67 protein-coding genes (1 of these 67 cut by a window edge) are annotated in these 55,242 nt (G+C 73.5%); 14 read left to right on the top strand and 53 right to left on the bottom strand.

What is annotated here, in order from left to right:
- Window positions 1–56 precede the first annotated feature (56 nt).
- From sucD to BLP29_RS09355, 3 genes are all read right to left on the bottom strand, one after another.
- Window positions 57–932, bottom strand: coding sequence for a succinate--CoA ligase subunit alpha (gene sucD / locus BLP29_RS09365; RefSeq protein WP_092802725.1), 876 nt, complete (start codon window positions 930–932; stop codon window positions 57–59).
- Between the two features lie 34 nt (window positions 933–966).
- Complete coding sequence (gene sucC, locus BLP29_RS09360; RefSeq protein WP_092802721.1) at window positions 967–2,130, bottom strand: ADP-forming succinate--CoA ligase subunit beta; 1,164 nt, start codon at window positions 2,128–2,130, stop codon at window positions 967–969.
- Window positions 2,131–2,214: 84 nt separating this feature from the next.
- The gene (locus tag BLP29_RS09355) at window positions 2,215–3,339 is read right to left on the bottom strand and encodes a hypothetical protein (RefSeq protein WP_207798389.1); all 1,125 of its coding nucleotides are present in this window, start codon (window positions 3,337–3,339) and stop codon (window positions 2,215–2,217) included.
- 178 nt (window positions 3,340–3,517) lie between these two features.
- Here BLP29_RS09355 and BLP29_RS09350 point away from each other — a divergent pair, with 178 nt between their 5' ends.
- Both BLP29_RS09350 and BLP29_RS09345 read left to right on the top strand, forming a co-directional pair.
- On the top strand, window positions 3,518–4,411 hold the full coding sequence (locus BLP29_RS09350) for an esterase/lipase family protein (protein ID WP_092802717.1): 894 nt from the start codon (window positions 3,518–3,520) through the stop codon (window positions 4,409–4,411).
- 275 nt (window positions 4,412–4,686) lie between these two features.
- Window positions 4,687–5,535, top strand: coding sequence for a M23 family metallopeptidase (locus BLP29_RS09345; protein WP_243469814.1), 849 nt, complete (start codon window positions 4,687–4,689; stop codon window positions 5,533–5,535).
- A 234-nt stretch (window positions 5,536–5,769) separates the two neighbouring features.
- Here BLP29_RS09345 and pcrA read toward each other — a convergent pair whose 3' ends face one another.
- Entirely contained in the window at window positions 5,770–8,061 is a 2,292-nt protein-coding gene (gene pcrA, locus BLP29_RS09340) for a DNA helicase PcrA (protein WP_092802714.1), read from the bottom strand.
- Between the two features lie 216 nt (window positions 8,062–8,277).
- Between pcrA and BLP29_RS09335 the strand changes: the two genes are divergently transcribed.
- Entirely contained in the window at window positions 8,278–8,550 is a 273-nt protein-coding gene (locus BLP29_RS09335) for a chorismate mutase (RefSeq protein WP_092802711.1), read from the top strand.
- Window positions 8,551–8,590: 40 nt separating this feature from the next.
- Complete coding sequence (locus tag BLP29_RS09330; RefSeq protein WP_092802708.1) at window positions 8,591–9,328, top strand: PIG-L deacetylase family protein; 738 nt, start codon at window positions 8,591–8,593, stop codon at window positions 9,326–9,328.
- Here BLP29_RS09330 and BLP29_RS09325 read toward each other — a convergent pair.
- Both BLP29_RS09325 and BLP29_RS09320 read right to left on the bottom strand, forming a co-directional pair.
- Complete coding sequence (locus BLP29_RS09325) at window positions 9,325–9,981, bottom strand: response regulator (protein WP_092802705.1); 657 nt, start codon at window positions 9,979–9,981, stop codon at window positions 9,325–9,327. The genes BLP29_RS09330 and BLP29_RS09325 overlap by 4 nt on opposite strands.
- Entirely contained in the window at window positions 9,978–11,162 is a 1,185-nt protein-coding gene (locus BLP29_RS09320) for an ATP-binding protein (protein ID WP_243469813.1), read from the bottom strand. The genes BLP29_RS09325 and BLP29_RS09320 overlap by 4 nt, the downstream gene beginning before the upstream one ends.
- Window positions 11,163–11,286: 124 nt before the next feature.
- On the opposite strand from BLP29_RS09320, the gene BLP29_RS09315 reads away from it, so the two are divergent.
- Window positions 11,287–12,231 carry a PspC domain-containing protein gene (locus tag BLP29_RS09315; RefSeq protein WP_092802699.1) on the top strand — a complete coding sequence of 315 codons (945 nt, stop codon included), beginning with the start codon at window positions 11,287–11,289 and terminating at the stop codon, window positions 12,229–12,231.
- Window positions 12,224–12,688, top strand: coding sequence for a hypothetical protein (locus tag BLP29_RS09310; protein ID WP_092802698.1), 465 nt, complete (start codon window positions 12,224–12,226; stop codon window positions 12,686–12,688). Before BLP29_RS09315 ends, BLP29_RS09310 begins: the two co-directional genes overlap by 8 nt.
- 118 nt (window positions 12,689–12,806) lie before the next feature.
- Here BLP29_RS09310 and guaA read toward each other — a convergent pair whose 3' ends face one another.
- Genes guaA through guaB form a run of 3 tightly spaced genes read right to left on the bottom strand, consistent with a single transcriptional unit; the run spans window position 12,807 to window position 17,041 of the window.
- Window positions 12,807–14,369 (bottom strand): glutamine-hydrolyzing GMP synthase, encoded by a 1,563-nt coding sequence (gene guaA / locus BLP29_RS09305; protein ID WP_092802697.1) that lies wholly within the window; start codon window positions 14,367–14,369, stop codon window positions 12,807–12,809.
- Window positions 14,370–14,371: 2 nt separating this feature from the next.
- Window positions 14,372–15,493: a GuaB3 family IMP dehydrogenase-related protein gene (locus BLP29_RS09300; protein ID WP_092802696.1), complete on the bottom strand. Its 1,122-nt coding sequence runs from the start codon at window positions 15,491–15,493 to the stop codon at window positions 14,372–14,374.
- Window positions 15,494–15,505: 12 nt separating this feature from the next.
- Entirely contained in the window at window positions 15,506–17,041 is a 1,536-nt protein-coding gene (gene guaB / locus BLP29_RS09295; RefSeq protein WP_481268991.1) for an IMP dehydrogenase, read from the bottom strand.
- A gap of 108 nt (window positions 17,042–17,149) precedes the next feature.
- On the opposite strand from guaB, the gene BLP29_RS09290 reads away from it, so the two are divergent.
- Complete coding sequence (locus BLP29_RS09290; RefSeq protein WP_092802695.1) at window positions 17,150–17,557, top strand: DUF5319 family protein; 408 nt, start codon at window positions 17,150–17,152, stop codon at window positions 17,555–17,557.
- 24 nt (window positions 17,558–17,581) lie between these two features.
- Here the strand turns inward: BLP29_RS09290 and BLP29_RS09285 are convergent, their stop codons facing one another.
- Window positions 17,582–18,670, bottom strand: coding sequence for a glycosyltransferase (locus BLP29_RS09285; protein ID WP_207798388.1), 1,089 nt, complete (start codon window positions 18,668–18,670; stop codon window positions 17,582–17,584).
- A gap of 38 nt (window positions 18,671–18,708) precedes the next feature.
- The gene (locus tag BLP29_RS09280) at window positions 18,709–19,461 is read right to left on the bottom strand and encodes a LuxR family transcriptional regulator (RefSeq protein ID WP_092802693.1); all 753 of its coding nucleotides are present in this window, start codon (window positions 19,459–19,461) and stop codon (window positions 18,709–18,711) included.
- A 292-nt stretch (window positions 19,462–19,753) separates the two neighbouring features.
- Between BLP29_RS09280 and BLP29_RS09275 the strand changes: the two genes are divergently transcribed.
- Entirely contained in the window at window positions 19,754–20,053 is a 300-nt protein-coding gene (locus BLP29_RS09275; RefSeq protein WP_092802692.1) for a WhiB family transcriptional regulator, read from the top strand.
- 152 nt (window positions 20,054–20,205) lie between these two features.
- On the opposite strand, the gene groL is transcribed toward BLP29_RS09275, so the two are convergent.
- Together groL and groES are read right to left on the bottom strand one after the other, a co-directional pair.
- Window positions 20,206–21,846, bottom strand: coding sequence for a chaperonin GroEL (gene groL / locus BLP29_RS09270; protein WP_092802691.1), 1,641 nt, complete (start codon window positions 21,844–21,846; stop codon window positions 20,206–20,208).
- A 162-nt stretch (window positions 21,847–22,008) separates the two neighbouring features.
- Window positions 22,009–22,317, bottom strand: coding sequence for a co-chaperone GroES (groES, locus tag BLP29_RS09265; RefSeq protein WP_091061468.1), 309 nt, complete (start codon window positions 22,315–22,317; stop codon window positions 22,009–22,011).
- 184 nt (window positions 22,318–22,501) lie between these two features.
- On the opposite strand from groES, the gene BLP29_RS09260 reads away from it, so the two are divergent.
- Entirely contained in the window at window positions 22,502–23,725 is a 1,224-nt protein-coding gene (locus BLP29_RS09260; RefSeq protein WP_092803269.1) for a class I SAM-dependent methyltransferase, read from the top strand.
- A gap of 84 nt (window positions 23,726–23,809) precedes the next feature.
- Here the strand turns inward: BLP29_RS09260 and tsaD are convergent, their stop codons facing one another.
- From tsaD to BLP29_RS09190, 14 genes are all read right to left on the bottom strand, one after another.
- The gene (gene tsaD, locus BLP29_RS09255; protein WP_092802690.1) at window positions 23,810–24,859 is read right to left on the bottom strand and encodes a tRNA (adenosine(37)-N6)-threonylcarbamoyltransferase complex transferase subunit TsaD; all 1,050 of its coding nucleotides are present in this window, start codon (window positions 24,857–24,859) and stop codon (window positions 23,810–23,812) included.
- Window positions 24,852–25,271 carry a ribosomal protein S18-alanine N-acetyltransferase gene (rimI, locus tag BLP29_RS09250; protein WP_092803266.1) on the bottom strand — a complete coding sequence of 140 codons (420 nt, stop codon included), beginning with the start codon at window positions 25,269–25,271 and terminating at the stop codon, window positions 24,852–24,854. The genes tsaD and rimI overlap by 8 nt, the downstream gene beginning before the upstream one ends.
- A 14-nt stretch (window positions 25,272–25,285) precedes the next feature.
- A complete protein-coding gene (tsaB, locus tag BLP29_RS09245) occupies window positions 25,286–25,888 on the bottom strand; it encodes a tRNA (adenosine(37)-N6)-threonylcarbamoyltransferase complex dimerization subunit type 1 TsaB (RefSeq protein WP_092802689.1) in 603 nt (200 codons plus the stop codon).
- 25 nt (window positions 25,889–25,913) lie between these two features.
- Window positions 25,914–26,852, bottom strand: a complete 939-nt coding sequence (gene tsaE / locus BLP29_RS09240) for a tRNA (adenosine(37)-N6)-threonylcarbamoyltransferase complex ATPase subunit type 1 TsaE (protein WP_092802688.1) — start codon at window positions 26,850–26,852, stop codon at window positions 25,914–25,916.
- Complete coding sequence (locus tag BLP29_RS09235) at window positions 26,849–28,096, bottom strand: alpha/beta fold hydrolase (RefSeq protein WP_092802687.1); 1,248 nt, start codon at window positions 28,094–28,096, stop codon at window positions 26,849–26,851. The genes tsaE and BLP29_RS09235 overlap by 4 nt, the downstream gene beginning before the upstream one ends.
- Complete coding sequence (alr, locus tag BLP29_RS09230; protein ID WP_092802686.1) at window positions 28,093–29,262, bottom strand: alanine racemase; 1,170 nt, start codon at window positions 29,260–29,262, stop codon at window positions 28,093–28,095. Before alr ends, BLP29_RS09235 begins: the two co-directional genes overlap by 4 nt.
- The gene (locus BLP29_RS09225) at window positions 29,259–30,704 is read right to left on the bottom strand and encodes an NAD(P)H-hydrate dehydratase (RefSeq protein ID WP_092802684.1); all 1,446 of its coding nucleotides are present in this window, start codon (window positions 30,702–30,704) and stop codon (window positions 29,259–29,261) included. The genes alr and BLP29_RS09225 overlap by 4 nt, the downstream gene beginning before the upstream one ends.
- Window positions 30,701–31,075: a holo-ACP synthase gene (locus tag BLP29_RS09220; RefSeq protein WP_092802681.1), complete on the bottom strand. Its 375-nt coding sequence runs from the start codon at window positions 31,073–31,075 to the stop codon at window positions 30,701–30,703. Before BLP29_RS09220 ends, BLP29_RS09225 begins: the two co-directional genes overlap by 4 nt.
- Window positions 31,072–32,934, bottom strand: a complete 1,863-nt coding sequence (gene glmS / locus BLP29_RS09215) for a glutamine--fructose-6-phosphate transaminase (isomerizing) (protein WP_092802677.1) — start codon at window positions 32,932–32,934, stop codon at window positions 31,072–31,074. The genes BLP29_RS09220 and glmS overlap by 4 nt, the downstream gene beginning before the upstream one ends.
- Window positions 32,935–33,019: 85 nt before the next feature.
- Window positions 33,020–34,363: a phosphoglucosamine mutase gene (glmM, locus tag BLP29_RS09210; protein ID WP_092802674.1), complete on the bottom strand. Its 1,344-nt coding sequence runs from the start codon at window positions 34,361–34,363 to the stop codon at window positions 33,020–33,022.
- Window positions 34,364–34,374: 11 nt separating this feature from the next.
- A complete protein-coding gene (rpsI, locus tag BLP29_RS09205) occupies window positions 34,375–34,806 on the bottom strand; it encodes a 30S ribosomal protein S9 (RefSeq protein WP_481268990.1) in 432 nt (143 codons plus the stop codon).
- Complete coding sequence (gene rplM / locus BLP29_RS09200; RefSeq protein WP_092802671.1) at window positions 34,803–35,246, bottom strand: 50S ribosomal protein L13; 444 nt, start codon at window positions 35,244–35,246, stop codon at window positions 34,803–34,805. The genes rpsI and rplM overlap by 4 nt, the downstream gene beginning before the upstream one ends.
- A gap of 136 nt (window positions 35,247–35,382) precedes the next feature.
- Window positions 35,383–36,651 (bottom strand): DUF7373 family lipoprotein, encoded by a 1,269-nt coding sequence (locus tag BLP29_RS09195; RefSeq protein WP_133379092.1) that lies wholly within the window; start codon window positions 36,649–36,651, stop codon window positions 35,383–35,385.
- 16 nt (window positions 36,652–36,667) lie between these two features.
- Window positions 36,668–37,153: a beta-class carbonic anhydrase gene (locus tag BLP29_RS09190; protein ID WP_092802665.1), complete on the bottom strand. Its 486-nt coding sequence runs from the start codon at window positions 37,151–37,153 to the stop codon at window positions 36,668–36,670.
- Between the two features lie 109 nt (window positions 37,154–37,262).
- Between BLP29_RS09190 and moeA the strand changes: the two genes are divergently transcribed.
- From moeA to BLP29_RS09175, 3 genes are read left to right on the top strand one after another with little or no spacing between them, the layout of a single operon-like run.
- The gene (gene moeA, locus BLP29_RS09185; RefSeq protein WP_243469812.1) at window positions 37,263–38,495 is read left to right on the top strand and encodes a molybdopterin molybdotransferase MoeA; all 1,233 of its coding nucleotides are present in this window, start codon (window positions 37,263–37,265) and stop codon (window positions 38,493–38,495) included.
- On the top strand, window positions 38,492–38,956 hold the full coding sequence (gene moaC / locus BLP29_RS09180) for a cyclic pyranopterin monophosphate synthase MoaC (RefSeq protein ID WP_207798387.1): 465 nt from the start codon (window positions 38,492–38,494) through the stop codon (window positions 38,954–38,956). Before moeA ends, moaC begins: the two co-directional genes overlap by 4 nt.
- Window positions 38,953–39,456, top strand: a complete 504-nt coding sequence (locus tag BLP29_RS09175) for a MogA/MoaB family molybdenum cofactor biosynthesis protein (RefSeq protein WP_092802659.1) — start codon at window positions 38,953–38,955, stop codon at window positions 39,454–39,456. The genes moaC and BLP29_RS09175 overlap by 4 nt, the downstream gene beginning before the upstream one ends.
- On the opposite strand, the gene fdhD is transcribed toward BLP29_RS09175, so the two are convergent.
- Window positions 39,382–40,254 (bottom strand): formate dehydrogenase accessory sulfurtransferase FdhD, encoded by an 873-nt coding sequence (gene fdhD / locus BLP29_RS09170; protein ID WP_092803259.1) that lies wholly within the window; start codon window positions 40,252–40,254, stop codon window positions 39,382–39,384. The genes BLP29_RS09175 and fdhD overlap by 75 nt on opposite strands.
- Window positions 40,255–40,322: 68 nt before the next feature.
- Between fdhD and mobA the strand changes: the two genes are divergently transcribed.
- Both mobA and BLP29_RS09160 read left to right on the top strand, forming a co-directional pair.
- Window positions 40,323–40,946 (top strand): molybdenum cofactor guanylyltransferase, encoded by a 624-nt coding sequence (mobA, locus tag BLP29_RS09165; protein WP_243469811.1) that lies wholly within the window; start codon window positions 40,323–40,325, stop codon window positions 40,944–40,946.
- Window positions 40,947–40,955: 9 nt separating this feature from the next.
- On the top strand, window positions 40,956–41,621 hold the full coding sequence (locus BLP29_RS09160; protein ID WP_092802656.1) for an SDR family oxidoreductase: 666 nt from the start codon (window positions 40,956–40,958) through the stop codon (window positions 41,619–41,621).
- Window positions 41,622–41,674: 53 nt separating this feature from the next.
- On the opposite strand, the gene truA is transcribed toward BLP29_RS09160, so the two are convergent.
- The 25 genes from truA to rpsC all read right to left on the bottom strand — a co-directional run.
- On the bottom strand, window positions 41,675–42,523 hold the full coding sequence (gene truA / locus BLP29_RS09155) for a tRNA pseudouridine(38-40) synthase TruA (RefSeq protein ID WP_092802653.1): 849 nt from the start codon (window positions 42,521–42,523) through the stop codon (window positions 41,675–41,677).
- An 8-nt stretch (window positions 42,524–42,531) separates the two neighbouring features.
- Entirely contained in the window at window positions 42,532–43,203 is a 672-nt protein-coding gene (gene rplQ, locus BLP29_RS22005; RefSeq protein WP_092802650.1) for a 50S ribosomal protein L17, read from the bottom strand.
- A 128-nt stretch (window positions 43,204–43,331) separates the two neighbouring features.
- Window positions 43,332–44,396 carry a DNA-directed RNA polymerase subunit alpha gene (locus BLP29_RS09145; protein ID WP_092802647.1) on the bottom strand — a complete coding sequence of 355 codons (1,065 nt, stop codon included), beginning with the start codon at window positions 44,394–44,396 and terminating at the stop codon, window positions 43,332–43,334.
- 103 nt (window positions 44,397–44,499) lie between these two features.
- The gene (rpsD, locus tag BLP29_RS09140) at window positions 44,500–45,126 is read right to left on the bottom strand and encodes a 30S ribosomal protein S4 (protein ID WP_092802644.1); all 627 of its coding nucleotides are present in this window, start codon (window positions 45,124–45,126) and stop codon (window positions 44,500–44,502) included.
- A gap of 48 nt (window positions 45,127–45,174) precedes the next feature.
- Window positions 45,175–45,579, bottom strand: coding sequence for a 30S ribosomal protein S11 (gene rpsK, locus BLP29_RS09135; RefSeq protein WP_055764664.1), 405 nt, complete (start codon window positions 45,577–45,579; stop codon window positions 45,175–45,177).
- A 107-nt stretch (window positions 45,580–45,686) separates the two neighbouring features.
- On the bottom strand, window positions 45,687–46,061 hold the full coding sequence (gene rpsM / locus BLP29_RS09130) for a 30S ribosomal protein S13 (protein ID WP_091061434.1): 375 nt from the start codon (window positions 46,059–46,061) through the stop codon (window positions 45,687–45,689).
- Window positions 46,062–46,075: 14 nt separating this feature from the next.
- The gene (rpmJ, locus tag BLP29_RS09125; protein ID WP_012950458.1) at window positions 46,076–46,189 is read right to left on the bottom strand and encodes a 50S ribosomal protein L36; all 114 of its coding nucleotides are present in this window, start codon (window positions 46,187–46,189) and stop codon (window positions 46,076–46,078) included.
- A gap of 68 nt (window positions 46,190–46,257) precedes the next feature.
- Window positions 46,258–46,479 (bottom strand): translation initiation factor IF-1, encoded by a 222-nt coding sequence (gene infA, locus BLP29_RS09120; RefSeq protein ID WP_012950459.1) that lies wholly within the window; start codon window positions 46,477–46,479, stop codon window positions 46,258–46,260.
- A 214-nt stretch (window positions 46,480–46,693) separates the two neighbouring features.
- On the bottom strand, window positions 46,694–47,551 hold the full coding sequence (gene map, locus BLP29_RS09115) for a type I methionyl aminopeptidase (protein ID WP_243469810.1): 858 nt from the start codon (window positions 47,549–47,551) through the stop codon (window positions 46,694–46,696).
- A 30-nt stretch (window positions 47,552–47,581) separates the two neighbouring features.
- Entirely contained in the window at window positions 47,582–48,178 is a 597-nt protein-coding gene (locus tag BLP29_RS09110) for an adenylate kinase (RefSeq protein WP_092802638.1), read from the bottom strand.
- Window positions 48,178–49,488, bottom strand: coding sequence for a preprotein translocase subunit SecY (gene secY / locus BLP29_RS09105; RefSeq protein WP_092802635.1), 1,311 nt, complete (start codon window positions 49,486–49,488; stop codon window positions 48,178–48,180). Before secY ends, BLP29_RS09110 begins: the two co-directional genes overlap by 1 nt.
- Before the next feature lie 153 nt (window positions 49,489–49,641).
- On the bottom strand, window positions 49,642–50,085 hold the full coding sequence (gene rplO, locus BLP29_RS09100; protein WP_092802632.1) for a 50S ribosomal protein L15: 444 nt from the start codon (window positions 50,083–50,085) through the stop codon (window positions 49,642–49,644).
- 22 nt (window positions 50,086–50,107) lie between these two features.
- Window positions 50,108–50,290, bottom strand: a complete 183-nt coding sequence (rpmD, locus tag BLP29_RS09095) for a 50S ribosomal protein L30 (protein WP_092802629.1) — start codon at window positions 50,288–50,290, stop codon at window positions 50,108–50,110.
- Window position 50,291: 1 nt separating this feature from the next.
- Window positions 50,292–50,936 carry a 30S ribosomal protein S5 gene (gene rpsE / locus BLP29_RS09090; RefSeq protein ID WP_092802626.1) on the bottom strand — a complete coding sequence of 215 codons (645 nt, stop codon included), beginning with the start codon at window positions 50,934–50,936 and terminating at the stop codon, window positions 50,292–50,294.
- 34 nt (window positions 50,937–50,970) lie between these two features.
- A complete protein-coding gene (rplR, locus tag BLP29_RS09085; protein ID WP_092802623.1) occupies window positions 50,971–51,387 on the bottom strand; it encodes a 50S ribosomal protein L18 in 417 nt (138 codons plus the stop codon).
- Window positions 51,387–51,926: a 50S ribosomal protein L6 gene (rplF, locus tag BLP29_RS09080; protein WP_092802620.1), complete on the bottom strand. Its 540-nt coding sequence runs from the start codon at window positions 51,924–51,926 to the stop codon at window positions 51,387–51,389. Before rplF ends, rplR begins: the two co-directional genes overlap by 1 nt.
- Before the next feature lie 15 nt (window positions 51,927–51,941).
- Entirely contained in the window at window positions 51,942–52,346 is a 405-nt protein-coding gene (gene rpsH, locus BLP29_RS09075; protein WP_481268989.1) for a 30S ribosomal protein S8, read from the bottom strand.
- A gap of 104 nt (window positions 52,347–52,450) precedes the next feature.
- Entirely contained in the window at window positions 52,451–52,636 is a 186-nt protein-coding gene (locus BLP29_RS09070) for a type Z 30S ribosomal protein S14 (RefSeq protein WP_014742845.1), read from the bottom strand.
- A gap of 19 nt (window positions 52,637–52,655) precedes the next feature.
- Complete coding sequence (gene rplE / locus BLP29_RS09065) at window positions 52,656–53,240, bottom strand: 50S ribosomal protein L5 (protein ID WP_092802614.1); 585 nt, start codon at window positions 53,238–53,240, stop codon at window positions 52,656–52,658.
- Between the two features lies 1 nt (window position 53,241).
- On the bottom strand, window positions 53,242–53,577 hold the full coding sequence (gene rplX, locus BLP29_RS09060) for a 50S ribosomal protein L24 (protein ID WP_092803253.1): 336 nt from the start codon (window positions 53,575–53,577) through the stop codon (window positions 53,242–53,244).
- A 2-nt stretch (window positions 53,578–53,579) separates the two neighbouring features.
- Entirely contained in the window at window positions 53,580–53,948 is a 369-nt protein-coding gene (gene rplN / locus BLP29_RS09055; protein WP_091061406.1) for a 50S ribosomal protein L14, read from the bottom strand.
- Window positions 53,949–54,150: 202 nt separating this feature from the next.
- Window positions 54,151–54,459 (bottom strand): 30S ribosomal protein S17, encoded by a 309-nt coding sequence (rpsQ, locus tag BLP29_RS09050; RefSeq protein ID WP_092802611.1) that lies wholly within the window; start codon window positions 54,457–54,459, stop codon window positions 54,151–54,153.
- Window positions 54,456–54,689, bottom strand: a complete 234-nt coding sequence (rpmC, locus tag BLP29_RS09045; RefSeq protein WP_055765175.1) for a 50S ribosomal protein L29 — start codon at window positions 54,687–54,689, stop codon at window positions 54,456–54,458. The genes rpsQ and rpmC overlap by 4 nt, the downstream gene beginning before the upstream one ends.
- Entirely contained in the window at window positions 54,689–55,105 is a 417-nt protein-coding gene (gene rplP, locus BLP29_RS09040; protein WP_056289191.1) for a 50S ribosomal protein L16, read from the bottom strand. The genes rpmC and rplP overlap by 1 nt, the downstream gene beginning before the upstream one ends.
- A 3-nt stretch (window positions 55,106–55,108) precedes the next feature.
- Window positions 55,109–55,242, bottom strand: partial view of a 30S ribosomal protein S3 gene (rpsC, locus tag BLP29_RS09035; RefSeq protein WP_092802608.1) — the 3' end only. 781 nt of this gene lie beyond the right edge of the window; only the last 134 of its 915 coding nucleotides appear in the window; its start codon lies off the right edge, out of view; its stop codon occupies window positions 55,109–55,111.

Raw genomic sequence — 55,242 nt, 5'->3', positions numbered from 1 at the left:
AGAGCGGCGGGGTACCCCTCCGTTCGAGGGGTACCCCGCCGCCGGGTGCGGGTGGGTCAGCCCAGGAGCTCGCGCATGAGGCGCGCGGTCTCCGAGGGGGTCTTGCCGACCTTGACGCCGGCGGCCTCGAGGGCCTCCTTCTTGGCCTGGGCGGTCCCGGCCGAGCCGGAGACGATGGCGCCGGCGTGGCCCATGGTCTTGCCCTCGGGGGCGGTGAAGCCGGCGACGTAGCCGACGACGGGCTTGGTGACGTGGGCCTTGATGAACTCGGCGGCGCGCTCCTCGGCGTCGCCGCCGATCTCGCCGATCATCACGATGGCCTCGGTCTCCGGGTCGTCCTGGAAGGCCTGCAGCGCGTCGATGTGCGTGGTGCCGATGACCGGGTCGCCGCCGATGCCGATGGCGGTGGAGAAACCGATGTCGCGCAGCTCGTACATCATCTGGTAGGTCAGCGTGCCGGACTTGGAGACCAGCCCGATCTTGCCGGCCTGGGTGATGTTGGCCGGGATGATGCCGGCGTTCGAGCGCCCGGGGCTGATCAAGCCCGGGCAGTTGGGGCCGATGATCCGGGTGCTCTTGCCCTGGGCGTAGGCCCAGAACTCGGTCGAGTCCTTGACCGGGATGCCCTCGGTGATGACCACGCACAGGCCGATGCCGGCGTCCACGGCCTCGACGACGGCGCCCTTGGCGAACTTCGGGGGCACGAAGACGACGGTGACGTCGGCCCCGGTCTCCTTCATGGCCTCGGCGACGGAGCCGAAGACCGGCACGGAGGTGCCGTCGAAGTCGACGGTCTGGCCGGCCTTGGAGGGGTTCACGCCGCCGACCACCGCGGTGCCGGAGGCCAGCATGCGCTGGGTGTGCTTGCGACCCTCCGACCCGGTGATGCCCTGGACGATGACCTTGCTGTTCTCGGTGAGGAAGATGCTCATGGTTCAGGTGTCCTTCGCAGTCAGCAGGTCGGGATCAGGCGGCGGCGAGCTCGGCGGCCCGGCGGGCGGCGCCGTCCATGGTGTCGACCACGGTGACCAGCGGGTGGGCGGCCTCGGCGAGGATGCGGCGGCCCTCGTCGACGTTGTTGCCGTCGAGGCGGACGACGAGGGGCTTGGTGGCGTCGTCGCCGAGCATCGCCAGCGCGGACACGATGCCGTCGGCGACCGCGTCGCAGGCTGTGATGCCGCCGAAGACGTTGACGAAGACGCTCTTCACGGCCGGGTCGCCGAGGATGATGCCCAGACCGTCGGCCATGACCTGCGCCGAGGCGCCGCCACCGATGTCGAGGAAGTTGGCCGGGCGGACCCCGCCGAACTCCTCACCGGCGTAGGCGACGACGTCCAGGGTGCTCATGACCAGGCCGGCGCCGTTGCCGATGATGCCGACCTCGCCCTCGAGCTTGACGTAGTTGAGGCCCTTCTCCTTCGCGGCGGCCTCGAGCGGGTCGGCCGCGGCGGCGTCCTCGAGGGCCTCGTGCCCGGCCTGCCGGAAGGCGGCGTTCTCGTCGAGGGTGACCTTGCCGTCGAGGGCCAGGACGGTGCCGTCGGGCGCCTTGGCCAGCGGGTTGACCTCGACCAGGGTCGCGTCCTCCTTCGAGAACACGTCCCAGAGCTTGATGGCGATGTCGATGACCTGGTCGCGCACCTCGGCGGGGAACTTCGCCGCGTCGACGATCTCCTCGGCCTTGGCGCGGTCCACGCCGACGGTCGCGTCGACGGCGATGCGGGCCAGGGCCTCGGGCTTGGTGACCGCGATCTCCTCGATCTCCATGCCGCCCTCGACGCTGGCCATGGCCAGGAAGGTGCGGTTGGAGCGGTCGAGGAGGTAGGAGAAGTAGTACTCCTCCGCGATGTCGCTGGCCTGGGCCACCATCACCTTGCGGGTGACGTGGCCCTTGATGTCGAGGCCGAGGATGTCGGTGGCGCGGGCCTTGGCCTCCTCCGGGGAGTCGGCGAGCTTGACGCCACCGGCCTTGCCCCGGCCGCCGACCTTGACCTGGGCCTTGACGACGACCTGGCCCGCGATGTCGCGGGCGATGGCCTCGGCCTGCTCAGGGGTCTCGGCTACGCCGCCGGGGAGCACGGGCACGCCGTGCGCTGCGAACATGTCACGGGCCTGGTACTCGAAGAGATCCACGAAGAGAGACCGTAACGCCCCGGCAACCGCCCTGCCGACCACCCGTCGCGGTCCGTGGGACGCATCACAGGGTGCGCACCTCGCTCAGCGGCCGCCGCGACGACCCTCAGGGAAGGCGTCGGCGGCCTCGTCGAGCAGGTCGTCCGGGTCGCCGAGGCCGAGGGCCCGTCCGGGGGTACGACCGGGGGCGGGTCGCCACCGCCAGGCCAGCCCCGCCAGGCCGGACAGGGCGAGGCCGGCGAGCAGCAGACCGACGCCGGGCAGCGTCCAGTCCAGGTCCGGGGAGTGCAGGGCGTCCCGGAGTCCGGCGAGCCCCGCGGCCAGCACGGCCACCCCGACGGCCAGCAGCCCGCCCACCGCGGCCAGCCGCGGGCGCAGCGACGCGGCCACGACACCCGACAGCAGCAGCGCACCCGCCAGCAGCAGGCCGCCGAGCAGGGCCGCGCCGGGCCGCTCGAGCAGCGCGCGCGGCCCCTCGGCGGTCACCACGCTCACCAGACCGGTGCGGGGGTCGGTGACCAGCTCGTCGCGGACGTCGGCCGCGGGCAGCGCGAGGCAGAGCGCAGCCAGGGCCCCGAGCAGGACGGCACTGCCGGCCAGCACCGGGCGCAGCGGGTCCAGCGACCCGGCGTCCTCCATCACGGTGCGCCCCCAGGCGACCAGCGCGAGCAGGCCGGCCAGCACCGACAGGACCAGGGCCGCGAGGCCGAGCACCCAGCCGGGCGCGGTCCGCACGGTGCTGGTCACGACGAGGTCACCGGCCAGCACCTCGATGCCCGGGCGCGTGGTGGACGCCGTGCCCTGGTGCAGCTCGATGAGCACCCGCCCCACGGCCAGGCCGCCGGTCACGGCTGCGTACGCCAGGCCGAAGCGCGGCACCCGGCCCGCGACCGTGAGCCCGCCGACCGCCAGCGCGACGACCGGCGCCACGAGCGCGACGAGCACGTCGAGGGGGCCGGTGGCCAGCGACAGCCGGACGTCGTCGACCACCAGGTAGGCCGGGAACACCGCGACGGCGCCGACCAGCCCGGCCAGCGCCAGGAGGGCCCCCGCCGCCCGGGCCACCACGGGCACGGGCCCGACCACCAGGCGGTCGACCGGGACGGCGGGCGCGGTGCGACGCGACGGAGCCCCCCGCCGGGCGCTGGCGGTGGCACCCCGGGCCGGGCTGCTGGGGCGGCGCTGCTGGTCTGTCCTGCGGGGGGCCACGCATTCCTCCTCGGCACGGTCGACGTCCGTCGAGACCGCATCGTGATCGTGTCGGGGCGTCGTGTGTGACGGTGGACACACGAGGGCATTACCGTGGCATGAACGGGGCAGGAATTCGTGAGTCCCACCACAGCCCGGCCGCACCGGCCCGGAGCCGCACTCGACCCGGGAGGTGCCCGTGACGACGTCCGCGTCGGCCCCAGCCTGGCACGGCGCGCCCGGTCTGGTGGCCAGCGGCGCGTCCGGCGTGGTCACCGCGGCGCGCACCCTGCGGTCGTTGTGCCGCCCGGCCACCCTCGCCGGCGGTCTCACCGAGCTGGCCTGGGTGGGCGCGCACGCGGTGCTGTGGCCGCTGGGCACGCGTGCCGAGACGCTCTGCGTCGACGAGCGGATCCGCCCCGACTGGCAACCGCCGGCCGTCCGCGCGTTCTTCGCCGCCGACCCGCTGGCCGCCCGGGTGCCGGTCGTGCTGGTGCACGGCATGGTCGACAACCGCTCGGTCTTCACGGTGATGTCCCGGTCGCTGCGCCGCCGCGGCTTCACCTCGGTGAGCACCTGGAACTACAGCCCGCTGGTGCAGGACGTCCGGGTGGCGGCCCACCAGCTCGAGGAGCACCTCGCCGCCGTCTGCGAGGAGACCGGCCACGACCGGGTGCACGTGGTGGGGCACAGCCTGGGCGGGTTGGTCGCCCGCTACCTGCTGCAGTGCGGCGGCACGGCGCGCATGGCCTCGCTCACCACCCTGGGCACCCCGCACGGCGGCACGGCCTGGGCCCACGCCGGCCCGACCCCGCTCATCCGCCAGCTGCGCCCGGGCTCGGAGCTGATGGCCGAGCTGGCGGCCCCGGCGCCGCAGCTCGACGTCCCGGTCACCGCGGTGTGGAGCGACCTGGACCAGCTCGTCCTGCCGGTCACCCGGGGTCGGTGCGACCACCCCGACCTGCACGCCCGCAACGTGCTGGTGCGGGGTGTGGGCCACATGTCGCTGCCGATCACCCGTCCGGTGCTCGACGAGGTGGCCGCCGTCCTGGCCGGGCACCGCAGCAGCGCGTCCCACGCAGTCGCCGCCTGAGGTCACGCTCCACGGAGCGTGACGAGAAGTCGACAGAACGACACGCCGCTCACCTCCCCGCCCCATCGGGTCACGCGTGGTCACAATGCGATCACGCAGTCGGCAACCCGTCGGCGCACGTCGATCCTGACGTCACACACTCGCGACACCGCCCCACCCCGCCGCCCGGCCCAGCCGGACGGCGACCAGCTCCCCCGGGCGGGACGGCGTCGGAAGGCGGTGCCCGCTTGTCCCGGTCTCGTGACCTCGTGGGTCGTCCCCGCACCGGACGGCCGGTGCGCGACAGGTCGGTCCTCGACGCCGACGTCCTGGACACCCGCGTGCCGCACGACGCCAGCGAGCTGTTCGACCCGTTGCCCGCTCCCCGCAACCCCCTGGACGACACCGGCAGGAGCCGGTCCACCGTGGGTGCGGTCGAGGTCCTCACCTCCGGACCCCGCCCGCCTGCCGCCCGCGGCCGGCACCGCGTCCCCCGCCCTCCGCGTCGTCGCTCCCCCGCGCTGCTGGCCGCGCTGTCGGTCGGCGGGCTGCTGGCCGCCGTGCTCGGCACCTCCGGGTCCCCGATCCCCAGCGCCCCGGTCGGCGACGCCGCCGACTACGGCCTGTCGGCCGCCGAGTCGAACTTCGCCGGCGGCATGGAGGACGTCGACGCCCGCCGCGAGATCACCGCCGCCGAGGCCGCGTCCCGCCTGTCCGACCTCGCCGCGTCCCGGGCCGAGCGCGAGCCCGACTTCGTGCTGCCCACCGACGGCGTGATGACCACCTGCTTCTGCCAGCGCTGGGGCCAGATGCACTGGGGCATCGACCTCGCGGCCCCGCTCGGCACCCCGATCGTCGCCGCGGCGGACGGCGTCGTGCTGCGGGCGGGCCCCGCGAGCGGCTACGGCAACGCCATCTACATCCAGGACGCCGACGGCAACGTCGAGATCTACGGCCACATGCGCTACATGGACGTCGAGGCCGGCGACGTGGTGTCCGCCGGCGACGTCATCGCCAAGGTCGGCAGCGAGGGCCAGTCGACCGGCCCCCACCTGCACTTCGAGATCCACGTCGGCTCCATGACCGGCCGCCCCACCGACCCCGAAGCCTGGCTGAACGACCGCGGCGTCGAGATCGGCGGGTAAGGAGCACTGCTGCGCCGCAGGCGCTGAGTCCCGACGAGCGGGGCCGGAGGCTCCCCGAGGAGGGGCTCGACCGCCGGCCGACAGCTGCTCGGTCGCGAGGAGGGGGCCCGCAGGGTCCCCGATCGAACGACGGACGCGCTCAGCTCACCCGGGGCACGGCTCCTGGCCGCGGTGCGATCCGCAGGATCGCCGTGTCATCCGGTGGTGAAGTCTGTGAGGTCGACGGAGTCGCCCTCACAGCTTCACCACCGGGGCGTAGCGCAGGACCAGGCGCTTGACGCCGCCGGAACCGAAGTCGACGGTGGCCTGGGCCTTGTCGCCGACCCCGTTGATCTCGACCACCGTGCCCAGCCCGAAGGCGTCGTGGCTGACCCGGTCACCCACGTCGACGCTGATGACCTGGCGGTTGCCGGCCCCGCCGCGCAGACCGCCGGTGGACAGCCCGGTGGCGGCCACCCGGCGCTGCGCCGAGCCGTAGGCGGCCGAGGGCTTGGGGTCGACCCCGGTCCAGTGCACGGCGTCGTCGGGCAGTTCGTCCAGGAAGCGCGACGGCGGGTTGTAGGCCGGCTGCCCCCAGGAGGTGCGCACGGTGGCGCGGGAGAGGTACAGCCGCTCTCGGGCGCGGGTGATGCCGACGTAGGCCAGCCGGCGCTCCTCCTCGAGCTCCTTGCTGTCTCCCAGCGCGCGCAGGTGCGGGAAGACGCCGTCCTCGAGAGCGGTCAGGAAGACGACCGGGAACTCCAGGCCCTTGGCGGTGTGCAGGGTCATCATGGTGACCACCCCGGCGTCGTCCCCGGCGACGGGGATCTGGTCGGCGTCGGCGACCAGCGAGACCTGCTCCAGGAAGTCGGTGACCGAGCCCTCGGGGTTCACGGCCTCGAACTCGGCCGCGACGCTGACCAGTTCGTGCAGGTTGTCGACGCGGCCCTCGTCCTGGGGGTCGGTGGAGGACTCGAGCTCGCTGAGCAGGCCGCTGCGCTCGAGGATCGACTCGAGCAGGGCGCTGGGCCCCGAGCCGGTGGCCAGCAGGTGCTCGAACTCCTCGAGCAGCGAGACGAACTCCTGGATGTTCTTCAGCGACCGGGTGGCCAGGCCCGGGGCCTCGTCGGCCCGGCGCAGCGCCGTGGCGAACGCGATGCGCTCGCGGTCGGCCAGGGTCTCGACGCACGCCTCGGCGCGGTCGCCGATGCCGCGCTTGGGTGTGTTGAGCACCCGCCGCAGGCTGACCACGTCGGTGGGGTTGCTGACCACCTTCAGGTAGGCCAGCGCATCACGGACCTCCTTGCGCTCGTAGAAGCGCACCCCGCCGACCACCTTGTAGGGCATGCCGACCCGGATGAACACCTCCTCGAAGACGCGGGAGGCGTTGTTCGTGCGGTAGAAGACCGCGATGTCCTTGGGCCGGGCGTCACCGGCGTCGACCAGCTTGTCGATCTGCTCGGCGACCCAGGCCGCCTCGTCGTGCTCGTTCTCCCCGACGTAGCCCTCGATGAGCTCGCCGTCGCCGGCGTCGGACCACAGGTTCTTCGGGCGCCGGGCGGTGTTGCGGGCGATGACCTGGTTGGCCGCGCGCAGGATGCGCTGGGTGGAGCGGTAGTTCTGCTCCAGCACGATGGTGGTGGCCTCGGGGTAGTCGCGCTCGAACTCGTCGATGTTGCGGATCGTGGCGCCGCGGAAGGCGTAGATCGACTGGTCGGCGTCACCGACGACGCAGAGCTCGGCCGGCGGCACCGGCCCGCCCGGGAACCCGACGAGCTCGCGCACCAGCGCGTACTGCGCGTGGTTGGTGTCCTGGTACTCGTCGACGAGCACGTGCCGGAACCGGCGCCGGTAGTGCTCGGCGACGTCGGGGAAGGCCTGCAGCAGGTTGACCGTCGTCATGATGAGGTCGTCGAAGTCCATGGCGTGCGCCTCGCGCAGCCGGCGCTGGTACAGCGCGTAGACCTCGCCCAGCACCTTCTCCGGCGCGGTGACCGGGGCGTAGGACTCCTCGTCGACCAGCTCGTTCTTCAGGTTCGAGATCTGGGTGGCCAGGCTGCGCCCGGGGTAGCGCTTGGCGTCGAGGTCGAGGTCGCGGGCCACCATCGTGAGCAGCCGCACCGAGTCGCCCTGGTCGTAGATGGTGAACGAGCTCTTCAGGCCGAGCTTCGCAGCCTCGGCGCGCAGGATGCGCACGCACATCGAGTGGAAGGTCGACACCCACATCGCCCGGGCGCGCGGGCCGACCAGCTGGGCGACCCGCTCCTTCATCTCGCCGGCGGCCTTGTTGGTGAAGGTGATCGCCATGATCTCGCCCGGGTGCGCCCCGCGGGCGCCCAGCAGGTAGGCGATGCGGTGCGTGAGCACGCGCGTCTTGCCCGACCCGGCGCCGGCCACGATGAGCAGCGGCCCGCCCTCGTGCACCACCGCGTCGCGCTGCGGGCCGTTGAGGCCGGCGAGCATGCGGTCGAGCTCGCGACCGACCTGACCGGAGGTCTGGCGGGGCAGGGCGGCGGTACCGGGGAGGGAGATCTGGGGGCTGCTCATGACGCCGTCGAGCTTAGGCGCCGGCACCGACACTCCCCCGGGCCCGCGGGGTGTGGCAGACTCTCCCTCGTGCTGAGCGCGCAGAGCTTTTACTACGGCCACCGGGTACCGGTCGCCGTCCCTCAGCGCTAGCCACTGACAGACGAACCCCGGGCCCAGGAGCCCGGGGTTTCTTCGTCTCCGGGGTCCGACGGCCCTCCCACCAGGAGGACGACCATGAGCACGACCACCGACGCCGCCGTCGACCCGACCACCCGCATCGGCGAGCTCCGCGGAGAGATCGACGCCTGCGACGCGGAGATCATCCGGCTGGTGCAGCAGCGCCTGGCCATCTCGCGGGAGATCGGGACGCTCCGCCGCTCCACCGGTGGCACCCGGCTCTCGCTGTCCCGCGAGCAGCAGGTGCTCGCGAAGTTCCAGGACGCCCTGGGCACCGACGGCGCGGCGCTGGGCATGATGCTGCTCCGCCAGGGCCGCGGCCGGTTGTGAGCCCGGGAACACCCACCCCGCGAGCGGACTTGAGCCCCGTGTGACCGCACCCGCCCAGCCCCCCGCCGAGCACGTCGACCGCGTCCTGTGCGTGCTGGCCCACCCCGACGACGTCGACTTCGGCAGCGCGGGCACGGTGGCCACCTGGACCGACGCCGGCACCGAGGTCGTCTACTGCCTGGTCACCGACGGCGACGCCGGCGGCTTCGACGACACCCCCCGCGAGCAGATGGGGCCACTGCGCCGGGCCGAGCAGACCGCCGCCGCCGCGCACGTCGGCGTCACGCAGCTGCACTGGCTGGGCTACCCCGACGGCCGGGTCGAGCAGACGCTCGACCTGCGCCGCGACATCGCCCGGGTGATCCGTCAGGTCCGCCCCGACCGGGTGCTCACCACCTCCCCCGAGCGCATGTGGGACCGGGTCGGCGCCAGCCACCCCGACCACATGACGGTCGGCGAGGCCACGCTGCGTGCGGTCTACCCCGACGCCCGCAACCCCTTCGCCTTCCCCGAGCTGCTGGCCGACGAGGGCCTCGAGGCGTGGACGGTGTCCGAGGTGTGGCTGTCGGCCAGCCCGCGGGCGCAGCACGCCGTCGACGTCACCGACACCGCCGAGCGCAAGTTCGCCGCGCTCGGGTCGCACGTCACCCAGGTCGCGCACCAGCCGGAGGGTCAGCTGCGCGAGTTCGTCGGTGGCTGGATGCGGCAGACCGCCCGCACCCACGGCCTCCCCGACGGCCGCCTCGCAGAGGCTTTCCACATCGTGCACACCGCCTAGAGCAGGCGGTTGGTCGCCGCCCAGCGGGTGAGCTCGTTGCGGTTGGAGAGCTGGAGCTTGCGCAGCACGTTCGAGGCGTGGGACTCCACCGTCTTCACCGAGATGAACAACCGCTGGCCGATCTCGCGGTAGGTGTAGCCACGGGCCAGCAGCTGCATGACCTCCCGCTCCCGCGCCGACAGCAGGTCCAGCCCGGGGTCGGTGTCCGGTGCGGGCGCGGGGACGGCGGGACCGGCGGAGAAGGCGTCGAGGACGAAGCCGGCCAGCCGCGGGGAGAACACCGCGTCCCCGCCGGCCACCCGCACGACGGCGTCGCGCAGGTCCGGCCCGCTGATCGTCTTCGTGACGTACCCGCGGGCGCCGGCCCGGATGACGGCGATGACGTCCTCGGCGGCGTCGGACACCGACAGCGCCAGCCACCGGACGTCGGGCAGCTCCGCCCGCACCGTCTCCAGCACCGCACGACCGCCGCCGCCGGGCAGGTGCACGTCGAGCAGCACGACGTCCGGCCGCGTCGCGCGCACCCCGGCCACGGCCTCGGCGACGTCGGCGGCCTCGCCGACCACCTCGACGGCGTCCCCCAGCTCGGCCCGGACGCCCGACCGCACCATCGCGTGGTCGTCGACCAGGAACACCCGCACCCGCTCGGTCACGTCGTCCTCCTCGGCAGCACCAGCTCGACCTCCGTGCCCGACCCGGGCGCGGAGTGCACGTCCGCCGTCCCGCCGACCCGGGCCAGCCGGCCGACGACCGAGTCGCGCAGCCCGCGGCGGTCGGCGGGCACCGTCGCCGGGTCGAAGCCCGTCCCGCGGTCGCGCACGAACACCGTCACCGCGTCGGCGGTCACCTCGGTGTAGAGGTCGACGGTGGTCACCCCGGCGTGCTTGGCGGCGTTGACGACGGCCTCCCGGGTGGCCCGGCCCAGGGCCTCCACGGCCTCGTCCACGGGGAGGTCGCCCACCACCACCGGGTCGACCGCCACCTCGTGGTCGGCCTCGACCTCGGCGACGATCGCCTCGACCGTCGCCGCCCAGGTGCCCGACGCCCCCGCCCGCGGCGAGTACAGCCAGCTGCGCAGCTCGCGCTCCTGGCCGCGGGCCAGCCGGGTCACCTGCACCGGGTCACCGGCGTGCTTCTGCACCAGGGCGAGGGTCTGCAGCACCGAGTCGTGGAGGTGGGCGGCCACCGCCGCACGCTCCTCGGAGCGGATGCGGGCGGCCCGCTCGGCCGACCGGGAGTCCAGCAGCCGGCGCCACACCGGTGCGGTGGCCAGCCCGATGCCGATCAGCACGACCAGGGTGGCCACGAAGCCGTTGCGGGCGTTGGCCAGCTGACCGGTCGTGGCCAGCAGCAGGAACAGCCCGCCCCCGGCCAGCAGCACGCCGATGACCAGACCCCAGCGGGCCGAGCGGGCGTCGGTGCGGCCGGTGTCCAGCTGGTACCAGATGACGGCCAGCCCACCCCCGGCCAGCACCAGGGGGACGACGACGTCGCTGCGGGCCAGGGTGTCCAGCTGGCTGGAGAGCACGAGGGCCACCAGGCCCAGCAGCACCAACCCGACGACGTGCCGCCGCGTGGGGGCACTCGCCGTCCCGGGGCGCACGTGGCCCTCCGGCGCGGACCTCATCGAGAACCACAGCAGGGCGTAGCCCACCACGCCCACACCCGCGACGGCCAGCAGCACGAAGGCGATGCGCACGAGCACCGGGTCCAGCCGCAGGTGGTCGGCGGTCCCGGCCGCCACACCGCCGAGCACACGTCCCTCGCGGACCCGCAGGAGCGGGGGCCGGGAGGTGCCGACGGCGGGGCCGGCCGGCGGGGCGGTGGTGGTCACCGGACCATCGTGCCCGGCGCGGGTGGGCGGGCACATCGGGGAACACCCTGACGGGGCCGGATCAGGGACGGACCGGGGTGTTCCCCGATACCGTCGGGCCCCCCTCGTCGACAGGCTGGACGGCATGACGACCCCATCCCCGCCGCAGGCTCCCCCTCCCCCGCTGCCGCCCTACCCCGAGCCCCCGGCCGGTGCGACCCCGCCGCCGTCCTCGGCGCCGCGACCGCCGCTGCGCCGCAGCCGCACCGACAAGGTGATCGGCGGCGTCGGCGGCGGACTGGCCGAGTACACCGGCATCGACGCCCTGCTGTGGCGGGTGGGCTTCATCGCCCTGGTGTTCGCCGGCGGCACGGGCTTCCTGGTGTACGTGCTGCTCTGGCTGCTGATGCCGGCCCGCCCGGTCGACGCCGCCGGCGGGCCCGTGGCCGCGCCCCAGCCGGCCGAGCCCCGCTCCCCGGTCCCCGGGATCACCGTCGCCGCCCTGCTCCTGTCCCTCGGCGTGGTGTCGCTGGTCGCCTGGCTCACCCCGTGGGACCCGGGCCCGGTCGTCTTCCTGGGCACCGCGCTGCTCGTGGTCGGGGTGGGGCTGGGTGTCGGCGCGTTCGTCGGCGGGCGGTCCTCCCGGGGGCCGCTGATCACGCTCGGCGTCCTGCTGTCCTTCGCCGTCGTGGTGGCCTCGGCGGGCCACGGCTTCCGGGACCGCGCCCCCGGGGGCGTCGGTGACCGGAGCGAGTTCCCGCGGGCCGCCGACCAGGTGCAGTCCAGCTACGAGAACGGGGTGGGCGACCTCGACCTCGACCTGACGAACATCGACCTGGCCGACCTGACCGGGCCGATCACCACGTCGGTCAACGCCGGCATCGGCGACGTGGAGGTCGTGGTGCCCCGATCGGCCGACGTCCAGGTCGACGTCCAGAACGGGGTCGGCGAGGCCGACGTCCTCGACGGCGGGTCCCGGGGTGGGTTCTTCCCCGGCACCGGGGGGCAGCGGTGGACCGACGACGGCACGCCCGAGATCGTGCTGACCATCGAGTCCGGCATCGGCGACGTGACGGTGACCCGTGGCTGAGCCCGGCCGTCCCCAACCCGACCCCGCTCCGCCCACCACCCCGCACGAGACCGAGGAGACCGCCGTGCACCCGGACCAGGCCAGCGACCAGCACGACACCGCCCACCGCGACAACGCCGTCCACCCCGCCCTGGAGGCCGACCGGCGCGACACCGCCGTCCTGCTCGACGGGGGCAGCACGTGGGCCTCGCCGCCCGTCGCCGGCGCCGGCGTCGACCCCGGTACCGCCGCCGGGACCGGGGCCCGCACGGGCACGGGCGTGGCCCCGCTGCCCGGACGCCGCTTGCCCGACCTCCTCGCGCTGACCGCGGCCGCTGTGTTCTGCCTGGTGGCGGTGCTCGGCCTGGTCGGCACCTCGCTGCCGGGGTGGATGTTCGGCGGCGGGTTCGTCGCCGTCGTCCTGGTCGTCGCCGGCGCGGGCCTGCTCGTCAACGAGCTCCGGCGGACCCGGGCCTGAGGTCCTGGCTCACCCACCGTCCCCGTCCTCCGACGCAGGAGTCCGTCCTCCTCCACCGGATCCGGTGGAGGAGGACGGACTTCCGTGCACCCCCCTGATCAGTGCTGGGGGTGCGGGGTCACTCCCACTCGATGGTGCCCGGGGGCTTGCTCGTCACGTCGAGGGTCACCCGGTTGACCTCGGCCACCTCGTTGGTGATCCGGGTGGAGATCTTCGCCAGCACGTCGTAGGGCAGCCGGGTCCAGTCCGCGGTCATGGCGTCCTCGCTGGAGACCGGGCGCAGCACCACGGGGTGGCCGTAGGTGCGGCCGTCGCCCTGCACGCCGACCGAGCGGACGTCGGCCAGCAGCACCACCGGGCACTGCCAGATCTCGCGGTCCAGCCCCGCGGCGGTGAGCTCGGCGCGGGCGATCGCGTCGGCCTTGCGCAGCGTGTCCAGCCGCTCGGCGGTCACCTCGCCGACGATGCGGATGCCCAGACCCGGGCCCGGGAACGGCTGGCGCCACACCAGCGACTCGGGCAGGCCCAGCTGCAGGCCGACCTCGCGCACCTCGTCCTTGAACAACGTGCGCAGCGGCTCGACGAGGGTGAAGGTGAGGTCCTCGGGCAGCCCCCCGACGTTGTGGTGGCTCTTGATGTTCGCCGTCCCGGTGCCGCCGCCGGACTCGACGACGTCGGGGTACAGGGTGCCCTGCACCAGGAACTCCACGGTCTCGCCGTGTGCCTGGGCATCGGCGACGACGTCGGTGGCGGCCTGCTCGAACACCCGGATGAACTCGCGACCGATGATCTTGCGCTTCTGCTCGGGGTCGCTGACCCCGGCGAGCGCGGTGAGGAACTGCTCGCGTGCGTCGACCACCCGGAGGTCCGCGCCGGTGACGGCGACGAAGTCGCGCTCGATCTGCTCGGTCTCGCCCTCGCGCATGAGCCCGTGGTCGACGTAGACGCAGGTGAGCTTGTCGCCGATGGCCCGCTGCACGAGTGCCGCGGCCACGGCGGAGTCGACGCCGCCGGACAGCGCGCACAGCGCTCGCTTGTCCCCGATCTGCGCGCGGACCGCCTCGACCTGCTCCTCGACGACGTTGGCCATCGTCCAGGTCTTCTCCAGCCCGGCGATGTCGAACAGGAAGTGCTCGAGCACCGTCTGGCCGTGCGCGGTGTGCTTGACCTCGGGGTGGAACTGCACGCCGGCGAGCCTGCGGTCGACGTCCTCGAACGCCGCCACCGGTGCGCCGGTGGAGGTGGCCGTGACGGTGAAGCCGGGCGGAGCCGCGGAGACGGCGTCGCCGTGGCTCATCCACACCGACTGCTCCAGCGGGGTCTCGCCGAACAGGCGGTTGCCGGTGGTGACGGTCAGCGGCGTGCCGCCGTACTCGCGGTCACCGGTGTGCGCGACGGTGCCGCCGAGGGACTGCGCCATGGCCTGGAAGCCGTAGCAGATCCCGAAGGCGGGCACGCCGGCCTCGAACAGCGCCGGGTCGACCTGCGGGGCACCCTCGGCGTACACCGAGGACGGCCCGCCGGACAGCACGATGGCCGCCGGCTTGCGGGCCAGCACCTCGGCGACGGGGACGTCGGAGCCCACCAGCTCGGAGTACACCCCGGCCTCGCGGATGCGGCGGGCGATCAGCTGGGCGTACTGCGCGCCGAAGTCGACGACGAGCACCGTGGGGAAGTCCATGCTCAGCCCCCGATGACCAGGTCGACCCGCTGGAACTCCTTGAGGTCCCGGTAGCCGGTCTTGGCCATCGTGCGGGCCAGCGCGCCGAACAGGTTGGTGCGGCCGTCCGCCTCGACGGCGGGGCCGTTGAGCACCTGCTCCAGCGGCGCGCCGGCGCCGACCGGACCGGTGACCTCGCCGCGGGGCAGGCGGGGGTGCGCGGCGACGGAGTCCCACCACGCGCCGCCGGCCGGGGCCTCGGACGCCGAGCGCAGCGGCTCGCCCAGCTGGACGGCGTCGGCCCCGCAGGCCAGCGCCCGGGCGATCGCCCCGGACGTCTCGATGCGGCCGTTGGCGATGACGTGCACGTACCGCCCGCCGGTCTCGTCGAGGTAGTCGCGGCGCGCCGCGGCGGCGTCGGCGATGGCGGTGGCCAGCGGCACCCGCACACCCATGACGTGGTCGCCGGTCGACGCGCTGTCGGCGCCGACGCCCACGATGACCCCCGCCGCGCCGGTGCGCATGAGGTGCAGCGTGGTCTGGTAGTCGGCCGCACCGCCCACGATCACCGGGACGTCGAGGTCGGCGATGAACTCCTTGAGGTTCAGGGAGTCGTCCTGGGTGGTGACGTGCTCGGCGGAGACGATCGTGCCCTGGATGACCAGCAGGTCGACCCCGCCGGCCAGCACGGCCGGCGCGAGCGCCTCGGTGTGCTGCGGGCTGATGCGCACCGCCGAGGTGACGCCGGAGTCGCGCAGCTCCTTCACCCGTGCGGTGACCAGCTCGGGGCGGACCGGCTCGCGGTAGATCTGCTGGAGGAGCGCGGTGGCCGAGGTGCCCGACGCCGCGGCCTCGCGCAGCTGCCGGTAGACGTCGGTGGGGTCGTCGTACCGGGTCCACAGGCCCTCGGCGTTGAGCACGCCGAGGCCGCCGGCCTTGCCCACGGCCACCGCGGTGGCCGGGCTCATGACGGCGTCCGAGGGGCTGGCCACCAGCGGGATGTCGAACCGGAAGGCGTCGATCTGCCAGGCGGTGGAGACGTCGTCGACGTCCCGGGTGCGCCGGCTGGGCACGATGGAGACCTCGTCGAGGTCGTAGCCGCGGCGGGCGAAGCGGTTCAGCCCGATCTCGACGTTGTCACGCACTGGCACTGCTGGTCACCGGGCCCGGTAGTTGGGAGCTTCGACGGTCATCTGGATGTCGTGCGGGTGGCTCTCGGTCAGGCCGGCCGCGGTGATGCGGGTGAGCTGGCCCTTCTCCTGGAGCTCGGCGACGGTGGCCGCGCCGGCGTAGCCCATCGACGCGCGCAGGCCGCCGACGAGCTGGTGGGCGACGCCCGACAGCGCGCCGCGGTAGGGCACCTGGCCCTCGATGCCCTCGGGCACGAGCTTGTCGTCGGACAGGACGTCGTCGGCGAAGTAGCGGTCGCGGCTGTAGGACTGGTTGCCGCGCTTCTGCATGGCGCCCAGGGACCCCATGCCGCGGTAGGACTTGTACTGCTTGCCGTTCATGAAGACCAGGTCGCCCGGAGCCTCCTCGACGCCGGCGAACAGGCTGCCCAGCATCACGGTGTCGGCCCCGGCCACCAGCGCCTTGGCGATGTCGCCGGAGTACTGCAGACCGCCGTCGGCGATGACCGGCACGCCGGCCGGCTTGCAGGCCAGGGACGCCTCGTAGACCGCGGTGACCTGCGGGACGCCGACGCCGGCGACCACGCGGGTGGTGCAGATCGAGCCCGGGCCCACGCCCACCTTCACGCCGTCGACCCCGGCGTCGACCAGCGCCTGCGCGCCGGCCCGGGTGGCGACGTTGCCGCCGACCACCTGCACGCCGTGGCCCACCCCGGCGAAGTCCTTCTTCACCCGGGCCACCATCTCGAGCACGGCGCGCTGGTGGCCGTGCGCGGTGTCGACCACGAGGACGTCGACGCCGGCGTCGACCAGCAGGCCGGCCCGCTTGTAGGCGTCCTCGCCCACGCCGAGCGCGGCACCCACCACGAGGCGGTTGTCGGCGTCCTTGGTGGAGTTGGGGTACTGGTCGCGCTTGATGAAGTCCTTGACGGTGATCAGCCCGCGCAGCCGGCCGGCGTCGTCGACCAGCGGCAGCTTCTCGACCTTGTGCTGGCGCAGCAGGGCCAGCGCCGTCTCGCCGTCGACCCCGACCGGGGCGGTGACCAGCGGCAGCGGCGTCATGACGTCGCGCACGAGCCGGTTGGCGTGGTCGGACTCGAACCGCATGTCGCGGTTGGTGACCATGCCGACCAGCACGCCGTCCTCGTCCACCACGGGCGCCCCGGAGATGCGGTAGCGGCCGGACAGGGCGTCGACGTGGGCGAGGGTGTCGCCGGGCGAGCAGGTGACCGGGTTGGTGATCATCCCGGACTCCGAGCGCTTGACCAGGTCGACCTGGCCGGCCTGCTCCTCGGCGGCGAGGTTGCGGTGCAGGATGCCCACGCCGCCGGCCCGGGCCATGGCGATGGCCATGCGGGCCTCGGTCACGGTGTCCATGGCGCTGGAGACCAGCGGGATGGCCAGCCTGATGCCGCGGGTGAGCAGGGAGGAGGTGTCGACCTCGGCCGGGACGACGTCGGAGGCACCGGGCACCAGCAGGACGTCGTCGTAGGTCAGGCCGAGCGGCGCGAACTTCGCGGGGAGCTCGGGGGTGCTGGCGTCGGGCTGCACGGGTGCCGCCACCTCTCGTCCGGGGAGCACCGCGGACAGGCGCCGGGACGGCGCAGCGGTACCCAGTTGATCGTAGGCTGCCGCCCCCGTCACACCCCAGGGACGCCTACCCTCGACCGCGTGACCTCGTGGGACGACACCTTCGCCGGTGGGGACGACGACGCCTCCCCGCCGCCCCCGCTGTCGCCCGAGGAGCGCGCCGGCGTGCTCGACGACCTGGCCGACCTCGAGGTGTTCCGCACGCTGCTGGAGCCCACTGGGGTGAAGGGCATCGTCGTCGACTGCCCCGACTGCGACGAGGAGCACCACGTCGACTGGGCGCTCATGCAGGCCAACCTGCGGCAGCTGCTCGACGAGGGCCAGACCGGCCGGCACGAACCGCCCTTCGACCCCGACCCCGACGACTACGTCAGCTGGGACTACGCCAGCGGCTACGCCGACGGGGTGGCCGCCCGCGCGGAGGCCGACGAGCCCGGCGGCGGGCAGGGCGAGGGCCGCACGGCCGGTCGCCACGCCCGCGAGGACTGAGCCGGCCGCAGCTGGACGGAGGGTTCAGCGGGCGACCGGCACCCGGGTGTCCTCCCGCGGCCGGTAGACCACCAGCGCGTGGAACACGAACCGGGCCACGAAGGCGACGGCCAGGGTGACCGCGGTGGCGATCGCGCTGTGCAGCACCCCGTGCGAGACCAGCCACCACGCCAGCGAGATGCGGATCGCGCTCTCCACGTTGTTGAACGCGAAGGACTTCAGGAAGCGGCGGCGCACCGACTCGGCCCCGGCGACGAGGTCGCCGAACACGAACTTCTCCTGCAGCACGAAGTTGCCGACCATCGTGACCTCGGCGGCGATCACCGCCGCGGGCAGGAACGGCATCCCCAGCGCGACCAGCACCGACACCAGCAGCACGTTGGCCACCGCACCGAGGGCGCCGATGAGCGCGAACCCGGACATGCGGCCGAAGCGGAGGTCGACCAGCTGCCAGAGGAACCACAGGCCCTGGCGCAGCGAGGCCTTCGACGTGCCGGCGCGGCGCGGGCCGAAGGTGAAGGGCACCTCGGCCACCGACCGCCGGCGACGCACCAGGATCTCGAGCAGGATCTTGAAGCCCTTGGGCCGCAGCTCGGCGAGGTCGACGCGACTGCGGTCCAGGGCGAAGAAGCCGGTCATCGGGTCGGTGCAGGCCCGCAGCCGGGTGGGGAACATCGCCCGGGTGACCAGGGTGGTGACCCGCGAGACGCCGTGCCGCAGCCAGCTGGACAGGCCGTCGGCCCCGCCGCCCGCGGTGTACCGGGAGGCGACCGCCACGTCGGCGTCGTCCAGGGCGGCCAGCAGCCGGGGCAGGTCCTCGGGCGGGTGCTGCAGGTCGGCGTCCATGACGGCGCACTGCGCGCCGCGCGCGGCGCGCAGCCCGGCGACCACGGCACCGGACAGCCCTCCGGTGGGCTGGTCGCGGTGGATGACCACGACGTCCGAGCGCAGCGTGCTGCCCACCTCGCGGGCGAGGTCGGCCGTGCCGTCCGTGGAGTCGTCGACCACCACGACCTCGGTGCGCGGACCACCGACCGCGGCGTCGACGCGACGCAGCAGCTCGACGACCGTGGCCGACTCGTTGTAGGTCGGTACGACGACGCTGACCTGCACGTGGGCGGACGCTAGCAGGCGCCAGCTGGGGGTGCGGATCAGCTCATCATGCCCCGGCGGAAGCCGGTGGCGACGGCCTCCGCGCGGTCCTTGGCGCCGAGCTTGCGGAACAGCCGGCGGGCGTGGGTCTTGATCGTGTCCTCGGACAGGTAGAGCTCACGGCCGATCTGGGCGTTGCTCTTGCCCTGGCTCATGCCGGTCAGCACCTGCATCTCACGGACCGACAGCGACACCGCCGGCACGTCGACCCGGACGGCGGCACGGACCGTGGGGCCGGAGGACACGAGGGCGCTGGACCCCGACCACGCCGGCGCGGAGGAGGCCCCGACCGAGGACAGGGGGCCGGCGTGCGGACCCCTGCCGGGCTCGACGCGCAGGCCGGCCCGCGAGATGCCCAGCCCCATCTCGACCGGGGAGGCGTCCCAGCGCAGGTACCCGCGGGCCCCGGTGGCGACGGCGGCCCGCACGGTCTCGGCGTCGTCGGGGGCGCCGAGCACCACGACCGACAGGGCGGGGTGGGTGCGCAGCACCTGGGTGGCGACGGCGAGGCCGTTGTCGGTGGCGCGCTGGGTGCCGACCATGAGGACGTCGGGCTGACGGGTGGCCAGGCGGGCCAGCAGCGACGCGGCGTCGCCGACGGCCTCGACGCGACCGACGAAGGGCAGGGCGACCAGGCGGGCGGCGACGTCGTCGCGCACCCGCCGACGCTCGTCGAACACCCAGACGGTGGCTCCGCCCAGGGTGGAGCCGTTGCCCCCGTTGACCGCGTTGCGGGTCCTGTCCTCGATCACGTCAGCTCCTGTCCTCACCGGGTGCACCCGATCGGGGGCGTCCGTGTCCCCCACCCGGTGGTCGGCGGGGGCGCCACCCACCTTGATCGCCCGCCGCCCAGGTGCCCAGCGGGTGTCACCCCGCCGGGTGAGGGGCGTGCGTGGTGGTGCCGGGGAGCGACCGGCAAGCACAGATCGGCCGATCCCGCAGAAGAAGGTTGGTCCGGTTCGGTTTGGACGTGATCACGACCGGGCAGTGGGGGCTGAGCGCCGGGCAGCACCCCGGCCGGCCCGAGTACAGGAGGACCACCCCATGGCTGACATCCGCCGCCTGCCCACCCCCGTCGCCGAGGTCTGGGACTGGCAACTGCACGGCTCGTGCCGTGGTGAGTCCACGTCGCTGTTCTTCCACCCCGACGGCGAGCGCGGCCCCGCCCGGGCCCGCCGCCAGGCCGCCGCCAAGGCCGTGTGCGGCACCTGCCCCGTGATCGACGCCTGCCTGAAGCACGCCCTGAGCGTGCGCGAGCCCTACGGCGTGTGGGGCGGCATGAGCGAGGAGGAGCGCACCCGGCTCATCGCCGCCGAGAACGCCCCCCTCCGCGTCGGCGTCTGACGCAGGGGGCACTCCCCCCGAACCACGAAGGGCCGGTCGACCACGGATGGTCGACCGGCCCTTCGTCATGGTGAGGTGCTGGAACGGCCCCCTCGCCGGGCCCCGGGGTGCGCGCGGAGCGTGCACCCCGGGGGGGCGAGGGGGCCCTTCCGTCAGTGCGAGTGGCCGTGGCCGCCGTGGCTGTGGCCGTGGTGGCCGCCGCCGGCGTGCTCGTGGGTCTCCTCGGGTGCCTCGACCACCGCGGAGTCGGTGGTCAGGATCATCGCCGCGATGGAGGCGGCGTGCCCGAGGGCGGCCTTGGTCACCTTCACCGGGTCGATGACGCCCTGGGCGGCCAGGTCGCCGTACTCGCCGGTCGCGGCGTCGAAGCCGTGGCCGACACCGAGCTCGCGCACCTTGCCGACCACGACCGGACCCTCGAAGCCCGCGTTGGACGCGATCTGCGTCAGCGGGGCGTCCAGGGCCTTGCGCACCGACCGGGCACCGGTGGCCTCGTCACCGGTCAGGGTGAGCGCGTCGACCGCCGCGGCGGCGTGCACCAGCGCGGAGCCACCACCGGGGACGACGCCCTCCTCGACCGCAGCGCGGGTCGCGGCGATGGCGTCCTCGATGCGGTGCTTCTTCTCCTTCATCTCGACCTCGGTGGCCGCCCCGACGCGGATGACGCCGATGCCGCCGGCCAGCTTGGCCAGCCGCTCCTGCAGCTTCTCCCGGTCCCAGTCGGAGTCGGTCGCCTCGATCTCGCGGCGGATCTGGGCGACCCGGTCGGACACGGCGGTGGGCTGGCCCCCGCCGTCGACCAGGACGGTGTCGTCCTTGGTCACGGTGACCCGACGGGCGGTGCCGAGCACCTCGAGGCCGACCTCGGACAGCTTGAGGCCGACGTCCTCGGTGACCACCTGGCCGCCGGTGACGACGGCGAGGTCCTGCATGAAGGCCTTGCGACGGTCGCCGAAGAACGGCGACTTCACCGCGACGACCTTGACCGTCTTGCGGATGGAGTTGACCACCAGGGTGGACAGCGCCTCGCCCTCGACGTCCTCGGCCACGATGAGCAGCGGGCGGGCGCCGGAGCCCAGCACCTTCTCCAGCAGCGGGAGCAGGTCGGCCAGGGCCGAGACCTTGCCCGACACCAGCAGCACGAGGGCGTCGTCGAGGACGGCCTCCATCGACTCCTGGTCGGTCACGAAGTAGGGCGACAGGTAGCCCTTGTCGAAGGCCAGGCCCTCGGTGACGACCAGCTCGGTGTCGAGGGTGTTGGACTCCTCGACGGTGATGACGCCGTCCTTGCCGACCTTCTCCATGGCCTCGCCGATGAGGTCGCCGATGACGGCGTCCTGGGCGGAGATGGTGGCGACGTGGGCGATGGCCCGCTTCTCGTCGACCGGGATGGCGACCTCGTCGAGGGCGGCCTGCACGGCGGCGACGGCCGCGTGGATGCCCCGGCCCAGCGCGGTCGGGTTGGCCCCGGCGGCGACGTTGCGCAGGCCCTCGTGGACCAGCGACTGGGCCAGCACGGTGGCGGTGGTGGTGCCGTCGCCGGCGACGTCGTTGGTCTTCGTGGCGACGTTCTTGGCCAGCTGCGCGCCGAGGTTCTCGAAGGGGTCCTCGAGGTCGACCTCGCGGGCGATGGTGACGCCGTCGTTGGTGATGGTCGGGGCGCCGAACTTCTTGTCGATGACCACGTTGCGGCCGCGGGGGCCCAGGGTCACGCGCACGGCGTCGGCGAGCTTGTCGACGCCGCGCTCGAGGGAACGCCGGGCGTCCTCGTCGAAGTGGATGATCTTGGGCACGGAAGACCTCTCGATCGGGTGGTTCAGGGCATGGGGAACGAGAACCGCCCCGGGACCCGGTGGTGCTCGGGTCGCCCGGGGCGGTTCAGGGTCGTGCTGGAACGGCTACGTCGCAGGGTCCCGCCGGGCGCGGAGCGCACGGTGGGGGGCGACGTGGTCCTTCTACTTCTCGACGACGGCCAGCAGGTCGCGGGCCGACAGCACGAGGTAGTCCTCGCCGGCGTAGCGCACCTCGGTGCCGCCGTACTTCGAGTAGACGACGACGTCGCCCACGTTCACGTCCAGCGGGACGCGGTTGCCGTTGTCGTCGATGCGGCCGGGGCCGACGGCGACGACGGTGCCCTCCTGGGGCTTCTCCTTGGCCGTGTCCGGGATGACCAGACCGGAGGCCGTGGTGGTCTCGGCCTCGTTGGCCTGGACGACGACGCGGTCCTCGAGCGGCTTGATGCTGACCTTGGTGGCGGTGGTCACGTGGTGACTCCCCCTTCTCGTCCGACGAGCAGTGGATGGTGCTGATGCTGTGGCACGGGGGCCGGGTTCTGCCGTCGCGGGGGTCAGGCCCGGCCCGTGTCGATTGGCACTCTACCCACCCGAGTGCCAGCCGCTCAAGCGGGTCGCCCCCCGCTCCCCCGGTCGGATGGTCCACGCTGTGCCGGTGCCGTCCGAGGTCGAGCAGCCCGTCGAGGAAGTCGTCCGTCAGCTGCGCGCGCTGGCCACCCCCGAGGGCGCCGCTGCACTGGCCCGGGCGCGCGCCCTGCTGGCCGACCGCACCGACGTCGTCGCGGCGCTGTCGCGGCTGCGCGCCGAGTTCGGCGCCGACCTGGGCGGGCCGGCCTGGGGCGTCGCCCGGCAGCGGGAGAAGGCCCGCGCCGCCTTCGGCCCCGACGCCGACCGGATGCTGTTCACCGGAGACACCCTCGAGCAGGCGGGCCGACCCGAGCTCGCCGACCGCCGGGCCGCCCGGCTGCTGGCCGGCGGGGCCACCACCGCCGTCGACCTCGGGTGCGCGGCCGGCACCGAGAGCCTCGCGCTGGCCCGGGCCGGCGCCGACGTCGTCGCCGTGGACCGGGACCCGGTCGCCCGCGAGCTGACCGCGCACAACGCCGCGGCCCTCGGGCTGGCGGTGCAGGTCCGCGACGCCGACGTCGTCGAGCTGGTGGCCGCCGCCCGCGACGGCCGGGTGGCCGGGTGCACGGCCGCCGTCCTGGACCCCGCCCGGCGCGCGGGGGGACGCCGCGTCCTGGACCCCGCGGGATGGTCCCCACCGTGGTCGACCGTGGTCGCGCTGCTCGACGCCGTGCCCTGCTGCGTGGTCAAGGTGGCACCGGGCCTGGACCACGACCGGGTGCCCGAGGGGGTCGAGGCCGAGTGGGTGTCGGTGGGCGGCTCGATCGTCGAGGCGCTGCTGTGGGGCCGTGGGGTGTCCACCACCTGGCGGCGCGCGACGGTCGTCCGGGCGGGTGCCGTGCACGAACTGTGCGCCGACGCCGACCCGGGCCGGGCACCGGTGGCGGCGCCGCGGGGGTGGCTGCACGAGCCCGACCCCGCGGTGATCCGCTCGGGCCTCGTGGCCACCGTCGCCGACCAGCTCGGCGCCACCCTGGTCGACGGGCAGATCGCCTACCTGACCTCCGACGCCCCCGCCGACTCCCCGTGGGTGACCTCCTACCGGATCACCGACGTGCTGCCGTTCTCGGTGAAGCGGTTGCGGGGGCTGCTGCGCGAGCGCGGCATCGGGCGGGTCGTGGTGAAGAGGCGCGGGTCGGCGGTCGAGCCCGAGGCCCTGGTCAAGCAGCTGCGCGGGAAGGGCGAGGGCCGGGCGGTCGTCGTCGTCACCCGGGTGGCCGACGTCCCCACCGTCCTGCTCTGCGAGCCGTGAGTGCGCAGCTGCGGTGGCGGTGCCGGCCAGGTCGCAGGGCCCCACGGCGTGCGGAGCACGACGTGGGGCGATCGGGTCCTCCTCCTAGCGCGAGACCACCGTGATCGGCAGCGAGCTGTCGGCGCCGAGGTCGGGGTCGCTGGGCGTGACGCCGGCCTCCACCAACCGGGACCCGAGCGCGGCCACCATGGCGCCGTTGTCGGTGCACAGCCGGCGGCTGGGGACCCGCAGCACGATGCCGGCGGCGTCGCAGCGCTCCTGGGCGACCGCGCGCAGCCGCGAGTTCGCCGCCACCCCCCCGCCGATCACCAGGTGGTCCACGCCGTGGTCGCGGCAGGCCCGCACGGCCTTCGCGGTGAGGACGTCGACCACGGCCTCCTGGAAGCTCGCCGCGACGTCGGGGACGCGCACGGGCACGCCGTCGCGCTGCTGAGCCTCCACCCACCGGGCGACGGCGGTCTTGAGCCCGGAGAAGGAGAAGTCGTAGGCCGCGTCGCGCGGGCCGGTGAGCCCGCGCGGGAAGGCGATGGCGCGCGGGTCGCCGGCGAGCGCCTCACGGTCGATCGGCGGGCCGCCCGGGAAGGGCAGGTCCAGCACGCGGGCGACCTTGTCGAAGGCCTCGCCGGCGGCGTCGTCGATGGTGCGGCCGAGCTCTTGCACGTCCTGGGAGAGGTCGGGCACCAGAAGGATCGAGCTGTGCCCGCCGGAGACGAGCATGGCGATGCTGGGCTCGGCCAGCCGGCCGTGCTCGAGCTCGTCGACCGCGACGTGCGCGGCCAGGTGGTTCACCCCGTACAGCGGGACGCCGAGCGCCAGCGCGTACGCCTTCGCCGCCGCCACCCCGACCAGCAGCGCCCCGGTGAGCCCTGGCCCGCTGGTCACCGCGACGGCGTCGACGTCGCCCGCGGTCACCCCGGCGTCGGCGAGCGCGCGGTGCACGGTCGGCACCATCGCCTCCAGGTGCGCCCGCGAGGCGATCTCGGGCACCACCCCGCCGAAGCGCTCGTGCTCGGCCATCGAGGTGGCGAGGGCGTCGGACAGCAGGGTCCGCCCACGCACCAGGCCGATGCCGGTCTCGTCGCAGCTGGTCTCGAACCCCAGCACGAGCGCCTGCCCCGTCGGGTCCTCAGCCACGCTTCATCACCACCGCGTCCTCGCCGCTGTTCGGGTAGTAGTTCGGCCGCACCCCGATGGGCACGAACCCGCGCCGGGCGTACAGCCCCTGGGTCGCCTCGTCGGATGCCCGCACCTCGAGCAGCACGACGGGGCAGCGCCGGTCGGCCTCGGCCAGCAGCGCGTCGAGCAGCCGCCCGCCGATGCCCCGGCCCTGCCGCGAGCCGGTGACGCCGATCGTGGCCACGTGGGCCTCGTCGGGGTAGGCGATCAGGCCGGCGTAGCCCACGACCTCGTCGTCCTCGACCGCGACGGTGTAGCTGCGGGTGTCGGTCATGCCGAGCTCCTCGACGTACATCGCCCGGGTCCAGGTGTCCGGGGCGAAGAGCTCCTCCTCCAGCCGCATGACGGCGGTGAGGTCCGCAGCGGTCATCGGCCGCAGCTCGATCACCGCGAGACCGGCTTGCGGGTGATGTTCGGGACGGCGTCGGGTCGGCGCAGGTAGAGCGGGGTCAGCGGGGCCGGGTCGCCGCCGGGGACGGCGCGCAGCAGGCCTGCGGTGGTGACCTCCGCGGCGGTCACCGGGCGGCCCAGGCGCTCGGCGAACCGGTCGTCGCCGACCACCGGCAGGTCGGGCAGGTCGAGGTCCTCGGGGCGTCCGACGTCGGGGCCGGTGAGCCGGTCGCCGTCGTAGGCGGCCCAGTAGACCTCCTTGCGCCGGGCGTCGGTGAGGACGACGCGGGGGCCCGTGCCGACGGCGTCCAGGGAGCACACCCCGTGCACGGGGGCGCCGACCACGTCGCCGAGGGCCGCGGCGGTCACGATGCCGACCCGCAGGCCGGTGTAGGGGCCTGGGCCCAGCCCGACCACGAACCGGCCGACGTCGCGCAGCGCCACGCCGGCCTCGGCCAGCACGGCGGTGACCGTGGGGGTGAGCAGCTCGGCGTGCCGGGTGCCCGACGGGACGGCGGCCTCGGTCAGCACGCGGTCGCCGTCGGCGACCCCGACCACGAGGGTCGGCGTCGCGGTGTCGATGGCCAAGGTGAGCACGACGGACCAGGTTAGCCGCGGCCGGTCAGGCGAGCGTGGACTCGTCGACGTCGGGCAGCTCCACCGGCCAGCGGTCGGGCTCCCCCGCCAGGGTCAGCAGCTGCTCCAGGCCCCCCGGGTAGACCGTCTCGTCGGTGCCGGCCAGCTCGGCGCGGGTCCACCACCGGTGGCCCAGGATCGTGCGCTGCTCGTCCTCGGTGTGGCCGGCGACCGAGACCTCGAACGCCGGCACGCGGACGACGTAGAACGCATCGCGCTGGTCGACCACCACGTCGCTGAACCCGTGCCGCACCCGCCGGCGGGCGATCGGCCCCTGCACCGCGGCCCGGTCGACGTCCAGGCCGGTCTCCTCGGCCAGCTCCCGCACGACGGCGGTCAGGTCGTCCTCGCCCTCGTCGATGCCGCCGCCGGGGGTCATCCACCAGGTGACCACGGGGTCCAGGCCCGCGTCGCTGTCGTGGAACAGCAGCACCCGGTCGGCGTCGTCGACCAGCAGCACCCGGACCGTGGAGCGCTGCCTGGTCGGCCGCAGCCGGGCGGTCCACGAGGGCCCGTGCGGCACCAGCGTCGCCGTCCGGACATCGTCGTCGTCGCGGGCCAGCTCGACCACCAGGTGCTCGTCGGCCAGCTGCTCGACCAGCCCGTGCCCCCACTCCACGACGGTCACCGACTCCTCGAGCGTCGCGTCGAGGTCGAGGTCGTCGACGTCGAGCAACGAGCCGAGCCGGTAGGCGTCGACGTGCACCAGCGGCAACCGCCCGCCGCGGTGCACCCGGGCCAGCACGAACGTCGGCGACGTGACCGGCCCGCGCACGCCCAGGCCGGCCCCGATGCCCTGGGTCAGGGCCGTCTTGCCCGCACCCAGCGGCCCGGACAGCACGACCAGGTCCCCGGCCCGCAGCAGCGCCGCCAGCTCGACGCCGAGGGCCCGGGTGTCCTCGACGGTGGTGAGCGTGCGCCTCATCGGGCGGCCGCCCGGCGGACCAGCTCGGTGATCGCGGCGGTCACCTCGTCGGGGTGCTCGAGCAGCACCAGGTGCCCCGAGTGCGGCACCACCCGGTAGCGCACGTCGCGCGCACCGGCGGCGGTCAGCTCGGCGACCAGCCGGTCGCTGTGCCCCTGCGGGATGAGCTTGTCCTCGTCGCCGGTGAGCACCAGCACCGGGACGTGCGCCAGCGGTTCGATGGCCGCCTCCGCGTCGAGCCCGACGATGGCCGGGTAGAACTCGGCGATGACCTCGACCGGGGTGCCCCCGATCATGGCGTCGACGTAGTCGACCAGCCGGGGGTCGACCTCATCGCCGGCGAACGACAGCGCCCTGGTGGCCCAGCTGACCACGTCGGCGGCCGAGCGGCGGATCCACTCCGCGAAGGTGGGACGGTGCCGCATGACGAAGCCGGCGACCGGGAACACCGCTGCGCGCACCCGGGTGAGCACCCCGGGCAGGCCGAGGTCGAGGTCCTCCAGCCCGCCGGCCGACGTGGACACCAGGCCCACCCCGACGACCCGCCCGCCGAACAGGTCGGGACGGCGGGCGGCCAGCTGCAGCACCGTCATGCCGCCCATCGAGTGCCCGACCAGCACCACCGGGCCGCGGGGCACGCAGGCGTCGAGCACGGACACGAGGTCCTCGGCCAGCTGGTCGACCGTGGAGTGCGCGGCGTCGCCGCGGGCCGAGGCGCCGTGGCCGCGCTGGTCGTAGAACACCAGGCGGGCCTGCGGCGCGTGGCCGTTGCCGGTGGCCACCGCACGGCCCAGGTCGCGCCGCTGGAAGGTCCACGACGCCATGGACAGCGTGTAGCCGTGCACCAGGACCACGGTGAGCGGGGCATCCGTGGGCCCGACCTCCTCGACGTGCAGCAGCACCCCGTCGGTGGCGTGCACCAGCGAGGTGCGGTCGGCCGGGCGCGACCCGGAGCCGAGGGGGTCGTCGGCCCGCTGCACCTCGGCCGGCAAATCGGTGACGTCGGTGGCCCGGCCACCCCGGCCACCCTTGCCCGCCCGGCCGCTCCGGCCGCCAGGGGCCTCGGGGACCTCAGGGGCGTCCGCGGGCGGCAGCGGTACGTCCCCGGGCACCGGACCCACCCGGTCGGCCCGGACCCGGGACGACGCCGCCCGGGTGGCGGCCACGCCGACGGCGGCGCCGGCGGCCGCCAGACCGAGCAGGCCGCCGACCAGCCCCACCGTGCGGGGCTGCGGCGGCTTCACGGGGCGACCCCCGCGCTGCCGCGGTAGGTGCGGGTGAACCGGCCACCGACCCGGGTGACCAGCTCGTAGTGGATGGTGTCGAGCACGTCGGCCCAGTCCTGCGCGGTGGGCTCGCCGGCGTCGCCGGGGCCCCACAGCACCACCTCGTCGCCGGGGGCCAGCTCGTCGTCGCCGAGGTCGAGCACGAACTGGTCCATGCAGACCCGGCCGGCGATCGTGCGCCGGGCACCGGCGACCAGCACCTGCGCCCGGTTGCCCGCCGCACGGGGCACGCCGTCGGCGTACCCGACCGGGACCAGTGCCAGGTTCGCCGCGGCCGCGGTGTGGTGGGTGTGGCCGTAGGAGACCCCGGTGCCGGCCGGCACGCGCTTGGTCAGCGCGACCCGGGCCCGCACCGTCATGGCCGGGCGCAGGCCGTGCACGGCCGGGTCGCCGCCGAGCGGGTCCAGGCCGTAGACGGCGACACCGGGCCGCACCTGGTCGTACCAGGTGTGCGGCAGCGCGACCGTGGCCGCGGAGTTCGCCAGGTGCCGGCGGGCCTCGGTGAGCCCGGCGCCGCGGGCCAGCGCGGTGGCCTCCTCGAACACCGCGACCTGGGTGCCGATGGTCGGGTGGGTGGGCTCGTCGGCGTACGCCAGGTGGCTCCACAGCCCGGTGACGACGACGTCGCCGTCGGCCTGCGCCCGCACGGCGGCCTCGACCAGCGCCGGCCAGTCGGCGACCGTGGCGCCCTCGCGGGACAGGCCGGTGTCGACGAACAGCTGCACGGCGGCGGTGCGCCCGGCGGCGCGCGCCGCGTCGACGACCTCGGCCAGTGCCCAGTCGGCGTTCACCGACAGCTCGACGTCGGCGGTGATGCCCGCGGCGTAGTCGGCGCCGGGCACGTGCTGCCAGGACAGCACCGGTGCGGTCACCCCGGCCGCCCGCAGCGCCAGGGCCTCCTCGAGCACGGTCACGCCGAGCGCGTCGGCGCCCCCGGCCAGGGCGGCCCGGGCGGCGGGGACCAGGCCGTGGCCGTAGCCGTCGGCCTTGACCACGGCCATGAGCGGCCGACCCACCCGCTCGCGCAGGGCAGCAGCGTTGGCGGCGATCACGTCGAGGTCGACGACGACCTCGGCCCGGTGCGGCACGGCACTGCTCGGCTGGGCCCGGTTCGGCTGGGTCACGCCCTCGAGTGTCCCAGCCCGCCCTGCACGCGGTGCACGGCGGCGGGCAGGTGCCGCACCAGGTCGGAGGCGATCAGCGGTCCGCCCGCGGCCGCCAGCTGGCCGGCGCGGCCGTGCAGGTGCGCCCCGGCGGCAGCTGCCTCAACGGCCGGCAGCCCGGTGGCCAGCAGGGCGCCGACCACCCCGCTGAGCACGTCGCCGGTGCCGGCGGTGGCCAGCCACGGGGTGCCGGTGCCGTTGACGAACGTCGTCCCGTCGGGGCCGGCCACGACGGTCGCGTCGCCCTTGAGCAGCACCACGGCCCCCAGGTCGGCCGCCGCGGACCGGGCGGCGCCGATGCGGTCACCGGCGAGGTCGAACCCGAGGCGGGTGAACTCGCGGTCGTGCGGGGTGAGCACGGTGGGGGCGCTCCGGTGGCGGACCAGGTCGAGGTCGTCGGCGAGGAGGGTCAGGCCGTCGGCGTCGACCAGCACGGGCAGGTCGAGGGCGAGCACCTCGGCCAGCACGTCGCGGGCCTCGTCGTCGGTGCCCCCGCCGGGCCCGACCACCCAGGCCTGCACCCGGCCGGCGTCGGCGGGCCGGCCGCTGCTCACGATCGCCTCGGGCCACGCCGCCCGCACGCCCTCGGCCGCGGTGCCGGCGTACCGGACCAGCCCGGGCCGGGTGCGCAGCGCGGCGCCGGTGCACAGCACGCCGGCACCGGGGTAGGTGGCCGAGCCCGCATGGATGCCGACCACGCCCTGGGAGTACTTGTCGTCACCGGCACCGGGGTCGGGCAGCAGCGCCGCGACGTCGCCGTCGGTGAGCTGCCGGGCGGCCGGCGGCCCGAGCTCGAGACCGAGGTCGACCAGGTGGACGACGCCGGCGTGCCCACGGCCCTCCCCCACGACCAGCCCGGGCTTGACCGCGCCGAAGGTCACGGTGTGCTGGGCGGGGAACGCCCCGTCCTCGACGACGCCGGTGTCGGCGTCGACGCCGCTGGGCACGTCGACGGCCACCAGCAGCCCGGGGCCGGCGACCGCGCGGCCCACGGCGTCGGCGGCGGCCGGCCGCAGCCCGCCCCGGCCACCGATCCCCGTGATGCCGTCGAGCACGAGGTCGGCCCGGTCGAGGCCGGCGGCGTCGGCTGCGGTCACCACCCGGGCCCCGGCCCGGCGCAGGGCGGCGAGGCCTGCGGGGTGGGCCCGGTCGGGGTCGAGCAGCAGCCCGGTCACCGCGGCCCCGCGCCGGGCCAGGGTCGCCCCGGCCCACAGCGCATCGCCCCCGTTGTCACCGGACCCCACCAGCAGCGTCACCCTCAGGCCGACGGCGCGACCGGCCAGCCGCAGGCACACCGTCGCGAGCCCCGTCGCCGCGCGCTGCATGAGCGCGCCCTCCGGGGTGCGGGCCAGGGCGACGGCCTCGGCCGCCCGCACCTGGTCGGCGGTGTGCAGGTCGGTCACGACGCGCTCTCGGCGATCACCACGGCCGAGGCGATGCCCCCGTCGTGGCTCAGCGACACGTGCCAGGAGGTGACCCCCAGCTGCGCGGCCCGGGCAGCCACGGTGCCGCGGACGGTGAGCAGGGGCCTGCCGTGGTCGCCGACGGTCACCTCGGCGTCGTGCCAGTGCAGGTCGCCGGGTGCACCCAGGGCCTTGGCGAGCGCCTCCTTGGCCGCGAACCGGGCGGCCAGCGACTCACCGGTGCGGGGCGCCCCCGACGGCGTGACCTGCTCCGTCGGGGTGAACAGCCGGTCGCGCAGGCCCGGCGTGCGGGTGAGCGAGGCGGCGAACCGCTCGACCGGGCACACGTCGATGCCGACCCCGACGATCACTCCACTGTGACGGACTTGGCCAGGTTGCGGGGCATGTCGACGTCCAGACCGCGGGTGTCGGCGATCTCGCAGGCCAGGATCTGCAGCGGCACCGTGGTGACCACCGGCGCCAGCAGCGTAGGCGTGCGCGGCACGCGGATCACGTGGTCGGCGTAGGGCAGCACCTCGTCGTCGCCCTCCTCGGCGATCACGATCGTGCGCGCCCCGCGGGCCCGGACCTCCTGGATGTTGGAGACGACCTTGCCGTGCAGCGACTCCCGCCCGTGCGGCGACGGTGCGACCACGATGACCGGCGTGCCCTGCCCGATGAGGGCGATCGAGCCGTGCTTGAGCTCGCCGGCGGCGAAGCCCTCGGCGTGGATGTAGGCCAGCTCCTTGAGCTTCAGCGCGCCCTCGAGGGCCACGGGGTAGCCCACGTGCCGGCCCAGGAACAGGATCGTCGACTCGGTGGCCAGCGACCGGCCCAGCTCGCGCACGGACTCCACGCCCGCGAGCACCTCGCGCACCTGGTCGGGCAGCTTGCGCAGCTCGGCGACCACGGCGGCGACCTCGTCCTCGTACTTCAGGCCGCGCACCTGGGCCAGGAACAGCCCGACCAGGTAGCAGGCCACGACCTGGGTCAGGAAGCCCTTGGTCGAGGCGACGGCCACCTCGGGTCCGGCCCGGGTGTAGAGGACGGCGTCGGACTCGCGCGGGATGGTCGAGCCGTTGGCGTTGCAGATGGCCAGCACGCGGGCCTGCTGCTCCTTGGCGTGCCGCAGCGCCATGAGGGTGTCCATCGTCTCGCCGGACTGACTGATGACGATGACCAGTGTGGAGCGGTCGAGCACCGGGTCGCGGTAGCGGAACTCGCTGGCCAGCTCGACCTCGACGGGGATGCGGGTCCAGTGCTCGACGGCGTACTTGGCGATGAGGCCGGCGTGGTAGGCGGTGCCGCAGGCGATGACGAAGATCTTGGTGATGCCGCGGAGGTCCTCGTCGGAGATGCGCACCTCGTCGAGCACGATCTCGCCCCGGTTGCCCAGCCGGCCGAGCAGGGTGTCGGCGACGGCCTGCGGCTGCTCGTCGATCTCCTTGAGCATGAACCAGGGGTAGCCGGCCTTGCCCGCCGCCTCGGCCTCCCAGTCGACGGTGTAGGCCGTGGGCTCGACGCGGTTGCCGGCGAAGTCGGTGACGGTGACGCCGCGCTCGCGGTGGATCTCGACGACCTGGTCCTGGCCCAGCTCGAGGGCGTTGCGCGTGTGCCCGATGAACGCCGCGACGTCGGAGCCCAGGAAGTACTCGCCGTCCCCGACCCCCGCGACCAGCGGGGAGTTGCGGCGCGAGGCGACGAGCGTGTCGGGCTCGTCGACGTGGCTGACCACGAGGGTGAAGGCGCCCTCCAGCCGGCGCGACACCTGGCGCATGGCCTCGGCCAACCGGCCCTCGCCTGCGGGCAGGGTCGGGTAGACCGCGGCCAGCAGGTGGGCCACGACCTCGGTGTCGGTCTCGGACGCGAACTCCACGCCGGTGGCCTCGAGCTCGGCGCGCAGCGCGGCGAAGTTCTCGATGATGCCGTTGTGGATGACCGCCACGGACCCGTCGGCGGACAGGTGCGGGTGCGCGTTGCGGTCGGTCGGCCCGCCGTGGGTCGCCCAGCGGGTGTGGCCGATGCCGATCGTCGAGGACGGGAGCGCCTTCTCGGCCAGCTCCTTCTCCAGGTTGGCGACCTTGCCGGCCTTCTTGGCCCAGGCCAGTTCCCCGTCGGCCAGCACGGCCACCCCGGCGGAGTCGTAGCCGCGGTACTCGAGCCGTCGCAGGCCCTCCAGCACCACGTCCAACGCGTTCTGAGGACCGACGTACCCCACGATGCCGCACATGGGCACCGAGGCTACCGGGGACGAGGGGGCGCCCGTCGGCACGCGGCGGTGGCCGTGCCCCTACGCGGCGAGCTGCGCGGAGCCCTCAGACCGACGCGACGACCTCGGCCAGCCGGTGGGCGACGGTGTCGGCCTGCTCCTGCGTGGGGGCCTCGACCATCACCCGCACGAGCTGCTCGGTGCCCGAGGGGCGCAGCAGCACCCGGCCGGTCTCGCCGAGCTCCTCCTCGACCGCGTTCACCGCGCGGGCGACGTCGTCGCTCTCGCTGACCGCGATGCGGTCGGCGACCGGCACGTTGACCAGAACCTGGGGCAGCCGGCGCACGACACCGGCGAGGTCGGCCAACGAGGAGCCGGTGGTGGCCATGCGCGCCATCAGCATGAGCCCTGTCAGCAGGCCGTCGCCGGTGGTGGCGTGGTCGAGGAACACCAGGTGCCCGCTCTGCTCGCCGCCCAGCGACAGCTCGCCGGTGCGCAGTGCCTCGAGCACGTAGCGGTCGCCGACGGCCGTGGTGGTCACGGCGATGCCGGCCTCGCGCATGGTGTGGTGGAAGCCCAGGTTGCTCATCACCGTGGCCACGACCGTGTCGCCGGTGAGCGCGCCGGTCTCGTGCAGCGCGAGCGCGCACACCGCGAGGATCGCGTCGCCGTCGACGACGTCGCCGGCGGCGGTGACGGCCAGGCAGCGGTCGGCGTCGCCGTCGTGGGCCAGGCCGAGGTCGGCGCCGGTCTCGCGGACGGCGGCCTGCACCGGCCCCAGGTGGGTGGAGCCGACGCCGTCGTTGATGTTCCAGCCGTCGGGCTCGGCGCCGATGACGTGCACGGTGGCCCCGGCGCGGCGGTAGACCTCGGGCGCCAGCGCACTGGCCGCCCCGTGCGCGCAGTCCACGACGACGGTGACCCCGGCGAGCGGGGCAGGCACGGCGGCCAGCAGGTGGTCGACGTAGCGGGCCCCGGCGTCCGGGAGGTCGAGCACCCGGCCGACGCCGGCCCCGGTGGGCCGGTGCGCGCCGGTGCCGGTGCCGGCGGTGACCGCCCGCTCGACGGCGGCCTCGACCACGTCGGGCAGCTTGTGCCCGCCGCGGGAGAAGAGCTTGATGCCGTTGTCGGGCATCGGGTTGTGGCTGGCCGACAGCATGACGCCCAGGTCGGCGTCCAGCGCGGCGGTGAGGTGGGCGACCGCCGGGGTGGGCAGCACCCCGACGCGCAGCACCTGCGCCCCGGCGCTGGTGAGGCCGGCGACGACCGCGGCCTCCAGCATCTCCCCGCTCGCGCGGGGGTCACGCCCGACGACCGCGACGGGACGCGAGGTCCCGTCGCGGTCGGCGAGCACACCGGCAGCCGCCCGGGCCACGGCCAGGGCGAGCTCCGGCGTGAGGTCGGCGTTGGCCAGACCCCGGACGCCGTCGGTGCCGAACAGGCGACCCACGGCCGACCCCGTCAGCGCTTGGAGTACTGGGGGGCCTTGCGGGCCTTCTTCAGGCCGTACTTCTTGCGCTCGATGACGCGCGGGTCGCGGGTCAGGAAGCCGGCGCGCTTGAGGGCCGGGCGGTCCTCGGGCTCGACCTCGATCAGCGCACGGGCGATGGCCAGGCGCAGGGCACCGGCCTGGCCCGAGACACCGCCGCCACCGAGGATGGCGACGACGTCGTACTGCTCGCCCTTCTCCAGGATGGTGAAGGGCTCACGGATGAGCTGCTGGTGGACCTTGTTCGGGAAGTATTCCTCGATGGTCCGGCCGTTGAGCTTGAACTGACCGGTGCCGGGGAGCAGGCGCACCCGGACGATGGCCTCCTTGCGGCGACCGACGGTCTGGATCGGGCGGCCGTCGGCGTCGGTCACGGTCTGGGGCGCCGTCATCGGGGAGGTCACTGGGACACCTGCTTGATCTCGAAGGTCTGGGGCTGCTGGGCGGCGTGCGGGTGCTCGGGCCCGGCGTACACCTTGAGCTTGGAGAGCATCTGCCGGCCCAGGGAGTTGTGCGGCAGCATCCCCTTGACGGCCCGCTCGATCACGCGGTCGGGGCGGGTCTGGATCTCGTCGCCGACGTTGATCGCCGTGAGACCGCCCGGGAAGCCCGAGTGGCGGTAGGCGGTCTTGGCGTCGCGCTTGGAGCCGGTGAGGGCCACCTTGCCCGCGTTGATGACGACGACGAAGTCGCCGGCGTCGATGTGCGGGGCGAACTGCGGCTTGTGCTTGCCGCGCAGGAGCTGCGCGGTCTGGCTGGCCAGTCGACCGAGCACCACGTCGGTGGCGTCGATGACGTGCCAGGCCCGGGTGATGTCACCGGGCTTGGGGGTGTAGGTGCGCACGGGGGCCCACTTCCTCGTCGTCGGGATGGCTGGTGGTTCGCCCCACCGAGCACGGGGGACGGAACGCGCACGTGCGAGCACCAGCCAGGCCACGCACGCCGATCGACGACGATACCAGCCGTGCCGGACGTCCCGGTCAGCCGTCGATGAGGTCCCGCTGCTGCGGCAGCAGCGCGTTCATCTGGGTGTAGTCGTCGGCGGCGTCCAGGCTCTGGATGTCCAGGCTGGCCAGGTAGCTGCCGTAGCCGACGTAGCAGCGCTGGGCGAAGTTGCCCGGGGCGTTCTCGAACACGAAGCAGGGCGCCTCGGGGATGGCCGGGAGCACGAACGGGGTGCCGCCGAACGCCGTGGCCTCGAGCTGGGCGAACCCGGTGTACACCGCGTTGGTCTGCGCCGACGTCGGGAAGGTGTAGAGCGACACCGCGTAGTCCAGCTGCGCGTCCTCGTCGTAGGTCGTGCGGTAGAAGGCGCCGCCGAACCCGTTGCCGGTGAGCAGGGTGCGCTCGACCGTGGGGTCGATGGCCAGCCGCAGGTAGCCCTCGAGGTCGTAGGACCCGGTGAACCGGGTCGGGTCACCCGGGGTGGTGAGCGCGAACGGGCCCAGCCCCAGCGGGTCGGTGGGCAGGTCGGGCACCTGGGCCTGCGGGGTGGGCTGGAAGCCCTGCAGGAGCGCCAACTGGTCCTGCACCTGCGCGACCACGAGGTCCGGCGCCGTGCCCGACGGGGCGTCGAGGTAGGTGTAGACCAGCATGCGGCCGGTGGGCACCCAGACGTCGACGGTGTCGGTGGGCGAGCCGGCCGAGTCCGACCCCCCGGTGCGCAGCGCACCGCTGGCCCCGAGGGCGGGCAGGTCGACGGGCTCCTGGTCACCGCTGCCGTAGTCCAGCGAGATGGCCGTCAGCGCCTCGGCCGCGGCGGCCGCGGAGTCGGGGTCGGACATCTCGGCGACCAGCACGAGCGTGCCGTTGTTCGCCGCGTCCTGGCCACACGTGCCCCAGCCGGCGACGAACCCCCACCGGTCGAGCTCCTGCTCGACGCGGCCGTCGCCGAAGTACAGGGCGTCGACGCCGCTGGCCGAGCCGAACGGGCCGGTGGGGAAGCACGAGCCGGTGCGGTCGGGCCGCACGGTCTGCGGCAGCGAGGTGACCGCGGCGATCCGCCGGGCCTCCGCCCCGGTGCCCGGCCCGATCTGCGGCGCGGGGGTGACGTCACCGGTCGGCGCGGCCGAGGTGCTCGGCGCCGAGGACGACGACGGGTCAGGGGCCCCGCTGGTGCGGGCCGGGCTGGCCGTGCCCTCGACCGTGCTGGTGCACCCGGCCAGCAGGACGGCGGCGGCCACGGCACCGACGACCCCCCGGGCGTGCGCGGAGGTGCGGGGCGGACGGGCTCGACGGGCGCTCAGCACCGGCACAGCCTAGGGCTCACACGACCTCGCGGAGCAGCCCGGTGTCGACGTCGTAGACGAAGCCGCGGACCTCGTGCGAGGCCAGGTAGGGGGTGGTCCGCACGACGGCGAGGGACTCCCGGACGTCGGTGTCGACGTCGGTGAACGTGCGCCCGGTCCACGGCGGCCGGTGGCCGGTGGCCTCCTGGACCAGGTCGGCCAGCCCCCGGTCGTCGGTCTTCTGCAGGCCGCAGTCGGTGTGGTGCACCAGGACCGTCTCCCGGGTGCCGAGCAGGTGCTGCGAGATCGTCAGCGAGCGGAGGGTGTCCTCGGTGATGACCCCACCGGCGTTGCGGATCACGTGGGCGTCGCCGACCTCGAGGCCCAGCAGCGGGAACAGCGGCATGCGGGAGTCCATGCACGCGACGACGGCGACGTGCCGCGCCGGGGCGACCGGGCGCGACCCCGGGAAACGCTCCGCCCATTCGGCGTTCGCGGTCAGCATGCGGTCGGTCTCGGACACGTGGACCCCTCGGCTGCGTACCTCGCCGCCTGCACGCGGCCCTGTACCGGAGCAAGTTAGCCGCGCCCGCCGCGACCCGCGCAACCGGGCATCGGTCAGGATGGGTGACGTGACCACCGCCACCGACCACCGCCGCACGGTCGAGGAGCACCGGGCCGCCGTCCGCGCCCTGCTGGCCGACTGCTCCCCCGGCACCGAGGAGGTGCCGCTGGTGGACGCCGTGGGCCGGGTGCTGGCCGAGGACGTCACCGCCGCCGTCCCGCTGCCGGTGTTCACCAACTCGGCGATGGACGGGTACGCCGCCCGCTGGGCGGAGGTGGGGGCCGCGACGTCCGACCGCCCCGTGCGGCTGCCCGTGGCCGAGGACGTCCCGGCCGGTCGCACCGACGTCCCCCCGCTCGACCCCGGCACGGTGCACCGCATCATGACCGGCGCTCCCGTGCCCGACGGCGCCGACGTCGTCGTCCCGGTGGAGGACACCGACGGGTCGACCACGACGGTGACCATCACCGCCTCCCCCGCGGCCGGCAGCTACCTGCGGCACTCCGGGGAGGACATCGCGCAGGGCGCGACCGCGCTCACCGCGGGCACCGTGCTCGGGCCGGCGCAGCTCGGGGTCGCCGCCTCGGTGGGGCGGGCCCGGGTCCTGGTGCGCCGTCGCCCGCGCGTGCTGGTGCTGTCCACCGGCAGCGAGCTGGTCGCCCCGGGCGAGGCGCTGCGCCCCGGGCAGATCCACGAGTCGAACTCGCTGGTGCTGGCCGCCGCGGTCGACGCCGCCGGCGGCGCGGCCCGCACGCTGCACTTCGTGCCCGACGACGTCGACCAGTTCCTCACCACCGTCCGCGCCGAGCTCGCCGACGCCGACCTGCTCATCACCAGCGGCGGGGTCAGCATGGGCGCCTACGAGGTCGTCAAGGACGCCCTCGGCGCCCTGGGCACCGTCGAGTTCGTCAAGGTCGCGATGCAGCCCGGCGGCCCCCAGGGCTCGGGCACCGTGGACGGCGTCCCGGTGGTCACCCTGCCCGGCAACCCGGTCAGCTCGTTCGTCTCGTTCGAGGTGTTCGTGCGGCCGGCGCTGCGGGCGGCCCTGGGCATCCCCGACCCGCACCGGCTGCGCACCACCGCCCGGCTGACCCGTCCGCTCACCTCGCCCCCCGGCCGCCGGCAGTACCTGCGCGGCCGGTTCGCCGACGGCGAGGTCGAGCTGGTCGGCGGGCCCGGTTCGCACCTGCTCGCCCACCTGGCCCGCGCCACCTGCCTCGTCGTCGTCCCCGAGGGCGTCACCGAGCTGCCCGCCGGCAGCCCGGTCGAGGTCCTGCTCGTCGAAGGAGCCCTGCAGTGAGCTTCACCCACCTCGACGCCTCCGGCGCCGCCCGCATGGTCGACGTCACCGCCAAGGAGGTCACCGCCCGCGAGGCCACCGCCGCCGGGCGGGTGCTGGTCACCCCCGAGGTGGTCGCCCTGCTGCGCGGGGAGGGCGTGCCCAAGGGCGACGCGATCGCCGTCGCGCGCATCGCCGGCATCGCCGGGGCCAAGCGCACCCCCGACCTGGTGCCGCTGTGCCACCCGATCGCGCTGCACGGGGTGACCGTCGACCTGCAGGTCACCGACGAGGCCGTCGAGATCACCGCGACCGCCCGCACGGCCGACCGCACCGGCGTGGAGATGGAGGCGCTCACCTCAGTGGCCGTCGCCGGCCTGACCGTGATCGACATGGTCAAGGCCGTCGACCCCCGCGCCAGCATCACCGACGTCAGGCTGCTGGCGAAGTCCGGCGGCAAGAAGGGCGACTGGGTCCGGTGACGCTCCCCCCCGGCGCACGCGCCGTCGTCGTCACGGCCTCCAACCGGGCCTCGGCCGGGGTCTACGAGGACCGCTCCGGTCAGGCGCTGGCCGCCGGCCTGCGCGAGCTGGGGTTCGAGGTCGAGGGTCCGCACGTGCACCCGGACGACGTCGAGGTCCTCGCCGCGGCGTTGCGGGCGGCCGTCGCCTCCGGGGCCGACGTCGTGCTGACCACCGGCGGCACCGGCCTCACCCCCACCGACGTCACCCCCGAGGCCACCCGCCTCGTGCTCGAGCGGGACGCCCCGGGCATCGCCGAGGCCGTCCGCCGGTACGGCCAGCCGACCGTGCCCACCGCGGTGCTGTCCCGCGGGCTGGCGGGCACCGCCGGACGCACGCTGGTGGTGAACCTGCCGGGCTCGACGGGCGGCGTGCGGGACGGGCTGTCAGTGCTGGGCCCGCTGCTCCCCCACGTGGTCAGCCAGCTCCGCGGCGGGGACCACCAGCCGCCCGGCGCCTGAGTAGACGTTGCAGCCGTCGCCGCGCAGGAACCCCACCAGGGTCACCCCGCTCGACTCGGCCAGCTCGACCGCCAGCGAGCTCGGCGCCGAGACCGCGGCCAGCACGGGGACGCCGGCCATGGCGGCCTTCTGGGTCAGCTCGAAGCTGGTGCGGCCGCTCACCATGAGCACGTGCCCGGCCAGCGGCAGCCGGCCGGCCCGCACGGCGTCACCGACGACCTTGTCGACCGCGTTGTGCCGGCCGACGTCCTCGCGCAGGGCGACCAGGTCGCCGTCGGCGGTGAACAGCCCGGCGGCGTGCAGCCCACCGGTCTTCTCGAACACCTCCTGCGCGGCGCGCAACCGGTCGGGCAGGGCGAGCAGGGTGGCGAGCTCCACCCGGACGTCGTCGGCGGCGACGTCGAAGCGGGAGCGGGTGCGGATGGCGTCGATGCTGGCCTTGCCGCAGACGCCGCACGAGCTGGTGGTGTAGAAGTTCCGGTCCAGTGCGGTGTCGGGCACCGGCACGCCGGGGGCCAGGTCGACGTCGACCACGTTGTAGGTGTTGCGGCCCTCGTCGTCGACCGAGTCGCAGTAGCGCAGGGCGGCGATGTCCTCGCGCGAGGTGATGACGCCCTCGGTCGCGAGGAAGCCGTGCACGAGGTCGAAGTCGTGGCCCGGGGTCCGCATGGTGACCGCGAGCGGGGTGCCGTCGAGCCGGATCTCCAGCGGTTCCTCGCTGGCCACGGTGTCGGGTCGGGTGCTGCGGTGCGCGCCCCGGATGCGCAGCACCGGCGTCCGGGCGGTGACTCGTCCCACGGGGGCGACGGTACGCACCGCGCGGTGCGGTCGCCGGGTCCAGCCCGCCGGGGCCCTACGGTCGGGGGGTGCCCGCCCCCCTCCGCTGCGCCGCGGTCGTCCTCGCCGGTGGCCGCGCGGCCCGCATGGGCGGCGGGGCGAAGCCGCAGCTGGTCGTGGGCGGTCGGTCGATGCTGGCGGCGGTGCTGGCCGCGGTGCCCGACGCCCACCCACGCGTGGTCGTCGGGCCGCCGCAGCCGGTGCCGGGCGACGTGGTCGTGGTGCGGGAGGACCCGCCCGGTGGCGGACCGGTACCGGCCCTGCGCGCGGGCCTGGACGCCGTGGACGCCGACCTGGTGGTCGTGCTGGCCGCCGACCTGCCCTTCCTGACCACCGATCTGGTCGCCGACCTGGTCGCCGACCTGCGGGCCCACCCCGCGGCCGACGGCGTGCTCGTGGTCGACGCCACCGGCCGCGACCAGTACCTGCTCGGCGCCTGGCGCACGGCCGCACTGCGGCGCCGACTCGCCGGGCCGGCCGACGCCGCACCGGCACCCAGGTCGCTGCGGGCGGTGCTGGACGGCCTGCAGGTGCGCCGGCACCGGCCACCGGTCCCCGAGGGTCGGCCCACCCCGTGGACCGACTGCGACAGCCCCGCCGACCTGGACCGTGCCCGCGCCGCGGTGGGAGTGCCGCCGCACCCGACCGGGTAGTCGACCGGCATGCATGTCGTCGTCGCCGGAGCCCACGGCCAGATCGCCCGCCGCCTCACTCGCCTGCTCGCCGCCCGCGGGGACACCGTCACCGGTGTCGTCCGCAACCCCGACCACCGGGCCGACGTCGAGGACGACGGCGGCGCACCGGCCGTGCTGGACCTCGAGCAGGCGTCGGTCCAGCAGGTCGCAGACGTCGTCCGCGGCGCCGACGCCGTGGTGTTCGCCGCCGGCGGCGGTCCCGGCAGCGGCATCGCCCGCAAGGACTCCGTCGACCGCGGCGCGGCCGTCCTCCTCGCCGACGCGGCCGAGGCAGCCGGGGTCCGCCGGTACGTCCTGCTGTCCTCCTACGGCGTCGACGCGGTCGCCGACGGCGCGACGCCCGAGGGCGTCGACGAGGTGTTCGTCGCCTACCTGCGCGCGAAGCTCGCCGCCGAGCAGGACGTGCTGCCCCGGCCGGGCCTGGACACCACCGTCCTGCGGCCGGTCTCCCTCACCGACGACCCGGGCACGGGCACCGTGCGCCTGGCCGCCTCCGTCGAGCGCGGCGAGATCAGCCGGGACGACGTCGCCGCCGTGCTGGTGGCGCTGCTCGACGACCCGCACCCCGGGTCGGTGCTCGAACTGACCGGCGGGGACACCCCGGTGCGCGAGGCGGTCGCCGCGGTCGGCTGACCGGCCCGCGCCGTCCGTTCGTCGCGACGTGCGCGCGTGCGTCGGCCCCGGCTTCAGGCGTCGCGGCGGGCCCGGGTGACCTCGGTGCGGGCGGCCAGCTGGTCGTCGGGCGGGTAGTCGACCGCCAGGAGCGTGAGGCCGCCGGCCGGGGCGACGGGCACCTCGTCGGCGCGGCTGGTGCGGGCGAGCAGCGCGGCCGGCCAGTCCGGGGGACGCCGGCCCTCGCCGACCGCGAGCAGGGCGCCCACCAGACTGCGCACCATCGAGTGGCAGAACGCGTCGGCCGACGCCGACACGGTCACCAGGTCTCCGTCAAGGACCACGTCCAGGGCCTGCAGCACCCGGATGGTGGTGGCCCCCTCGCGTCGCCGGCAGAAGGCGGCGAAGTCGTGCTGGCCCAGCAGCAGGGCCGCGGCCACCCGCATCGCGGGGACGTCCAGGGTCCGGGGCCACCCGACGGTGTCCAGGCGGCGCAGCGGCGGCGGGCCGGCCACGGCGTCGGTCAACCGGTAGGCGTAGTGCCGGGCCAGGGCGGCGAACCGTGCGTCGAACCCGGCCGGCGCGAGGGCAGCGGAGGTCACCGCGACGTCGCCGGGCAGCACGCCCCGCAGTCGTCGCAGCAGCTTCGCCTCGTGCTGGGCCCACAGGGCTGCCGGGAGGTCGAGGTGGGCCACCTGACCGGTCGCGTGCACCCCGGCGTCGGTGCGCCCCGCCACGGTGAGGTCGACGTCGTGGCGCAGCACGGTCGCCAGCGCCAGCTCCAGGTCGCCCTGCACGGTGCGCTGGGAGGGTTGGCGCGCCCAGCCGTGCAGGTCGGTGCCGTCGTAGGCGATGCCCAGCCGGACGCGGACGAGCCCGCCACCGGTATCGGTGGCGGGCTCGTCGACGGAGCTGGGTGTCACGGAGGCGACTACTTCGGGTCGGGCTGCGACTCCCCGCCGGGGGCGTCGACGCCGGCGCTGGCGGCGTCACCGGTCTCGGCGGCGTTCACCTCGGCGGCAGCGGCGTCGGCCACCTCGGGCGAGACGCCGTCGGCCTCGACGACGACGCCGTTCTCGGCGGTCGGCTGCTCCTCGGTGACGTTCTCGTCCTGCACCTCGTCGTCCGGCGTGACGGCCTTGGTCGTGGCGCCGACCTCGCCGGCCGCAGCGGCCGAGCCGGAACCGGCGGCGAACGTCGTGCCGCGGGCGCGCTCGGCCTCGCCGACGGCCTGCTGGGCCACGGTCAGCGCGTCGACGAGCTCGATGACGGCCATGGGTGCGTTGTCACCCTTGCGGGGACCGACCTTGGTGATCCGCGTGTAGCCGCCGGGGCGGTTCTCGTAGCGGGGGCCGATCTCGGCGAAGAGGTGGTGCACCACGTTCTTGTCGCGGATCGTGGTCATGACCTGGCGGCGGGCGTGCAGGTCGCCGCGCTTGGCCATGGTGATGAGCTTCTCGGCGACCGGGCGCAGCCGCTTCGCCTTGGTCTCGGTCGTGGTGATCCGGCCGTGCTCGAACAGCGAGGTGGCGAGGTTCGCCAGCATCAGCCGCTCGTGCGACGGCGAACCGCCGAGGCGGGGGCCCTTGGTGGGAGTAGGCATGTCGATCCTTCCTCAGGCCGCCGGAGCATCCGTGCAGGCCGCGCTTTCACTGATGGGTGGAACTCCGGTCGCGGCGGTGCCGGGACCGGCGGGACCTCGCCGCCCGTGCGGGCGACGAGGTCCGTCTGTCAGAGCTGCTCGGTCTCGCGGAAGTCGCCCTCGGCGTAGCCCTGGCCGTCGGCGTACTGGGCCTCACCGGGGTAGCTGTCGTCGTAGGTCTCGTCGTAGCTCTCCACCGAGGTGGGGACGAACCCGGGCGGGCTGTCCTTGAGCGCCAGACCCATGGCAGCGAGCTTCAGCTTGACCTCGTCGATGGACTTCGCACCGAAGTTGCGGATGTCCAGGAGGTCGGCCTCGGAGCGGGTCACGAGCTCACCGACGGTGTGCACGCCCTCGCGCTTGAGGCAGTTGTAGGACCGGACGGTGAGGTCCATGTCCTCGATCGGCATCGAGAAGTTCGCGATGTCGGCGGCCTCGGCCGGGCTGGGCCCGACCTCGATGCCCTCGGCGTCGACGTTCAGCTCGCGCAGCAGGCCGAACAGCTCCACCAGGGTCGAGCCGGCCGACGCGATGGCGTCGCGGGGCTCGATGGAGGGCTTGGTCTCGACGTCGACCACGAGGCGGTCGAAGTCGGTGCGCTGCTCGACGCGGGTGGCCTCGACGGCGTAGGTCACCTTGAGCACCGGGGAGTAGATGGAGTCGACGGGGATCCGCCCGATCTCCTGGCCCGGCTGCTTGTTCTGGGTGGCCGGCACGTAGCCGCGGCCGCGCTCGACGACCAGCTCGATCTCGAGCCGGCCCTTCGCGTTCAGCGTCGCGATGTGCAGGTCGGGGTTGTGCACCTCGACACCGGCCGGGGGCGCGATGTCGGCGGCGGTGACCTCGCCGGGGCCCTGCTTGCGCAGGTACATGGTGACCGGCTCGTCGGAGTCGGAGCTGACGACCAGACCCTTGAGGTTCAGGATCAGCTCCGTGACGTCCTCCTTGACGCCCGGCACGGTGGTGAACTCGTGCAGGGTGCCCTCGATGCGGATGCTGGTGACAGCAGCGCCGGGGATCGAGGACAGCAGGGTGCGGCGCAGGGAGTTGCCGAGGGTGTAACCGAAGCCGGGCTCCAGCGGCTCGATGACGAACCGCGAACGCGAGGCGTCGATCGTCTCCTCGGTGAGGGTGGGGCGCTGTGCGATGAGCATGTCGTTCTCCTTCTGGTCCTCCGGCGACCGCCATATGACGCCGTGAGGGAGACGTGCCGGTGGGGCGGGCTCTGTCCGCCCGCCCCACCGTCCTACAGGTGCATCACTTCGAGTAGAGCTCGACGATCAGCTGCTCCTGGACCGGCGTGTCGATGACCTGCCGGGCCGGGATGGAGTGCACGAGCACCTTGAGCTGGCTGGAGATGACCTCGAGCCACGCCGGCACGGGCCGGGAGCCGGCCTCGGCCTGGGCGACCTGGAAGGGCACCATCTCGACGGACTTGGCGGCCACCTCGACGATGTCGTTGGCCGACACGCGGTACGAGGGGATGTCGACCTTGCGGCCGTTCACCTTGATGTGGCCGTGGCGCACCAGCTGGCGCGACATGTCGCGGGACTTGGCGAAGCCGGCCCGGTAGACCACGTTGTCCAGCCGCGTCTCGAGGATCTGCAGCAGGACCTCACCGGTCTTGCCGGACTTCTTGTTGGCTTCCTGGTAGTAGCCGCGGAACTGCTTCTCCAGCACGCCGTAGATACGACGGGCCTTCTGCTTCTCGCGCAGCTGCAGGAGGTACTCGCTGTCCTTGGTGCGACCGCGACCGTGCTCACCCGGGGGGTAGGGACGGATCTCGATCGGGCACTTGGCGGACTCGCACTTGCTGCCCTTGAGGAACAGCTTCATCTTCTCGCGCCGGCACAGGCGGCAGTCGGCTCCGGTGTAACGGGCCACGTCGGGTCTCCCTGGGTTTCTAAGAAGTGGAGTCAGAAGGCGCGGGGGTCAGACCCGGCGGCGCTTCTTGGGGCGGCAGCCGTTGTGCGGCTGGGGGGTGACGTCGGAGATCTGCCCGACCTCGAGGCCCGTGGCCTGGAGGGAGCGGATGGCGGTCTCGCGGCCGGAGCCGGGACCCTTCACGAAGACGTCGACCTTCCGCATGCCGTGCTCCTGCGCCTTGCGCGCGGCGTTCTCGGCAGCCATCTGCGCCGCGAACGGCGTGGACTTGCGGGAGCCCTTGAACCCGACGTGGCCGGCCGAGGCCCAGCTGATCACGTTGCCCGTGGGGTCGGTGATCGACACGATCGTGTTGTTGAAGGTGCTCTTGATGTGCGCCGCGCCGTGGGCGACGTTCTTCTTCTCCTTGCGGCGCACCTTCTTGGCGCCAGCCGCGCGTGCCCTGGGAGGCATGACTCTCTTCTCTGTTCGTGGCCTGGTGGAGCTCGAGGAACCCACGGCCGCCCCCTCTGCGGGGGCGCAACGGCCGGGGTGGGGTGCCGGTGAGGGCTACCGCTGGGTCAGCGGGCCTTCTTCTTGCCGGCGATGGTCTTGCGCGGGCCCTTGCTGGAGCGCGCGTTGGTCTTGGTGCGCTGCCCGCGGACGGGCAGGCCACGGCGGTGACGCAGGCCCTGGTAGCAGCCGATCTCGACCTTGCGGCGGATGTCGGCGGCCACCTCGCGGCGGAGGTCACCCTCGACGCGGAAGTGCTCGTCGATGTAGTCGCGCAGCTTCAGCAGGTCCTCGTCGGAGAGGTCCTTGGCGCGGAGGTCCGGGCTGACGCCGGTGGCGGCCAGGGTGGCCTTCGCCGAGGTCGGGCCGATCCCGTAGATGTAGGTGAGCGCGATCTCCATCCGCTTCTCGCGGGGCAGATCGACGCCGGCCAGTCGTGCCATGTCCTGTTACTCCCTCAGCCCTGGCGCTGCTTGTGCCGGGCGTTGTCGCAGATGACCATGACCCGGCCGTGCCGGCGGATCACCTTGCACTTGTCGCAGATCTTCTTCACCGACGGCTGGACCTTCACCGGTGCCGCCCTCATTCCTTGTAGTTCGTGGTCACGGACCCGGCTGTCGTGGCCGGACCCGCGACGGGTCACTTGTAGCGGTAGACGATCCGACCGCGGGTCAGGTCGTAGGGCGAGAGCTCCACGACCACGCGGTCCTCGGGCAGGATGCGGATGTAGTGCTGCCGCATCTTGCCGCTGATGTGCGCGAGCACCCGGTGCCCGTTCTGGAGCTCGACCCGGAACATCGCGTTGGGGAGCGGCTCGACGACTCGACCCTCGACCTCGATGGCCCCGTCCTTCTTAGCCATTCCCTGCGCTGCCTCCCGATCTGGTTCGCCCCGGCGCGTGCCGGATCGACTTCCACCTGCACCGCACGGGGCGCGGGTGGTCGTGCTGGGTGTCTGGTGCGGGCGTACTCGCAGAGGGCGTCCGGCGGAGTGCGGCCACAGCACGACGACGGACGGCGCGAACGCCAGCGGCAACTGTACCCCGCCCGCCCCACCTGCTCCAACCCCGGGAGGGTCAGGTGCGGGGCGTCACTCCGAACGGTGCCAGCCCGGCCACGCCGCCGTCCTCCGCGGTGAGCACCCACGGACCCTCCGGTGTGAGGGCGACGGTGTGCTCGAAGTGCGCTGCGCGGGAGCCGTCCTCGGTGACCACGGTCCAGCCGTCCTCGAGCTCGACGGTGTCGGGCGACCCCACGGTGATCATGGGTTCGATCGCCAGGGCCATGCCCTGGACCAGCTTGGGACCGCGGCCGGGGCGGCCCAGGTTCAGCACGTGCGGGTCCTGGTGCATCTCGGTGCCGATGCCGTGCCCGCCGTAGTGGTCGACGATCCCGTAGGGGTGCGACTCGGCACGCACGGCCTGCTCGACCGCGTGGCTGATGTCGGTCAACCGGCCACCCACCAGCGCCCGGGCCAGACCTGCCCACATCGAGCGCTCGGTGACCGCCAGCAGGGCGGCGTCCTCGGCGGAGGGCTCCCCCACCGTGGTGGTGAACGCGCTGTCGCCGTGCCAGCCCTGCAGGATGGCCCCGCAGTCGATGGAGACGTTGTCCCCCGCGGCCAGCGTGCGGCCGGCCACCGGGATGCCGTGCACGACCTCGTCGTTGATCGAGGCGCAGATGCTGCCGGTGAACCCGTGGTACCCGAGGAACGACGGGATCGCCCCGGCCGTGCGGATGTGGTCCTCCGCCACGGCGTCGAGCTCACCGGTGGTCACCCCGGGCCGGATCTCGGCGCGGACCGCGGCCAACGCCCCCGCCACGACGAGCCCGGCGGCCCGCATCAGCTCGATCTCGTGCGCGGTCTTGACCTGGATCATGCGTCCACTCCATCGGGCCAGCAGGGGCACCCGCGCCAGCAGGCCCGAGCTCATCGGGCAGCTCGCCGACGCGGGTGCACCGGCTCAGCCCTGGTCGTCGTCGGCCTGGGCGAGCGCCTCGAGCGCACGCCCGGTGACCTCGTCGATCCCGCCGATCGCGTCGATGCGGGCCAGCAGGCCCTCCTCGGCGTACCAGGCCGAGAGCGGCTCGGTCTGGGCGTGGTAGACCTCGAGCCGGTGCCGCACCGTCTCGGGCTTGTCGTCGTCGCGCTGCACCGGCTTGCCGTCGACGATGACCACGCGACCGGACAACCGGCGCACGAGCTCCTCCTCGTCGACGACCAGCTCCAGCACGCACGTGAGCCGCTGACCGAGCTCGTCGAGCGAGGCCCGCAGCTGCTCGGCCTGCGCGATGGTGCGCGGGAAGCCGTCCAGCAGGAAACCGGCCTCGGCGTCGGGCTCGGCCAGGCGGTCGCTGACCATGGCCACGGTGATCTCGTCGGGGACGAGGTCGCCGGCGTCCATGTAGGTCTTCGCCTGCTTGCCGAGGTCGGTGCCGCCGCTGACGTTGGCCCGGAAGATGTCACCGGTGGAGATCGCCGGGACGCCGAGCCGGCCGGCGATGATCTGCGCCTGGGTGCCCTTGCCCGCGCCGGGCGGCCCCAGGAGGACGACGCGCACTACTTCAGGAACCCTTCGTAGTTGCGCTGGTTGAGCTGCGTCTCGATCTGCTTCACCGTCTCCAACCCCACTCCCACCATGATCAGCACCGCGGTCCCGCCGAACGGGAAGTTCTGGTTCTGCCCCTCTTGCGTGATGGAGAGGAACAGGTTGGGCAGCACGGCCACCAGGCCCAGGTAGATCGAGCCGGGCAGCGTGATGCGCGAGAGCACGTACTGCAGGTACTCGGCCGTCGGCCGGCCCGGGCGGATGCCGGGGATGAACCCGCCGTACCGCTTCATGTCGTCGGCCCGCTCCTCGGGGTTGAACGTGATCGACACGTAGAAGTACGTGAAGAACACGATCAGCCCGAAGTAGATGGCGATGTGCACGGGGCTGGACTGGTTGATGACGTACTTCTCGAAGAACTGCCGGACCGACCCTGCCGAGTCGCCCTGCAGCTGGCTGATCAGCTGGGGCAGGTAGAGCAGGGAGGACGCGAAGATCACCGGGATGACACCGGCCTGGTTGACCTTCAGCGGCAGGTAGGTCGACGTGCCGCCGTACATGCGCCGACCGACCATGCGCTTGGCGTACTGCACCGGGATGCGACGCTGGGCCTGCTCGACGTAGACCACCGAGGCGATGACGACGAGGGCCAGGACGCAGACCAGGCCGAACACCAGGCCACCGCGGGTCTGCAGGATCGAGCCGCCCTCGGCCGGGATGCGTGCGGCGATCGAGGTGAAGATCAGCACGGACATGCCGTTGCCGATGCCCTTCTCGGTCAGCAGCTCGCCCAGCCACATGATCATCGCGGTGCCGGCGGTCAGGGCGATGACCAGCACGACCGTCGTCCAGATCGAGTCCGACGGGATGAGCTCCTGCTGGCAGTTCGGGAACAGCTGACCGCTGCGGGCCAGCGCGATGATGCCGGTGCTCTGCAGCACCGCCAGTGCGATCGTCAGGTAGCGGGTGTACTGGGTCAGCTTCTGCTGGCCCGACTGCCCTTCCTTCTTCAGCTGCTCGAAGCGCGGGATGACCACGACCAGCAGCTGCACGATGATGCTCGCCGTGATGTACGGCATGATCCCGAGCGCGAAGATCGACAGGCGGAGCAGTGCGCCGCCGGAGAACAGGTTGACCAGCGAGTAGACGTCGCGCTGGTCGGAGGCCTGCGCCTGGTCGAGACAGCTGTTGATGGCCTCGATGGAGACCCCCGGACCGGGGACGCTGGCGCCCAGCCGGTACACGGCGATGATCGCCAGGGAGAACAACAGCTTGCGCCGGAGGTCTGGCGTCCGGAACGCCGCGGCGAACGCCTGCAGCACGTGCCCTCCCCGAATCGGTCGTGCGAGTGTGTGGGGCCACTCTGCCAAGCGCCGCGCACGAACTCGCAACGGGCCCGGCGCAGAGTAGCCGGTGAACGCAGAAAACCCCCTGCCCCGGTCCGGGAGGCCCGGGACGGGACAGGGGGTGGTCTGTCAGAGCTGGGAGGTGCTGCCCCCGGCTGCGGCGATCTTCTCGGCCGCGGAGGCCGAGAACGCGTGCGCCTGGACGTCGACCTTGACGCTGCCCAGTTCGCCGGTCCCGAGGACCTTGACGGGCTGGTTGCGCCGCACCGCGCCGACCTCGGCGAGCGTCTCCGGGGTCACGGAGCCGCCCTCGGGGAAGAGCGAGGCAATCTTGTCCAGGTTCACGACCTGGAAGACGACCTTGTTGCGGGGCGTGAAGCCCGAGAGCTTCGGCAGTCGCATGTACAGCGGGGTCTGGCCACCCTCGAAGCGCGCAGAGACCTGCACGCGGGCGCCGGAACCCTTGGTACCGCGACCGGCCGTCTTGCCCTTGGAGCCCTCACCACGACCCACGCGGGTCTTCTTGGTGTGGGCGCCGGGGGCCGGACGCAGGTGGTGGACCTTCAGAGTCATGTCAGTGTTCCTTCTCGACCGCTCAGGCGATCTCGTCGACGGTGACCAGGTGCGGCACCGTCGCGATCATGCCGCGGATCTCGGGACGGTCCTCCTGCACGACCGTGTGGTTGATCCGCTTCAGACCGAGCGACCGCAGCGTCTGGCGCTGGTTGGGCTTGGTGCCGATGGCGGACTTGACCTGGGTGACCTTGAGCTGGGCCACGTCACACCCCCTGGCCGGCACGCGCACGGAGCATGGCTGCGGGGGCGACGTCCTCCAGGGGCAGACCACGGCGGGCCGCGATCTCCTCGGGGCGGACGAGGTCCTTCAGCGCCTGCATCGTGGCGTGCACGATGTTGATCGGGTTCGAGGACCCGAGGCTCTTGGAGAGCACGTCGTGGATCCCGGCGCACTCGAGGACGGCACGCACCGGGCCGCCGGCGATGACACCGGTACCCGGGCTGGCCGGCTTGAGCAGCACGACACCGGCGGCCGCCTCACCCTGCACCGGGTGCGGGATGGTGCTGGCGATGCGGGGCACGCGGTAGAAGTGCTTCTTGGCCTCCTCGACACCCTTGGCGATCGCCGCGGGCACCTCCTTGGCCTTGCCGTAGCCGACACCCACGGTGCCGTCGCCGTCGCCGACGATCACCAGCGCGGTGAAGCTGAAGCGCCGGCCACCCTTGACGACCTTGGAGACGCGGTTGATCGCGACCACGCGCTCCAGGAACTGGCTCTTCTCGGCCGGGCCGTTGCCTGCGCCGCGGCCGCCACCGTCCCGACGGTCGCGACGGTCGTTGCCGCCCTGTCCGCCACCGGCGCCACCGGTCCCGCCGGCGCCACCGCCGCGTCGCTGTGGTCCTGGCATCAGACGTCCCTCTCGATCTTCGTGTTGTCGCGCATCAGAAGTTCAACCCGGCTTCCCGGGCGCCGTCGGCCAGCGCCGCCAGCCGCCCGTGGTAGCGGTTGCCGCCGCGGTCGAAGACGACGGCGGAGATGCCGGCGGCCTTGGCCCGGTCGGCCACGAGCGCGCCGACCTGGCGAGCCAGCGCCGACTTGTCGCCGGCGGTGCCCCGCAGCGAGGCGTCCATGGTCGAGGCGCTGACCAGGGTGATGCCCTGGGTGTCGTCGACGACCTGCACGTGGACGTGGCGCGAGCTGCGCTTGACCACCATGCGGGGACGCTCCGGGGTACCGGCCACGCGCTTGCGCAGGCGGTTGTGCCGCCGGGCCCGCGACACGCGGCGCGCGGTGCTGGCATCGGTGCCGACGGGCTTGTGCACCCGGGCCACCTTCTCGTTGCTCTTGGTCTCTGCCATCACTTGCCCGTCTTCCCGACCTTGCGCTTGATGACCTCGCCCTGGTACCGGACGCCCTTGCCCTTGTAGGGGTCGGGCCGGCGCAGCTTGCGGATCTTGGCGGCGACCTCGCCGACCTGCTGCTTGTCGATGCCGGCGACCTTGAAGCGGGTCGGGGCCTCGACGGTGAAGGTGATCCCCTCGGGGGCCTTGATGAGCACCGGGTGGCTGAAGCCGAGGGCGAACTCGAGGTCACTGCCCTTGGCCTGCACGCGGTAGCCGACGCCGACGATCTCGAGGGTCTTCGCGTACCCCTCGGTGACGCCGGTGATCATGTTGGCGATGAGGGTGCGGGACAGACCGTGCAGCGCACGGCTCTCGCGCTCGTCGTCCGGACGCTGCACGAGCAGCGCGCCGGACTCGTCCTTCTCCACGAAGATCGGGGAGGCGACGGTGTGGGTCAGGGCGCCCTTGGGGCCCTTGACGCTGACGGTCCGGCCGTCGATGGCGACGTCGACGCCACCGGGGACCGGGACCGGGAGTCGTCCGATTCGAGACATCTGTGAATCGCTCCCTTACCAGACGTAGGCGAGGACTTCCCCACCCACGCCCTTCTTGTTCGCCTGCTTGTCGGTCAGCAGACCGGTCGAGGTGGAGATGATCGCCACCCCGAGGCCGCCGAGGACCTTGGGCAGTGCGGTGGACTTCGCGTACACGCGCAGACCGGGCTTGGACACGCGCCGGACACCGGCGATGCTCCGCTCGCGGTTCGGGCCGTACTTGAGGTCGATGACCAGCTCCTTGCGGGTCTGGCCCTCCTTCTCGACCTCGTTGACCTTCCAGCCGGCGATGTAGCCCTCCTGCTGGAGGATCTCCGCGACCTTGGTCTTGAGCTTCGACGAGGGCATGGCCGCTGCGTCGTGGTACGCCGAGTTCGCGTTGCGGATGCGCGTGAGCATGTCCGCAATCGGGTCGGTCATCGTCATGTGTCGGTCGTGCCTCTCTCGCCGCGGTTCCCTCCGCGCTCTGCGGGGGCCTGTCGGCGATCGGTGGTGCTAGGGAGCGGTGACCTGCAGGGAGCAGGTCACCAGGAGGACTTGGTCACGCCGGGGAGCTCGCCCGCGTGGGCCATCTCCCGGACGCAGATGCGGCACAGCCCGAACTTGCGGAACACCGCGTGCGGACGACCGCAGCGCTGGCAGCGGGTGTAGCCGCGGACCTTGAACTTGGGGGTGCGGGCCGCCTTGTTGACGAGCGCCTTCTTGGCCATGGTGTCTCCTGTTCCCGGCTCAGCGAGTCGTCTGGACGACGGTCTGGCCGGCGAAGGGGAAGCCGAGCAGGCTCAGCAGCTCGCGACCCTCCTCGTCGTTGGTGGCGGTGGTGACCAGCGTGATGTCCATGCCACGCGGGCGGTCGATCTTGTCGACGTCGATCTCGCGGAACATCGACTGCTCGGTCAGACCGAACGTGTAGTTGCCGTGGCCGTCGAACTGCTTGGAGTTCAGGCCGCGGAAGTCGCGGATGCGGGGCAGAGCCAGGCTCAGCAGCCGGTCCAGGAACTCCCACATGCGGTCGCCGCGCAGGGTGACCTTCGCGCCGATCGGCATGCCCTCGCGCAGCTTGAACTGCGCGATGGACTTGCGGGCCCGCACGACGGCGGGCTTCTGGCCGGTGATGGCGGTGAGGTCGCGGACCGCGCCGTCCATCAGCTTGGCGTCGCGGGTGGCCTCACCGACGCCCATGTTGACCACGATCTTGGTCAGACCGGGGATCTGCATGACGTTGGCGTAGCCGAACTCGCTCATCAGCGCCGGCGCGATGTCCGAGCGGTAGTGGGCGAGCAGCCGGGGCAGCTCTCGGGTGGGTGCGCTCATGTCACAGGTCCTTGCCGGTTCGCTTCGAGACCCGGATGTTGCGTCCGTCCTCGTCCTTGCGGTAGCCGATGCGGGTGGGGTTGCCCTCGGAGTCGATCACCATCACGTTGCTCACGTGGATGGCGGCCTCCTGGGTCACGATCCCGCCCGACTGCGCGCCGCGCTGGCTGGTGCTCACGCGGGTGTGCTTCTTGACGCGGCCGATGCCCTCGACGAGCACCTTGCCGGTCTTGGGGAAGGCGGCGATGACGCGGCCCTTGGCCCCCTTGTCCTTGCCGGACAGGACGACGACCTGGTCGCCCTTCTTGACCTTGAGAGACGGGGTCTTCTCAGCCATGGTCACAACACCTCCGGGGCGAGCGAGATGATCCGCATGAAGCGCTTGTCGCGCAGCTCGCGGCCGACGGGCCCGAAGATGCGGGTGCCGCGCGGGTCACCGCTGTCACGGATGATCACCGCGGCGTTCTCGTCGAAGCGGATGTAGGAGCCGTCGGGACGCCGACGCTCCTTCACGGTGCGGACGATGACGGCCTTGACGACGTCACCCTTCTTGACCCCTGCGCCGGGGATGGCGTCCTTCACGGTGCCGACGATGACGTCGCCGATGCCCGCGTAGCGACGACCGGAGCCACCGAGAACACGGATGCACAAGATCTCCTTGGCACCGGTGTTGTCGGCGACGCGCAGTCGCGACTCCTGCTGGATCACTGCATGACTCCTGGGGTGTCTGGGTTGACCGCCGGGCCGGAACGGTGAAGCGGCGGTCGGGACTCACGTGCGACAGCCGGCGGCTCTCGCCGCCGGCCGTCAGGTCCCGGTTGTCGGCGCGCCCGCGGGCGCGCCAGTCGTCCAGGATACGCGCCGCGCCTCCCCCGCTGCAGGCGGGGTCGGCGCGGGGCGCACCGGAGGACTACTTGGCCTTCTCGATCACCGAGACCAGGCGCCACCGCTTGGTCGCGGACATCGGCCGGGTCTCCATGATCTGGACGCGGTCGCCGATGCCGGCGGTGCCGGCCTCGTCGTGCGCCTTCAACTTGCTGGTGCGGCGGAGGATCTTGCCGTACAGGCCGTGCTTCACGCGGTCCTCGACCTCGACGACGATGGTCTTGTCCATCTTGTCGGAGACGACGAGGCCCTCACGGACCTTGCGGAAGCCACGACCGGCCAGGCCGGGACCGGAGGCGACGGCCTCGTTGGTCTCGTTGGTGGTCTCGCTCATGCCACACCCTCGCTCGGGGCGACCGACAGGCCCAGCTCGCGCTCGCGCATGATCGTGTAGATCCGGGCGATGTCGCGACGCACGGTCTGCAGGCGCCGGTTGTTGTCCAGCTGGCCGGTGGCCACCTGGAACCGCAGGTTGAACAGTTCTTCCCTCGACTCACGCAGACGCGTGGCGAGCTCGTCCACCGAGAGCTCACGGAGCTCCGGGGCGGTGAGGCCGGCAGCCATCACACCTCTCCTTCACGGGTGATGAAGCGGCACTTCATGGGGAGCTTGTGGATCGCACGGCGCATCGCCTCACGGGCGATGGGCTCGTCGACACCGGACAGCTCGAACATGATGCGGCCGGGCTTCACGTTGGCGACCCACCACTCGGGCGAGCCCTTGCCGGAACCCATGCGGGTCTCGGCCGGCTTCTTGGTCAGCGGGCGATCGGGGTAGATCGAGATCCACACCTTGCCACCACGCTTGATGTGGCGGGTCATGGCGATACGAGCGGACTCGATCTGACGGTTGGTCACGTACGCGGGCTCGAGGGCCTGGATCGCGTACTCACCGAAGTTGATCGCCGTGCCGCCCTTGGCCCGACCGGTGCGGTCGGGACGGTGCTGCTTGCGGTGCTTGACGCGACGCGGGATGAGCATCGATCAGCCCTCCGTGTTCGGGGCGCTCGCCTCGGTGGCGGTGCCCTCGGCGCCGGCGGTCTCGCCAGCGGCCTGCGCGGTGGTCTCGACCGGGGTCTCCACCGCGGTGGCGGTGGTGTCCTCGACCGGGGCCTCGG

The organism is Klenkia marina, from assembly GCF_900101025.1.
GTDB classification, from domain to species: domain Bacteria; phylum Actinomycetota; class Actinomycetes; order Mycobacteriales; family Geodermatophilaceae; genus Klenkia; species Klenkia marina.
This window is presented reverse-complemented; position numbering and strand designations above follow the sequence as displayed.

Bases quoted from the DNA above. Each gene is read 5' to 3' on its own strand.
- sucD (WP_092802725.1), bottom strand. From the start codon at position 932: ATGAGCATCTTCCTCACCGAGAACAGCAAGGTCATCGTCCAGGGCATC.
- pcrA (WP_092802714.1), bottom strand. From the start codon at position 8,061: ATGAGCAGCCCCCAGATCTCCCTCCCCGGTACCGCCGCCCTGCCCCGC.
- BLP29_RS09335 (WP_092802711.1), top strand. From the start codon at position 8,278: ATGAGCACGACCACCGACGCCGCCGTCGACCCGACCACCCGCATCGGC.
- BLP29_RS09315 (WP_092802699.1), top strand. From the start codon at position 11,287: ATGACGACCCCATCCCCGCCGCAGGCTCCCCCTCCCCCGCTGCCGCCC.
- guaA (WP_092802697.1), bottom strand. From the start codon at position 14,369: ATGGACTTCCCCACGGTGCTCGTCGTCGACTTCGGCGCGCAGTACGCC.
- BLP29_RS09275 (WP_092802692.1), top strand. From the start codon at position 19,754: ATGGCTGACATCCGCCGCCTGCCCACCCCCGTCGCCGAGGTCTGGGAC.
- rimI (WP_092803266.1), bottom strand. From the start codon at position 25,271: ATGACCGCTGCGGACCTCACCGCCGTCATGCGGCTGGAGGAGGAGCTC.
- tsaE (WP_092802688.1), bottom strand. From the start codon at position 26,852: ATGAGGCGCACGCTCACCACCGTCGAGGACACCCGGGCCCTCGGCGTC.
- glmS (WP_092802677.1), bottom strand. From the start codon at position 32,934: ATGTGCGGCATCGTGGGGTACGTCGGTCCTCAGAACGCGTTGGACGTG.
- BLP29_RS09160 (WP_092802656.1), top strand. From the start codon at position 40,956: ATGCATGTCGTCGTCGCCGGAGCCCACGGCCAGATCGCCCGCCGCCTC.
- rplQ (WP_092802650.1), bottom strand. From the start codon at position 43,203: ATGCCTACTCCCACCAAGGGCCCCCGCCTCGGCGGTTCGCCGTCGCAC.
- BLP29_RS09145 (WP_092802647.1), bottom strand. From the start codon at position 44,396: ATGCTCATCGCACAGCGCCCCACCCTCACCGAGGAGACGATCGACGCC.
- rpsK (WP_055764664.1), bottom strand. From the start codon at position 45,579: ATGCCTCCCAGGGCACGCGCGGCTGGCGCCAAGAAGGTGCGCCGCAAG.
- rpsM (WP_091061434.1), bottom strand. From the start codon at position 46,061: ATGGCACGACTGGCCGGCGTCGATCTGCCCCGCGAGAAGCGGATGGAG.
- infA (WP_012950459.1), bottom strand. From the start codon at position 46,479: ATGGCTAAGAAGGACGGGGCCATCGAGGTCGAGGGTCGAGTCGTCGAG.
- map (WP_243469810.1), bottom strand. From the start codon at position 47,551: ATGAGCTCGGGCCTGCTGGCGCGGGTGCCCCTGCTGGCCCGATGGAGT.
- rplO (WP_092802632.1), bottom strand. From the start codon at position 50,085: ATGACTCTGAAGGTCCACCACCTGCGTCCGGCCCCCGGCGCCCACACC.
- rpsE (WP_092802626.1), bottom strand. From the start codon at position 50,936: ATGCCAGGACCACAGCGACGCGGCGGTGGCGCCGGCGGGACCGGTGGC.
- rplR (WP_092802623.1), bottom strand. From the start codon at position 51,387: ATGGCAGAGACCAAGAGCAACGAGAAGGTGGCCCGGGTGCACAAGCCC.
- rplF (WP_092802620.1), bottom strand. From the start codon at position 51,926: ATGTCTCGAATCGGACGACTCCCGGTCCCGGTCCCCGGTGGCGTCGAC.
- rpsH (WP_481268989.1), bottom strand. From the start codon at position 52,346: ATGACCGACCCGATTGCGGACATGCTCACGCGCATCCGCAACGCGAAC.
- BLP29_RS09070 (WP_014742845.1), bottom strand. From the start codon at position 52,636: ATGGCCAAGAAGGCGCTCGTCAACAAGGCGGCCCGCACCCCCAAGTTC.
- rplE (WP_092802614.1), bottom strand. From the start codon at position 53,240: ATGAGCGCACCCACCCGAGAGCTGCCCCGGCTGCTCGCCCACTACCGC.
- rplX (WP_092803253.1), bottom strand. From the start codon at position 53,577: ATGGCTGAGAAGACCCCGTCTCTCAAGGTCAAGAAGGGCGACCAGGTC.
- rpsQ (WP_092802611.1), bottom strand. From the start codon at position 54,459: ATGAGCGAGACCACCAACGAGACCAACGAGGCCGTCGCCTCCGGTCCC.
- rpmC (WP_055765175.1), bottom strand. From the start codon at position 54,689: ATGGCTGCCGGCCTCACCGCCCCGGAGCTCCGTGAGCTCTCGGTGGAC.
- rplP (WP_056289191.1), bottom strand. From the start codon at position 55,105: ATGCTCATCCCGCGTCGCGTCAAGCACCGCAAGCAGCACCGTCCCGAC.